General features: G+C 62.3%; 53 protein-coding genes and 1 pseudogene (2 of these 54 only partly in view). 18 read left to right on the forward strand and 36 right to left on the reverse strand.

The features are described from left to right. Positions 1–468: the 5' portion of a hydroxymethylglutaryl-CoA lyase gene (locus KG722_RS02640; protein WP_213269209.1), read on the reverse strand. 429 nt of this gene lie to the left of the window's left edge; only the first 468 of its 897 coding nucleotides appear in the window; the start codon lies at positions 466–468; the stop codon falls past the left edge of the window. A gap of 2 nt (positions 469–470) precedes the next feature. Beyond that, positions 471–1,304: an enoyl-CoA hydratase gene (locus tag KG722_RS02645; RefSeq protein ID WP_213269217.1), complete on the reverse strand. Its 834-nt coding sequence runs from the start codon at positions 1,302–1,304 to the stop codon at positions 471–473. 134 nt (positions 1,305–1,438) lie between these two features. Here KG722_RS02645 and hisI point away from each other — a divergent pair, with 134 nt between their 5' ends. Together hisI and KG722_RS02655 are read left to right on the forward strand one after the other, a co-directional pair. Further along, a complete protein-coding gene (gene hisI / locus KG722_RS02650) occupies positions 1,439–1,834 on the forward strand; it encodes a phosphoribosyl-AMP cyclohydrolase (protein WP_213269219.1) in 396 nt (131 codons plus the stop codon). A 27-nt stretch (positions 1,835–1,861) separates the two neighbouring features. Continuing rightward, the gene (locus tag KG722_RS02655; protein WP_213269221.1) at positions 1,862–2,758 is read left to right on the forward strand and encodes an N-acyl homoserine lactonase family protein; all 897 of its coding nucleotides are present in this window, start codon (positions 1,862–1,864) and stop codon (positions 2,756–2,758) included. Here the strand turns inward: KG722_RS02655 and KG722_RS02660 are convergent. The 3 genes from KG722_RS02660 to KG722_RS02670 all read right to left on the reverse strand — a co-directional run bounded on the left by KG722_RS02660 (position 2,748) and on the right by KG722_RS02670 (position 7,113). Beyond that, a complete protein-coding gene (locus tag KG722_RS02660) occupies positions 2,748–4,238 on the reverse strand; it encodes a DUF389 domain-containing protein (RefSeq protein ID WP_213269223.1) in 1,491 nt (496 codons plus the stop codon). The two genes, KG722_RS02655 and KG722_RS02660, sit on opposite strands and share 11 nt — an antisense overlap. A gap of 237 nt (positions 4,239–4,475) precedes the next feature. Then, positions 4,476–6,176 carry an acyl-CoA dehydrogenase family protein gene (locus tag KG722_RS02665; RefSeq protein WP_213269225.1) on the reverse strand — a complete coding sequence of 567 codons (1,701 nt, stop codon included), beginning with the start codon at positions 6,174–6,176 and terminating at the stop codon, positions 4,476–4,478. 118 nt (positions 6,177–6,294) lie between these two features. Then, entirely contained in the window at positions 6,295–7,113 is an 819-nt protein-coding gene (locus tag KG722_RS02670; RefSeq protein ID WP_213269227.1) for an SDR family NAD(P)-dependent oxidoreductase, read from the reverse strand. Positions 7,114–7,287: 174 nt separating this feature from the next. Between KG722_RS02670 and KG722_RS02675 the strand changes: the two genes are divergently transcribed. Then, on the forward strand, positions 7,288–9,771 hold the full coding sequence (locus tag KG722_RS02675) for a TonB-dependent receptor (RefSeq protein WP_213269229.1): 2,484 nt from the start codon (positions 7,288–7,290) through the stop codon (positions 9,769–9,771). A 137-nt stretch (positions 9,772–9,908) separates the two neighbouring features. Then, a complete protein-coding gene (locus tag KG722_RS02680; protein ID WP_213269231.1) occupies positions 9,909–10,736 on the forward strand; it encodes an alpha/beta hydrolase in 828 nt (275 codons plus the stop codon). Positions 10,737–10,740: 4 nt separating this feature from the next. Here KG722_RS02680 and KG722_RS02685 read toward each other — a convergent pair whose 3' ends face one another. Together KG722_RS02685 and KG722_RS02690 are read right to left on the reverse strand one after the other, a co-directional pair. Beyond that, entirely contained in the window at positions 10,741–11,712 is a 972-nt protein-coding gene (locus tag KG722_RS02685) for a cyclase family protein (RefSeq protein ID WP_213269233.1), read from the reverse strand. A gap of 62 nt (positions 11,713–11,774) precedes the next feature. Then, complete coding sequence (locus tag KG722_RS02690) at positions 11,775–12,722, reverse strand: glutathione S-transferase (RefSeq protein ID WP_213269235.1); 948 nt, start codon at positions 12,720–12,722, stop codon at positions 11,775–11,777. A 141-nt stretch (positions 12,723–12,863) separates the two neighbouring features. Between KG722_RS02690 and KG722_RS02695 the strand changes: the two genes are divergently transcribed. The 3 genes from KG722_RS02695 (at position 12,864) to KG722_RS02705 (ending at position 14,759) form a co-directional block, all read left to right on the forward strand. Beyond that, a complete protein-coding gene (locus KG722_RS02695; RefSeq protein ID WP_213269236.1) occupies positions 12,864–13,748 on the forward strand; it encodes a methylated-DNA--[protein]-cysteine S-methyltransferase in 885 nt (294 codons plus the stop codon). An 82-nt stretch (positions 13,749–13,830) separates the two neighbouring features. Continuing rightward, a complete protein-coding gene (locus KG722_RS02700) occupies positions 13,831–14,289 on the forward strand; it encodes a hypothetical protein (RefSeq protein WP_213269237.1) in 459 nt (152 codons plus the stop codon). Beyond that, positions 14,286–14,759, forward strand: coding sequence for a VOC family protein (locus tag KG722_RS02705; RefSeq protein ID WP_213269238.1), 474 nt, complete (start codon positions 14,286–14,288; stop codon positions 14,757–14,759). The genes KG722_RS02700 and KG722_RS02705 overlap by 4 nt, the downstream gene beginning before the upstream one ends. Positions 14,760–14,792: 33 nt before the next feature. On the opposite strand, the gene KG722_RS02710 is transcribed toward KG722_RS02705, so the two are convergent. From KG722_RS02710 to miaB, 16 genes are all read right to left on the reverse strand, one after another. Then, a complete protein-coding gene (locus tag KG722_RS02710; protein WP_213269239.1) occupies positions 14,793–15,698 on the reverse strand; it encodes a metallophosphoesterase in 906 nt (301 codons plus the stop codon). A gap of 727 nt (positions 15,699–16,425) precedes the next feature. Next, positions 16,426–17,367 (reverse strand): tRNA pseudouridine(55) synthase TruB, encoded by a 942-nt coding sequence (truB, locus tag KG722_RS02715; RefSeq protein WP_213269240.1) that lies wholly within the window; start codon positions 17,365–17,367, stop codon positions 16,426–16,428. Positions 17,368–17,499: 132 nt separating this feature from the next. Continuing rightward, positions 17,500–18,123, reverse strand: coding sequence for a hypothetical protein (locus KG722_RS02720; RefSeq protein ID WP_213269241.1), 624 nt, complete (start codon positions 18,121–18,123; stop codon positions 17,500–17,502). 96 nt (positions 18,124–18,219) lie between these two features. Beyond that, positions 18,220–18,627: a 30S ribosome-binding factor RbfA gene (rbfA, locus tag KG722_RS02725; protein ID WP_213269242.1), complete on the reverse strand. Its 408-nt coding sequence runs from the start codon at positions 18,625–18,627 to the stop codon at positions 18,220–18,222. 9 nt (positions 18,628–18,636) lie between these two features. Next, the gene (infB, locus tag KG722_RS02730; RefSeq protein ID WP_213269244.1) at positions 18,637–21,201 is read right to left on the reverse strand and encodes a translation initiation factor IF-2; all 2,565 of its coding nucleotides are present in this window, start codon (positions 21,199–21,201) and stop codon (positions 18,637–18,639) included. A gap of 55 nt (positions 21,202–21,256) precedes the next feature. Beyond that, positions 21,257–21,943, reverse strand: coding sequence for an RNA-binding protein (locus KG722_RS02735; protein WP_213269245.1), 687 nt, complete (start codon positions 21,941–21,943; stop codon positions 21,257–21,259). After that, positions 21,918–23,687, reverse strand: coding sequence for a transcription termination factor NusA (gene nusA / locus KG722_RS02740; RefSeq protein WP_213269247.1), 1,770 nt, complete (start codon positions 23,685–23,687; stop codon positions 21,918–21,920). The genes KG722_RS02735 and nusA overlap by 26 nt, the downstream gene beginning before the upstream one ends. Then, the gene (gene rimP / locus KG722_RS02745) at positions 23,684–24,283 is read right to left on the reverse strand and encodes a ribosome maturation factor RimP (protein ID WP_213269249.1); all 600 of its coding nucleotides are present in this window, start codon (positions 24,281–24,283) and stop codon (positions 23,684–23,686) included. Before rimP ends, nusA begins: the two co-directional genes overlap by 4 nt. A gap of 207 nt (positions 24,284–24,490) precedes the next feature. Beyond that, positions 24,491–24,700, reverse strand: coding sequence for a cold-shock protein (locus KG722_RS02750; protein WP_011645144.1), 210 nt, complete (start codon positions 24,698–24,700; stop codon positions 24,491–24,493). Between the two features lie 185 nt (positions 24,701–24,885). Beyond that, complete coding sequence (trmB, locus tag KG722_RS02755; RefSeq protein ID WP_213269251.1) at positions 24,886–25,581, reverse strand: tRNA (guanosine(46)-N7)-methyltransferase TrmB; 696 nt, start codon at positions 25,579–25,581, stop codon at positions 24,886–24,888. Continuing rightward, positions 25,574–26,011, reverse strand: coding sequence for a helix-turn-helix transcriptional regulator (locus KG722_RS02760; protein WP_213269253.1), 438 nt, complete (start codon positions 26,009–26,011; stop codon positions 25,574–25,576). Before KG722_RS02760 ends, trmB begins: the two co-directional genes overlap by 8 nt. A gap of 42 nt (positions 26,012–26,053) precedes the next feature. Further along, positions 26,054–27,697 carry an apolipoprotein N-acyltransferase gene (gene lnt / locus KG722_RS02765; protein WP_213269255.1) on the reverse strand — a complete coding sequence of 548 codons (1,644 nt, stop codon included), beginning with the start codon at positions 27,695–27,697 and terminating at the stop codon, positions 26,054–26,056. A 6-nt stretch (positions 27,698–27,703) separates the two neighbouring features. After that, a complete protein-coding gene (locus KG722_RS02770; protein ID WP_213269257.1) occupies positions 27,704–28,564 on the reverse strand; it encodes a CBS domain-containing protein in 861 nt (286 codons plus the stop codon). A 5-nt stretch (positions 28,565–28,569) separates the two neighbouring features. Next, a complete protein-coding gene (gene ybeY, locus KG722_RS02775; RefSeq protein ID WP_213269259.1) occupies positions 28,570–29,022 on the reverse strand; it encodes an rRNA maturation RNase YbeY in 453 nt (150 codons plus the stop codon). Positions 29,023–29,031: 9 nt separating this feature from the next. After that, on the reverse strand, positions 29,032–30,021 hold the full coding sequence (locus KG722_RS02780) for a PhoH family protein (RefSeq protein WP_213269260.1): 990 nt from the start codon (positions 30,019–30,021) through the stop codon (positions 29,032–29,034). Continuing rightward, a complete protein-coding gene (gene miaB, locus KG722_RS02785) occupies positions 30,018–31,367 on the reverse strand; it encodes a tRNA (N6-isopentenyl adenosine(37)-C2)-methylthiotransferase MiaB (protein WP_213271545.1) in 1,350 nt (449 codons plus the stop codon). Before miaB ends, KG722_RS02780 begins: the two co-directional genes overlap by 4 nt. Positions 31,368–31,542: 175 nt before the next feature. Between miaB and KG722_RS02790 the strand changes: the two genes are divergently transcribed. Continuing rightward, the gene (locus KG722_RS02790; RefSeq protein WP_213269261.1) at positions 31,543–33,315 is read left to right on the forward strand and encodes a sodium:alanine symporter family protein; all 1,773 of its coding nucleotides are present in this window, start codon (positions 31,543–31,545) and stop codon (positions 33,313–33,315) included. Positions 33,316–33,353: 38 nt separating this feature from the next. On the opposite strand, the gene KG722_RS02795 is transcribed toward KG722_RS02790, so the two are convergent. The 4 genes from KG722_RS02795 to KG722_RS02810 all read right to left on the reverse strand — a co-directional run bounded on the left by KG722_RS02795 (position 33,354) and on the right by KG722_RS02810 (position 37,252). Next, entirely contained in the window at positions 33,354–34,358 is a 1,005-nt protein-coding gene (locus KG722_RS02795; RefSeq protein ID WP_213269262.1) for an NAD(P)-dependent alcohol dehydrogenase, read from the reverse strand. 55 nt (positions 34,359–34,413) lie between these two features. Then, positions 34,414–35,874 (reverse strand): AMP-binding protein, encoded by a 1,461-nt coding sequence (locus KG722_RS02800; protein ID WP_213269263.1) that lies wholly within the window; start codon positions 35,872–35,874, stop codon positions 34,414–34,416. Between the two features lie 30 nt (positions 35,875–35,904). Further along, on the reverse strand, positions 35,905–36,858 hold the full coding sequence (locus KG722_RS02805) for an alpha/beta hydrolase (protein WP_213269264.1): 954 nt from the start codon (positions 36,856–36,858) through the stop codon (positions 35,905–35,907). Between the two features lie 88 nt (positions 36,859–36,946). After that, positions 36,947–37,252, reverse strand: a complete 306-nt coding sequence (locus KG722_RS02810) for an SCP2 sterol-binding domain-containing protein (RefSeq protein WP_213269265.1) — start codon at positions 37,250–37,252, stop codon at positions 36,947–36,949. 108 nt (positions 37,253–37,360) lie between these two features. Between KG722_RS02810 and KG722_RS02815 the strand changes: the two genes are divergently transcribed. Together KG722_RS02815 and KG722_RS02820 are read left to right on the forward strand one after the other, a co-directional pair. Next, positions 37,361–38,908 (forward strand): carboxyl transferase domain-containing protein, encoded by a 1,548-nt coding sequence (locus KG722_RS02815; protein WP_213269266.1) that lies wholly within the window; start codon positions 37,361–37,363, stop codon positions 38,906–38,908. 98 nt (positions 38,909–39,006) lie between these two features. Next, entirely contained in the window at positions 39,007–39,900 is an 894-nt protein-coding gene (locus KG722_RS02820) for a DUF4349 domain-containing protein (RefSeq protein ID WP_213269268.1), read from the forward strand. A gap of 24 nt (positions 39,901–39,924) precedes the next feature. Here KG722_RS02820 and gltB read toward each other — a convergent pair whose 3' ends face one another. Then, a complete protein-coding gene (gene gltB, locus KG722_RS02825) occupies positions 39,925–44,466 on the reverse strand; it encodes a glutamate synthase large subunit (RefSeq protein ID WP_213269270.1) in 4,542 nt (1,513 codons plus the stop codon). Positions 44,467–44,471: 5 nt separating this feature from the next. After that, the gene (locus KG722_RS02830; RefSeq protein WP_213269272.1) at positions 44,472–45,917 is read right to left on the reverse strand and encodes an FAD-dependent oxidoreductase; all 1,446 of its coding nucleotides are present in this window, start codon (positions 45,915–45,917) and stop codon (positions 44,472–44,474) included. 240 nt (positions 45,918–46,157) lie between these two features. Here KG722_RS02830 and KG722_RS02835 point away from each other — a divergent pair, with 240 nt between their 5' ends. Next, positions 46,158–47,015: an undecaprenyl-diphosphate phosphatase gene (locus tag KG722_RS02835; protein WP_213269274.1), complete on the forward strand. Its 858-nt coding sequence runs from the start codon at positions 46,158–46,160 to the stop codon at positions 47,013–47,015. Between the two features lie 2 nt (positions 47,016–47,017). Here KG722_RS02835 and KG722_RS02840 read toward each other — a convergent pair whose 3' ends face one another. From KG722_RS02840 to KG722_RS02850, 3 genes and pseudogenes are all read right to left on the reverse strand, one after another. Continuing rightward, on the reverse strand, positions 47,018–48,007 hold the full coding sequence (locus tag KG722_RS02840) for a complex I NDUFA9 subunit family protein (protein WP_213269276.1): 990 nt from the start codon (positions 48,005–48,007) through the stop codon (positions 47,018–47,020). A gap of 100 nt (positions 48,008–48,107) precedes the next feature. Continuing rightward, a pseudogene (locus KG722_RS02845) lies at positions 48,108–48,350 on the reverse strand (spore coat protein U domain-containing protein); the annotation flags it as partial. Positions 48,351–48,594: 244 nt separating this feature from the next. Beyond that, on the reverse strand, positions 48,595–49,218 hold the full coding sequence (locus tag KG722_RS02850; RefSeq protein WP_213269280.1) for a J domain-containing protein: 624 nt from the start codon (positions 49,216–49,218) through the stop codon (positions 48,595–48,597). Positions 49,219–49,249: 31 nt separating this feature from the next. Between KG722_RS02850 and KG722_RS02855 the strand changes: the two genes are divergently transcribed. Further along, entirely contained in the window at positions 49,250–49,531 is a 282-nt protein-coding gene (locus tag KG722_RS02855) for a BolA/IbaG family iron-sulfur metabolism protein (protein WP_213269282.1), read from the forward strand. Between the two features lie 3 nt (positions 49,532–49,534). Here KG722_RS02855 and KG722_RS02860 read toward each other — a convergent pair whose 3' ends face one another. Genes KG722_RS02860 through KG722_RS02870 form a run of 3 tightly spaced genes read right to left on the reverse strand, consistent with a single transcriptional unit; the run spans position 49,535 to position 52,516 of the window. Continuing rightward, the gene (locus KG722_RS02860; protein WP_213269284.1) at positions 49,535–50,809 is read right to left on the reverse strand and encodes an HlyC/CorC family transporter; all 1,275 of its coding nucleotides are present in this window, start codon (positions 50,807–50,809) and stop codon (positions 49,535–49,537) included. A 19-nt stretch (positions 50,810–50,828) separates the two neighbouring features. Beyond that, on the reverse strand, positions 50,829–51,959 hold the full coding sequence (gene aroB, locus KG722_RS02865; protein ID WP_213269286.1) for a 3-dehydroquinate synthase: 1,131 nt from the start codon (positions 51,957–51,959) through the stop codon (positions 50,829–50,831). After that, positions 51,956–52,516 (reverse strand): shikimate kinase, encoded by a 561-nt coding sequence (locus KG722_RS02870; RefSeq protein ID WP_213269288.1) that lies wholly within the window; start codon positions 52,514–52,516, stop codon positions 51,956–51,958. The genes aroB and KG722_RS02870 overlap by 4 nt, the downstream gene beginning before the upstream one ends. Before the next feature lie 106 nt (positions 52,517–52,622). On the opposite strand from KG722_RS02870, the gene KG722_RS02875 reads away from it, so the two are divergent. Then, positions 52,623–52,760: a hypothetical protein gene (locus tag KG722_RS02875; protein ID WP_213269290.1), complete on the forward strand. Its 138-nt coding sequence runs from the start codon at positions 52,623–52,625 to the stop codon at positions 52,758–52,760. Between the two features lie 41 nt (positions 52,761–52,801). Continuing rightward, positions 52,802–53,731: a tyrosine recombinase gene (locus KG722_RS02880; RefSeq protein WP_213269292.1), complete on the forward strand. Its 930-nt coding sequence runs from the start codon at positions 52,802–52,804 to the stop codon at positions 53,729–53,731. A gap of 4 nt (positions 53,732–53,735) precedes the next feature. On the opposite strand, the gene KG722_RS02885 is transcribed toward KG722_RS02880, so the two are convergent. Continuing rightward, positions 53,736–53,906: a YqaE/Pmp3 family membrane protein gene (locus KG722_RS02885; RefSeq protein ID WP_213269294.1), complete on the reverse strand. Its 171-nt coding sequence runs from the start codon at positions 53,904–53,906 to the stop codon at positions 53,736–53,738. Positions 53,907–54,031: 125 nt separating this feature from the next. Here KG722_RS02885 and KG722_RS02890 point away from each other — a divergent pair, with 125 nt between their 5' ends. From KG722_RS02890 to KG722_RS02905, 4 genes are all read left to right on the forward strand, one after another. Further along, complete coding sequence (locus tag KG722_RS02890; RefSeq protein WP_213269296.1) at positions 54,032–55,087, forward strand: CoA ester lyase; 1,056 nt, start codon at positions 54,032–54,034, stop codon at positions 55,085–55,087. Positions 55,088–55,176: 89 nt separating this feature from the next. Next, entirely contained in the window at positions 55,177–55,605 is a 429-nt protein-coding gene (locus KG722_RS02895) for a hypothetical protein (protein ID WP_213269298.1), read from the forward strand. An 11-nt stretch (positions 55,606–55,616) separates the two neighbouring features. Further along, entirely contained in the window at positions 55,617–56,045 is a 429-nt protein-coding gene (locus KG722_RS02900) for a nuclear transport factor 2 family protein (protein ID WP_213269300.1), read from the forward strand. After that, on the forward strand, positions 56,042–56,431 hold the 5' portion of the coding sequence (locus KG722_RS02905) for a GNAT family N-acetyltransferase (RefSeq protein ID WP_213269302.1). 129 nt of this gene lie beyond the right edge of the window; the window shows 390 of its 519 coding nt (coding positions 1–390); it begins with the start codon at positions 56,042–56,044; the stop codon falls past the right edge of the window. Before KG722_RS02900 ends, KG722_RS02905 begins: the two co-directional genes overlap by 4 nt.

Raw genomic sequence — 56,431 nt, forward strand, 5'->3', positions numbered from 1 at the left:
CACGCCAATGTCCACGTCCCCGTCATAGGGATCGCCAAACGCCACCGAGATCGTCGCCGATAGCGGAATGCCCTCTTCCAGGACCAACGGCGCGCAACGGGCGAGCATGTCGGCGCTCTCCTGCGGGCTCATACCCTGATTGCGCCGGCCAAATCCTTCGCCTGCCACCAGCACGAAATTGATCTCGTCCGCCCGCGCCTCAATCGCCCGGCGCACACCGGTCTCGTTTAGCGCCAGGGCGATGTGGCGCGTCGGCTTCGCGCGGTCGAGGCCCGCAAAGACGGCCGGAGAGTCGGCCATCTTCGGCACGGCTTTCGGGCTGACAAAGCTGCCCGATTCCATACGGCGCACACCGGCCGCTTCCAGCCGCGCGATGAATTCCAGCTTCTGATCGACGCTCAGATTGGCCGGGTCATTCTGCAGCCCGTCGCGGGGGCCAACTTCGACGATGTCGATACGCCGCCCCATGCTCAACTCCCGGTAAAGGCCGGGGCGCGCCGCTCGACAAAGCTCGCCACCCCTTCCTTGAAGTCATGCGTGGCAAAGCTCGCCTCCATCTCGGCGTCGGCCACAGCGAGAGACGCCGCATAGGACTGGAAATAGCTCTCACGGATCTGCCGCTTCATAATCGCCACCGAGCGCGGCGATACCTGCGTCGCAAGGTGCTGCGCCACCTCGCCCACAAAGGCCATCAGTGCCTCGCCCGGCAGCGCCTTGTTGACGAGGCCCAGCTTCTCGGCCTCTTCCCCGTCAAACTTGCGCGCGGTGAAAAGAAGGTCGAGCGCGTTGGCTTCCCCCACAAGTCGCGGCAACTGCCAGGCAATGCCATGCTCGGCGATCAGCCCGCGCTGGGCAAAGGCGGTGGTGAACTTCGCTTCGGACGCCGCATAGCGCATGTCGGCAAAGAGGGTTAGGATCAGGCCGATGCCGGCGCAGGGGCCGTTGATCGCCGCAATGATCGGCTTGGGGCAGGCAAACATGTGGCCAAACCGGCCCGGAAAAGTCTGCTCCAGCTCCGAGGGCGAAACCGGCTTGGGGGCAGCAGGCCGCGTCTCGTTATAGTCCGCCCCGGCGCTTGCCTGGATCGACTGCAGCCCGTTCATGTCCGCCCCCGCGCAGAAGCCGCGTCCGGCGCCAGTAATCACAATGCAGCGTACGCCATCATCGGCCCCGCCCGCGCGGATTGCTGTCTCCACCTCGGTCTGCATGATGCCGGTCCAGGCATTCAGCCGCTCCGGCCGGTTCAGCGAGATCGTCAACACCCCGCCCGACACATCCGTCAGGATTTCCCGAAAATCGCTCATCTTGTGTCTCTCCCTGTCTCGTTGCCGGCAGTCTAGCCAGCTTTCGCGCGCAAGGGCAGACGCAATTCTGACCCGGCCTGCTTGCCCGGTCTGCTTGCTTGACTTGGCCCCCGTCCTGCGCGACCGCTGCAGGCATGACGTCCTTCCCTCCTCCCCTCTCCGGCAGCGCCCAGGATGAAACCGCGCAGCTGCGCCCGCGCTTCGATGCGAACGGTCTCATCGCCGCCATCGCGCAGGACTCGGTGACGGGCGAGGTCCTCATGCTCGCCTGGATGAATGCCGAGGCGCTTGAGAAGACGATAGAGACCGGCCGGGCGACCTACTGGTCGCGCTCGCGGACTGCGCTCTGGGTAAAGGGCGAGACCTCCGGCCACACGCAGGAAGTCATCGAACTCCGCGTCGATTGCGATCAGGATGCCGTGCTGCTGAAGGTGCGCCAGACGGGCGGGGCCTGCCACACTGACCGGGAAAGCTGCTTCTACCGCCGGATCGAGAACGGGGCGCTATCCTTCACGCGGAACGCAGATTAGGGTCCCCCAAAAACCGGAGGAACCGCCATGCACTCGCGTCACACCCTGAAATCCCTGCTTCTCGCCGGCACGGCCGCGCTGATCCTGTCTGCCTGCGCGCCTGACGCCGAAACCCCAGCGGCCCCAGAAGCGCCTGGCGGCGAAGTGGCTGAAGCCACAGCCCCGGCGCTCTATGTCGACGTGCTCGATTGCGGCACCATCAGCATCTCCGATCTCGACGCCTTCTCCTCGGCCGGTGATTACGCTGGCCAGGCCGACCAGTTCACCAACACCTGTTATCTCGTCAATCATCCCAGCGGCCGGCTGCTCTGGGATCTGGGACTGCCCTCCCAGCTCGTCGGCCAGCCGCCCTTCACCCAGCAGATCTTCACTGTCTCTGTTGAGAGCTCCATTACGGACCAACTTGCCGGCCTCGGCGTGGTTCCCTCCGAACTCACCTATGTTTCGATCTCGCACGCTCATTTCGACCACATCGGACAGATCGATCAGGTCCAGGGCGCAACCTGGCTCGTGAACCAGACCGAGTATGACTACATGTTCCCGGCCGATGGCTCTCCCCCGGCTGACCCGACGCTGGCGGCCAACTTCGCTCTCTTCCAGCCGATGGAAACCCAGATCATCAGCGACGGGCATGATGTCTTCGGCGATGGCAGCGTGGTGATCTTCCAGACCCCCGGCCACACCCCGGGCCACTCATCCCTGCAGCTCACCCTGCCGGAAACCGGCCCGGTCCTTCTGACCGGCGACCTCTATCACCGAACCGAGAGCCGCGAGCTTGGACGCGTCCCCCGCTTCAACACGAGCGAAGAGACGACGCTTGCATCGATGGCGGCCTTCGAGGCCCGCGCAACAGATCAAGGCGCCAAGGTGATCATCCAGCATGAACCGGCAGATGTTGACCCGCTCGGCGGGGTCATTCGCTAGGCTCAACGTCCGGCTTGGCGGAGGCAATGACCGGCCGGAGGAAAATCAGGTCTTCCCGCTCGGCAAACTCCCCGCGCCGGAACTCGCCGATCACGGCCGCGGTGATGCCTGCCTCGTCCAGAGCAGACGCAATCTGTGTCCCCCGGCGATGGCCAAGGGCGCGTTCATCGAATGTCTGGGCCGCCAGGGCGTTGGGCAGGTAGGCGACAATCTCGACCTCTGCCGCGCCCCAGCGTTGCAGCGCCCAGACCTGATCATTCAGCCGGTCAGCCGCGCGAGGCGTGAGCGCATCTTCTTCGGGCGCAAACGGGATGGGCGAAAGCGCCAGTGGCGGGGGCACAATCGTGATTGTCCAGTCCGCGAAGTTGCGGGTGAGGCCTTCTTCGAGGCTGCGCCAAGCCGGCAACGTCACCCCTTCGGTCGGCGCTGCGGCAAACACCGCCGTGCGCGCCTGCGCGTCGATATCGGCCGCCGTCAGATTGAAGGGAAAGGCTGCGCGCACTTCCCGCTCGGTCCGGCGGGCCTGGGCGAGGGTCTCGTATTGCGACATCTGCGCCCGCAGCGGCGCGCCCAGCGAGGATTCGGCGGCCTGAAGGAAGCGGGCCGTCTCGGCATTGCTGTCCTCAACCTGGATCTGGTCGATCGTCACTTTGACGGGACGGCGGAACCGCGCCTCCAAACGCTCGGCCAGCGCGGCTTCGGCGCCCGGAACCCGATATGAAGTCAGCACCGTTGCCTGCAGCACGATGCGGTGCTCGCCCCGGCGCGGAAAGGCGATGTCCATGTCAGAGAGGCGCGCTTCCCGTCCCTCGAACGGCTCCAGAACGATGTCACGCGACACATCCCGCACCCGCGTTTCATAAGCGATGTCGCGCAAGGCGAGGCCCAGCGGGATGGACAGGGCCACGAACACGCTGACAATCATGCCGGTTTGCCAGAAATTGTGCTTGGGGCTGTGGCGCTCGCCGAAACCATAGAAGCGGGAGAGCACGGTAACCGACAGCGCAATCGCCAGGAGGTTGGTCATGTAGAGGAAGAACGCCCCGCCCGCGATCTGGAACTGCGCCGTAGCGAGGCCATAGCCCACCACAGCCAGCGGCGGCATCAAGGCCGTCGCAATCGCCACGCCCACGATCGTCTCGCCCTTGCGGTGGATAACGGCATACCCGCCCGCCAGACCGGAAAAGACAGCTACCAGAAGATCAAAGAAATTCGGCCGCGTCCGCGAAAGAATCTCCGGCGTCACGTCCGTAAGCGGAGAAAGGAAAACAATCAGGAACGAAGTTCCCAGCGCAAGGCCTGTTCCGACGGCCAACGATACGATCGATTCCCGCAAAGCCTTGAGCTCGAGAATCGAAAGGGAAAAGCCCATCAGCATGATCGGGCCCATCAGGGGCGAGATAAGCATCGCCCCGATAATGACGGCCGGAGACGACAGTAGGAGGCCCAGAATGGCAATGCCGCAGGACATCGCGGTCATGAAGAGGTAACGGCCCGAAAGCCCCCTCCTCATGGACGTGATCGACCACTTCCATATGATCGATGCTGCGGATGCCGCGCCAGCGGGCGACCCGCAGACGGCGATACCATTCCGGGCGGCGCTGCGCCTTCTGTTCAGCCGTATCGGTCATCTTGCGTCCTCGTTGGCGAGAGTCCGTTCAGTCGAGCCACAGTGTAGCCCTCTCTCGCAACTGAAGTGTTACGGCAAGAACGAGCGTCAGTTCGCGCCTTCGACAAGGCGGCGGGCAATGACCATCGCCTGCACTTCGCCGGCGCCCTCGAAGATGTTCAGGATACGCGCGTCCTGCAGGATGCGGCTGACCGGATACTCCAGCGCAAAGCCATTGCCGCCATGGATCTGCACGGCATTGTCCGCCGCCGCCCAGGCAACCCGCGCCGCCAGCAGTTTGGCCATGCCGGCCTCCAGATCACAGCGCTTGCCGTTGTCCTTCTGGCGCGCCGAGAAATACGTCAGCTGGCGCACACCGACGAGTTCAGCCGCCATCATCACCAGCTTGTTGGAAACGCGCGGGAACTTGAAGATTGCCTGGCCAAACTGTTGCCGGTCGAGCGCGTAACGAAGCCCGGTCTCGAACGCGTTCTGCGTAACGCCGACCGCGCGCGCCGCCGTCTGGATGCGGGCACTCTCAAACGTTGCCATCAAATGCTTGAAGCCCTGGCCTTCCACGCCGCCTAACAGGTTCCCGGCCTTCACCTTGAACCCGTCAAAGCCGATCTCGTATTCCTTCATGCCGCGATAGCCGAGTACTTCGATTTCGCCGCCGGTCATGCCTTCAGCCGGAAACGGCTCGGCGTCGGTGCCGCGCGGCTTCTCCGCCAGCAGCATGGAGAGACCCGAAAAGTTGTTCGTGGCCGGATCGGTTCGCGCCAGCAGCGTCATCAGGTCAGCCCGCACCGGATGCGTGATCCAGGTCTTGTTTCCCGTCACGATATAGTCGGCGCCATCGGCGGATTTGACCGCCCGGGTGCGCAGCGAGCCAAGGTCGGAGCCGGTATTGGGCTCGGTGAACACCGCCGTTGGCAGGATCTCGCCACTGGCAATCTTCGGCAGCCACTTTTCCTTCTGCTCGGGCGTTCCCCCGATCAGGATCAGCTCGGCAGCAATCTCCGACCGCGTGCCCAGGGAGCCCGTCCCGATATAGCCGCGCGAGAGCTCCTCGGAGACAACGCACATCGCGGTTTTGCCCATGCCGAGCCCGCCGAACTCTTCCGGGATCGTAAGCCCGAACACGCCCAGCTCCGACATCTCGTCGACCACATCCATGGGGATATAGTCATTGCGAAGATGCCAGCCATGGGCATGCGGCTTGATCCGGTCCGCGGCAAACTTGGCAAACTGTTCGCGTACCATCTCCATGGTCTCGTCGAGACCCGTTGTCTCCACCGTGTGGCGCGACAGGGCGTCGGGCAGCAGGTTTGCTGCCGCCGTCATGACGGCCTGCGTCTTTCCCTCGATGATCAGCTTGCGGATGACCGGCACGGCAAACAGCGCGTCGGCCGCCTCGAGACTGCCAAGCTCGTGCGGGCGGATCGTCTCGCCCTGGTTCATCGGGATGCCACCGATGATCTGGGCGCAATACTCGCTGAAAAGGATCTGCGAGAGCAGCGCTTCGGCCTCGCCGAACTTGCCTTCATCGTCAAGACGCGCGGCCCATTCGGAAACCTGGCGCAACGTCTCGACATAGGTAATCAGCCAGGAGAGCCCATGGGCGAGGTGCTGGCTGCGCTCGAAGGCGGCGCGGTCTGGGCGTCCATCTGGACCGGCGAGCAGCGCCCTGGCCCCCGAGAGCGCCGCAGCGGCATAGGTATCGAGCGCAGCGACGGCTTCCGCCAGCGCCGGCACCAGCCCCTTGAAGATTGTGCCCTGCCCGTTTTCCAGCGTGCTCACTGCGCCCATGCTCTGCTCCCTAGATCTATCTGCCGCGTCATGTCGCCTTATAGGATAGGGCGGCAAGCGCTTTCTGGCACATCCACATTGTGCGGCGCAACAACGCGCCGGAGTCCATCCCGTGGGCTCAGCCCTCAAGTTTGCGGTAACGTGCAGTCTGTGAATGGGCCAGAGCCCTGCCCACCGGCTCAGGCAGGATGCGCGTCAGCGTCGCCACCGCCTTGTTGAACATCCCCGGCACAACCACCGGCTGGCCGCGATTGACCGCGTCGATCCCCGCTTTCACAACAGGCGCCGCCTCCATCCACATCCATCCGGGCATCTTGTCGGTCGTCTCGCGCATGCCATTCACATCGTGGAACTCGCTCCAGGTGAAGCCCGGGCAGAGCGCGGTGCAATGGACATCCTTGTGACCCAGCGTCTCGCATTCAGCCGCCACGCTCTCTGAGAACTTGATCATCGCGGCCTTGACGCTGCCGTAGAGCGTGTGTCCTGCACTACCGGCGGTATAGCCCGCCAGCGAAGCCACATTGATGATCCGCCCGAACCCGCGGGCGGCCATGCCCGGCAGGACGCGGTGGGTCAGCTCCACCGGGGCCGTATAGAGTACCTGAAGGAAATCGGCCTGATCATTCCAGCTGGTAGAGAGAAATGTGCCCGGCAGGCCATAGCCGGCATTGTTGACCAGCGCGTCGATCTCCCGGCCCTTGCCTTCCAGCGCCGCAATGAGGCGAGGCGGCGCGCCGGGATTGGCCAGATCTTCAGGGATCACCTCGACCAGCACCCCGTGGCGGGCGTGCAATTCCGCCGCCAGAACCTGCAATCGGTCCGCCCTGCGCGCCGTCAGGGCGAGGTCCCAGCCCAGGGCTGCGTATTGTTTTGCAAACTCAGCACCTATGCCGGAAGATGCACCAGTAATGAGGCAAAGCCGTCTATTCATGCCCATTTTTCATGCCTGCTTCATAAATTGTGTCAGAAATACAACAAAAGTAGAACTAAAGCATGGTGTTAGCACGGTCTTCTTGTTGATTGCTGCGCCGCCCACACCTTACGATCATTCTAGGTTTCCACAACCGTCCGCCGGCGCACCGGCAACACATGCACACGGAGTAACACTTCCATGCGATTCAAATCAGCCTTGTTCGCGGCCGCAGCCGCCGTCGCGTTTTCAGCAGTCTCTGCACCAGCCCTCGCGCAGGAGCAGGAAGACGAGTCCTCCCGCACGCTCGATACCGTTGTCACCGTCGGTACGCGCGTTGCCAACCGCTCGGCCCTCGACACGGCCGCACCGGTCGACGTCGTTTCCGCCGAGACCATCCAGAACATGGGCGTCGGCGAGCTCAATCAGGCGCTCGCGGTCAACCTGCCTTCCTACAACTTCCCTCGCCCGGCCCTCGCCGACGGTACCGACTCGGTGCGCCCGGCCGCCCTGCGCGGACTCGCGCCTGACCAGACCCTCGTTCTCGTCAACGGCAAGCGGCGCCACTCGGCCGCCCTCGTCAACGTCAACGGTACGATCGGCCGCGGCGCTTCGGCGGTTGACCTGAACACCATCCCTTCCCTCGCCGTCGGCGGCGTGGAAGTCCTGCGCGACGGCGCCTCGGCGCTTTACGGCTCTGACGCCATCGCCGGCGTGGTCAACGTCCGCCTGCGCGAAGCCAATTCAGGCGGCGCCGTCCAGGCCAGCTATGGCTGGCGCGAAACCGAATACACGGTCCCGGTGAACGCCCCGACAGCGGCCGGCGTGCCCAACCCCGGCCCCGAAGTCACCCGCGAGCGCTCTGACGGTCACATCCTGACGGTCGCCGGCTGGAAAGGTTATGGCCTCGGTGAAGACGGCTTCATCACCGTCACCGGTGAGTACAAGGACCAGAACAACACCGAACGCTCCGGCTATGACAGCCGCCAGCAATACCCTGGCGTCTTCCCGGAAGGCGAAGCGATCATCAACCGCTTCAACGCCTGGACCGGTGAGCCGGAACTGGAACAGCTTAGCTTCTTCGCCAATGCCGGTTACACTCTGGAGAACGGTGTCGAACTTTATGGCTGGGGCAGCTTCCAGGACCGCGAAACCGTCTCTGCCGGCTTCTACCGCCGCGCCAATGACGCTCGCAACGTCATCGAAATCTATCCCAACGGCTTCCTGCCCAAGATCAATCCGACGACAACCGACATGTCCGCCCTCGGCGGTGCCCGCTTCAACTGGGCCGGCTGGGATGTGGACGCCTCGCTTGGCTATGGCTCCAACAAGATGGAGTTCCAGATCATCGATACGCTGAACCGGTCGATCGGCCCCTCCTCCAAGACCTCGTTCGATGCCGGCGGCTTTGAGACGTCCCAGCTCGTGGCCAATATTGGTTTCGTCAAGGGCTACGCCATGGACGGCCTCGCCTCTGATCTCAACGTGGCCTGGGGCGTGGAAGCCCGCCAGGAAACTTATGAGATCTTCGCAGGTGAACCCGACTCTTACCGCAATGGCGGCGTGCTTCTGAACGGCAACCCGACTGCATCAGGGTCCCAGGTGTTCCCCGGCTTCCGTCCGGAGAATGAGCAGGACGAAGACCGCACCGCGATCGGCGCCTATCTCGACGTTGAAGCCAACGTCACAGACGCCCTGCTCCTGTCCGGCGCCCTGCGCGGCGAATCCTATTCGGACTTCGGCGAAACCCTCACCGGAAAGCTCGCCGCCCGGTATGACTTCACCGAAAGCTTCGCAATCCGCGGCTCGATCCAGAACGGATTCCGCGCCCCGTCGCTGCAGCAGCAGTTCTTCACCACCACGTCGACCAACTTCATCAATGGCGTGCCGTTCGACATCACCACCTTCACGGTGGACAATCCGGTCGCGGTCGCGCTCGGTGCCGAGCCGCTGGATGCAGAAAAGTCGATCAACTACGCTCTCGGATTCGTCTTCCGGGCCGGCGCCTTCAACCTCACGGTCGATGGCTACCGGATTGATGTGGAAGACCGCATCGTCCTTTCGGAAAACCTCACCGCAGCTAACGTTCAGGCCTTCCTTCAGGGCCAGGGCTTCATCGGGTCTGGCGGCGGCCGCTTCTTCCTGAACGGCGTCGACACCGAAACCCAGGGCGTTGACATCATTGCCAACTATGCCTTCCCGGACACCGAAATCGGCACCTTCCGCGGCACGGTCGGCGCCAACTTCAACAAGACCGAAGTGACTGACGTCCCGGCTGTTCCGCAGCTGGCAGCGCTCAGCCCGGCGCCAGTTCTCTTCGGCCGCGTCAACGTCCTGACGCTGGAAGAAGGCGCGCCCAAGGACAAGTTCACCGGTCAGCTCGACTGGTCGAACGGCCCCTTTGCCGCCACGCTGCGTGCCATCCGCTATGGCGAAGTGCTGGTGCCAAGCGCCAACCCTGCCAATGACTACACGCTTGACCCCAAAACGGTCATCGACCTTGAAGCACGATACACCTGGAACGACCTGCTGACCCTTGCCGTGGGCGCTGATAACATCCTGGACGAATATCCGGATGCAGCCCCAGCCAACTTCAACGGAACAGGCAACACGCCCTTCTCCAGCTATGGCCCGTTCGGCTATTCGGGTCGCTTCGTCTATACCAAGGCGACCCTTAACTTCTAAGGCCTGGCCTTCAGCCTACAAACAAACGCCGCCCTTTCCGGGGCGGCGTTTTTCTTTGCCTCCACGGCACGCTTGATCTTGGCCTGCGTACCCCTACTGTCCGCCCGCAACGGTAACATAGTCGGGGGAACGCCAGCATGGCCCGCACACGCGCCAACGGGATCGAAATTGAACATGACACACTGGGAAATCCCAGTGATCCGGCGATCCTCCTGATCATGGGCTTTGCCTTCCAGATGACCCGCTGGCCGCTAGCTTTCCGCCAGCGGCTTGCCGATGCCGGTTTCCATGTCATCTGGTTTGACAATCGCGACATCGGCCTTTCCCAGGAAATGGGCGGCTTATCCAGCTATACCCTGAACGATCTTGCGGCCGATGCCGCCGGCCTGCTCGACGCGCTCGGGATTGAGCGCGCGCATATCGTGGGCATGTCGATGGGGGGCATGATTGCCCAGCTGATGGCGCTTGATCACGCCCACAAGGTCAACAAGCTCGTCGCCATGATGACGACTTCGGGCGCGCCAAACCTTCCTCCGCCCTCACAGGAAGCCCTTGCCGCGCTCACCGCGGTGCCGCTCCAGCGCACGGCAGAGGCAATTGGCGAGATTGCCGTCATGGCCCAGCACGCCATCGGCTCGGCGCCCCACCTGCGCAACAGCGCGGATGTGATCCGCCAGAACGCGATCGAGGACTTCCGCCGCTCCGACCGGCCCTTCGGCGTCATCCGTCAGTTCACGGCCATTCAGACCCAGCCCCGCTGGCATGAACGCCTCGGTGCCATCACCGCACCCACGCTGGTCCTGCACGGCGCAGATGATCCGCTGGTCCGCCCGGCCGCGGGCGAAGACATCGCCCGGCGTATCTCCGGCGCCTGCTTCAAGACGCTTCCCGGTTGGGGCCATGACCTGGCTGACGCACTGTCGGAAACACTTGCAGCCGAGATCACCGCCTTCCTCAAGGAATGATCCGTCAGCGGATCGCTACCGGATTGATGATGGCCTGAACCGCGCCTTCGAGGCGCGGCGCCCCCAGAGTGAAGAAGAACTCGCTCACCCCGTCTTGAGCGAGGTCATGCGTTACCATGTTCTCGAGGATGTAAACGCCATTCTTCGCCAGCAGCGTCAGGTGAACGTCAAATGGCCGCGACTCGACCTCAAACGGGATTACTTCCAGCGCCCATGTGTCAGCGCCAATCGCCACCGCGCCAAGGTCGGCCAGATACTGCGCGCCCTCAACCCCAAGGCCTGGCTCTACCGGGGAAAGCTCAGCTGAGCCCTCCTGCGCCTTCATGGTGCCGGTATGGAACAGGACCACATCCCCTTCCCCGATGGTCACGCCCGCCGCGCGCATTGCCGCATCGATCTCGGCCTTGTTGAACGCCGTGCCCGCCGGCACCGGGCTGCCGAACTGTTTGGTCATGTCCAGCAGCACGCCGCGCGTCGCAATCGGCGGAATGTCATGCGTCCCGAACTGCGTCAGCCCGCCCGTCGTTACAAAGTCGGCGACCGGCACGCCGTTATAATAGCGGTGATCGATGCCCATATGCCCGAGCCCGTCGATCTGGCTGCCGATGCCGACATAGGTGTTGACGAGGTCATCATTCCCCACCGCCTTGTTCTCGCCGAGCGGGGTACCCGAACCATCCGACAGCTGAAGGATTGTCATCGAAAAGCTGCGCGGGCCATAGGCCGGCGTCTTGCGCCCGGTCACCTGCCCCAGCGAATATGTCTTGCCGGTGGTGATCAGCCTGGCGGCCTCGGCCGTCTTCTCCGGCGAGAGCAGGTTCAGCGCCCCGATCCGGTCATCAGCGCCATAGCGGGAAGGATACCAGACCTCCTTCACCTCAGGCTTTGCGCCCGGCGCGGCCGGTGCCGCCTCATCTGCCGCCATATGCCCGCACGCCGCAAGCCCCAGCACCGCTGCCATCAGGATCGTCTTCATCGCTTCCTCCCGTTATGTCTTTGGAAGAAGCCTACCCCACCCGTCTCAGCGTGCAAGCGCTCTCACGCGCGGCGCAGCAGGAACCCCGCCCGCGGGAAATGCACGTGCAGCGTTTCGGCCTCCGGGCTGATCCGCTGCAGGATCACGCGCTGGCTGTCAGCGTGCACCAGCTCGCCCTCCACCCAGTCCTGCCCGTAGTCATCGGGCGCGACCGCCACATGCTCGCCCGGCGCAAAGCCCTGGGGCTCATTCCGCGTCGTCGCTGCCACGAGGCGCGGCGCGGCATCCTTGGCAATCGCCACCGCCTGCGCAGGGGTAATCGTCTCGGGCGTCTGCCCTTCCACCTCGGTCAGCCGGTCATACCAGGCCCGCGTCAGTGGCGCGCTCTCGAAACAGGCGTCCGCAAAGGCGGGCACCGCCTGCTTCATCCACCACACATTCATGTAGGCATGCACATCGACAAAGCCAGGCTTGGCGCCGATCAGGTAGAGCCCGCCGCCCGCGCCCTTGGCGCCCGCGAGGCGCTCCTCCAGCAGCATCAGCCGCGCGCGCCACTGGTCGCGCATCATCGGCGCCACCGCCTTCATGCCCGCCACATTGAACGGCCGGCCCGAAAGCTGCTCGCGGTCCTTGATGAACGCCTCGGGCACATTGTCCCCGATCTCGCCGAAGATCACAGCCACCGACGACTGGAACCACCGCCCATCGGTCCATCCGGCCACCATCTGCGCCAGTCCCTCATGGCCCGCCAGCTTCAGCGCCGCCATGGGATAGCGCACCTCCAGCTCCCGCAGGATGATCGCCGTGTCGCAGTAGATGTCGGCCCCGATCTGCAGCACCGGAATGCGCCGGTAGCCGCCCGTCAGCGGGACGAGGCCGGGCTTTGGCATGATCGAGGGCTGCTCGACGCGCGCATAGGCAAGGTTCTTAAGGCGAAGAGTAAGACGCACCTTCTCGGCATAGGGCGAGGCAGGATACTCATGCAGGATGATCGTGCGGGCGTCCGCCATGGTAACCGTCTAGCCTCCCGGGGTCTGCTTTTGGGTGCGCACTTTGCGCGCGTTCCTGTTTGCAGGAAAGTGTAAACACCGCCCTCACCTTGCGGCAAGAATCGGGTGGCGCCGGTTTGGCCCCTCCGGCACACTCTCCCCATGGCAGACACATCCTTCCCCCTCGACGACCGCGCCCGCGCCTATGAACGCATGGCCCGGGCCCTCGAATGGCTCGGCGATACCTGGCAGGACTGGCCCGACCTTGACGCCGCTGCCCGTGCCATGGGCCTCTCCCCCCACCATTTCCAGCGCGAATTCACCCGCTGGGCCGGCATCAGCCCCAAACAGTTCCAGGGCGCGCTCGCCCATGGCGTGGCCGGCGATCTCCTGCGCCAGGGCGCCAGCGTGCTCGACGCCAGCCTCGAGACCGGCCTCTCCGGCCCGGGCCGCCTGCATGACCTGTTCATCGCCCATGAAGGCCTCACCCCCGGCGAAGCCAAATCCGGCGGCCGTGGCGCCAATCTCAACCTTGGCAAGGCCCCCACCCCCTTTGGTATGGGCGCCTGGCTGATCGGCCCACGCGGCCTCATCGCGCTCGGCTTCATCGACGAGGACGCCGCCCCGCGCACCGGCTTCGAGCATCAGGGCCGCAGCGAGGAAGACGCCTTCGCAAACCTCGCCGCCCGCTATCCGGCCGCTTCAATTAGGCGTGATGACGGTCTCGCCGGGCGCATGGCACGCGACGTGTTCGAGGAAGGCCAGCCCCTGCCCGTGTGCCTCTATGGCACCCCTTTTCGGCGCCAGGTCTGGCGTGCCCTCCTGGAGATTCCGGTCGGTAAAACCTGCACCTATGGCCATCTGGCCGCCGCCGTCGAGGCGCCCAAAGCTGCCCGCGCCGTCGGCGCAGCCGTGGGCGCCAACCCGGTCAGCTGGTTCATCCCCTGCCACCGGGCCCTTGCAGCCGATGGCCGGCTGCATAACTATCATTGGGGTGTGGCGCGCAAGCGCGCCATGCTGGTATACGAACGCGCCCGTCTGGCCTGATGCGTCCTTCCGGCGCGCCGGCCGGCCAGCTGCGGGCGCCAACGAAAAGGGCCCCGGTGTGGCCTGGAAGCGGACCTGACCCATGTGGCTCTACTATCTCCTCCTGGCGGCCATTCTCCTGTGGGGCGCCCATATCGCCTGGCGCTGGAAACAGGCGAAGGATTTCGCGCCTCAGCTCCTCGCCCTGCGCAAGGAAAGCGGCGAGCTTCCCGCCCATGTCGACGAGAAAGAGTTCACCGATCTCTATGTCCGCGCCGAGGGACCGCGCGCAGCGACCTATATCTATACCTGCGGCGCCTTTCTCGCGGTCGGCCTGCCGCCGCTCTCCAGCGTGTATAATTCCGTCTGGCAGACCTTCTGGCGCCTCTCGGGTGGCTCGCCCGTCTTCGAGCAGGGCACGCTGATCCATACGTTCAGCTTCTTCCTCGCCTTCATGGCTCTCTCGATCCTGATCCTCGCCATCGCCATGCGCCGCTACTACACCCTGATGCCGCCAAACCTGCGGCAGGTCATCCGTAATCTGAAGGACGCCCATTCATGAGCCCTGAATTCCTCCACACCATGATCCGCGTCGGAGACATCGATGCGGCCAAGCGTTTCTTCTGCGAGGGCCTCGGCCTTGCCGAAGTCACCCGCTATGACAATGAAGCAGGGCGGTTCACCCTCGTCTTCCTCGCCGCCCCGGCCGACATTGAACGGGGTGGCGGGGTCCCCGAAGGCGCCTCCCCCACATCGCTCAACATCCCGATGATCGAGCTGACTTATAATTGGGACGAGAAGGACTATTCGGGCGGGCGCAATTTCGGCCACCTCGCCTATCAGGTCGAAGACATCTACGCCGCCACCCAGCGCTTCGCCGATCTCGGCGTGCCGATCAACCGCCCGCCCCGCGACGGCCGCATGACCTTTATCCGCTCTCCCGACGGCATCTCCATAGAACTCCTCCAGAAGGGCAAACCCCAAGCCCCGCAAGAGCCCTGGGCTAGCGCGCCGAATATCGGGGCCTGGTAGCAAGCCTGCTCCTGTCCGGGTTCTGATATCGGCTTATTCCGTGGCGGGAAGATCAAACCTGTAGGAATGACGGTCCAGCGCCGCGGGATTGCCCACCTCATACGTGTCGACGACCACTTCGCCTCCCTCGGTAACAGTGAACACGCGGAACATCGGCGTGTGGTTTGTCTCGTCAGGGATCTTGGTGCGCTCTAGCGCGGGGATGTGCAGATAATGCACCTGGCCGATCTGCTTTGAATGGTCCACGCGGTCCATGTCCATGTGGAGGTCGCCGGAAATCACGGCAGCGAGATTACGCTGGGCGACGACTTCGGCAAAGCGGGGGTTGGCGATGCCCTTCTCGGCATTCTCCGGATAGACCCCTACCTGCGCGCCGTGCACCACCAGCATCACGGGCTTCGGCGCAGCCGCCTGAAGCTGCGCCAGCATCCAGTCGATTCCTTCATCATGGAAGTCGCGGCTGAAATCCGGCGAGGCATAGACCATTACCACCGGTCCGGCATCCTGAACATAGCGGCGGCTGGTGAAGGTCGCTTTACCGTCATTCCAGCGATTGGCGTATTCAAGAAAGCGCTCTTCGGTGGTGTTGAATTCCTCGTTCCCCATGATCGGATAGAAAGGCTGCTTCAGCGCCTGAAGCACGGGCGTGGCTGCCTCATACTGGATGAGCGTACCCTTATGGGCGATGTCACCAACGCCGACGACAAAGTCGATTTCCTGCCGCTCTGCCAGCGCATTCACGTCCGCCACAGCCGCCGCCATGTTCGGAAACTCAGCCAGCGGCTTGGGTTCACCGTCACCGAGCACGGCAAAGCGTACCGCCGCATCGTCCTGCTGCGCCACCGGGCCCGTTATGGCGCAGGCCGATACGAGGGAAAGCGCCACCAACTGCGCCGCGACAACAAGGCTCTTCAGGGGCTGCGAACGGAAATGGATCATCAAAACTATCTCTCGGGTGATCAATCGCACGATGTCTAGTCGCAGGCACCCCCATGGGAAACCCCTGAGATGACACATCCCGACGAAGATTTTGTGACGCCCAAACTCTGCCATAAAATGGGAGAGGGTTGGAAGTGAAGGCTGCGGCAGCGCGAATAAGCGCAGCGCCATCCAACGCGCCCCCCTCCCCTTCATCTTCCCACAATTACCCCAACCCCTGTCTGTTGAAGATCTGCTATCTTGGGGTTGCAGAGGGGAGCCCGCCCCCCAGGGTCAAGAGCCGCGCAGTGGCCGCAGAGCCGGGACCTTCTCTCCGCTGGCAAAGAAAACTTATCCGCCCGGGTCCCTTGCTCCCACACATCAGGCGCATCCTCTTCACAGAAGCCGCGCCGGTACTGTTTGGTTTGTGAGGAAGGTCGCACCGGAGGATGTGAGCGGCTCCGAGGATCAGCAGTTGCACTGCGATTAGCCGAAGGGCGGTCAAGGCCTGGCAGCGCCGAAGTCATCCCGAAAACCGCCCGAAACTACGCTGGCAGTGCGCGGCGGGCGAAAGCGCTCACTCCTCAACCTAAACCTAATCCCCGAGCGCCGCGGCTCCGCATCGCAGGCTCCACTTCAGGAGCCGCCCCAACTGCTCGGAACCCGGATGGCTCCGCCAGTCCGGATACAGATGTATGGATTTTCGGCGCACCCGACGCGGACGGCGCCCAGGCCTTCCAATGCTCGATTATCCGGCGAAGACGCGCACCGGTTCGAACTGGCCGGCCCGCACTTCACCCAACGCGACGGCTTCCTCACCTGCCAGCGCCAGCGCCACGCGGTCGCCTTCATCCTTGCGGCCTGCGCGCCAGCCCTCCACCACATGCGGCAGAAGGACAACCGAGCGGCCCTGGCGAATATTGGCCGCGTCATGCGGGCTCACCTGCACCTGCGGCATGCCCGAGAGCACCGCATGCAGGGGCTGCAGACGCGCCATCAGGGCGGACTTGTCCTCCTTCAGCGCCTCAAGATCGGCAATGGAGATCGCCGCCTGCGCCCCGAAGGCGCCTACCCGGTTGCGGCGCAGCTGGGTGATGTGGCCTTCCGCCCCCAGGTCAACGGCAAGGTCCCGCGCCAGTGCGCGCACATAAAAGCCCTTGCCCGAAACGACATGGATCACTGTATGGTCTGCGTCCGGCATGCCGATGACGCTGGCGGCGTGAACGTCCACCTCGCGCGCTTCGAGTTCGAATGCCTCCCCTTCCCGGGCGAGGTCATAGGCGCGTTCCCCCGCCACCTTGATGGCGGAGTATTTCGGCGGCACCTGCGAAATTGTGCCGACAAAGGACTTGAGTGCCTCCTCGATGGCGGCGCGCTCCGGGCGTACATCGGAGGTGGCGGTGATGTCGGCTTCGGCGTCCTGGCTGGCGGTCGAGATCCCCCAGCGGATGGTGAAAACATATTCCTTGTGCGCGTCCATCGCCCACTGGACCGTCTTGGTCGCCTGTCCGAGCGCTATCGGGAGGATGCCGTCCGCCAACGGATCAAGCGTTCCGCCATGGCCCACCTTCTCGGCATTGTAGAGCCGCTTGATGATCGCCACCGCCTGGGTGGAGGTCATATCGACCGGCTTGAAAAGATTGATCCAGCCCGTAACGGGCTCGCCTTTGCGCTTACGTTGGCGGGCCAAGATGCTCTCCGGAATGGCCTGGCTAGGCGGTTCGAACGCTCAGGCCGGCGAGGGAATGGGATTTGCTGGCGCGCTTATGCGCGAGACGGCGGCATAGTCAATCGCCCGCACTGCTGCCGGGCACTCGAAGTTTCAATATGTCAGGCGGGGCCCGTCAAAAACATCGTCTTCCAGCGAAGCAGGCTGCGGCTCCGGAGCAGGCGTAGCCGCGCCCATCGCGGCACCCTTTGGCAGGCGAAGGTTCACTCTGTCGAGGTTGAGGTCAAAATCGCCGGTGATCGAGGTGTCGGAAGTATCGAGCTTGTAGCGCACCACATCCCGAACCTTCACAAGCACGTCGCGGTTATTGTCCACCAGCGGAATCTGGCGGCCATCCGATGTCCCGATCAGCAACCTGTAATAAGGCTCACGCTTCTTCAGCATCACCGCAATCATGGCCGCCCTGATGCCCAGCAGCACGCCCAGGAACAGCATGCCGATCCCGGCAAAGAGGCCAATGACGCCGTCGCCCTGACCGGGGCGAAGCGCCCACCAGCCAAGCCCGAGCAGGCCAAAAAACAGCAGCGAAACACACAAGGTGGCGTACACGCCTTGGGTCTTGCGGTTGCGCGGGGTGTCCCAGGGGGCAAACTCATGGCGCTCGACCGACATGGTCGCGATGCGGCGGATGGCAATCGTATCGTCGCCCAACTGCAGCGATGCGGCCGATACCTCGCCCTGACGGGCGCCTTCCATGTCGAGTGTCTGTCGGTCCATTCTGAGCCCCGATTACCCTGTGTGCAGGGCTGGCTGGGCCCCTCCATCCTGTCAAATGACAAAGCAAAAAGGCAGAAAAACGGCGCCCGCCTGCCTTCAGCCTTCGCTCTCGACATCCCGGCGAACCCGCGGATCGTTCAGCAGCCGATCAATCGCCGTGGCTTCATCATAGGAAGCATCGGCAATGAAGTGAAGCTCAGGCGTGAATTTGAGTTCGATCTCGCGGCCGAGCCGCGCGCGCAGGAAACCCTTCGCCCGGGTCAGAGCATCGGTGAGCCGCTTGCGGCCTTCCTCGGACTCATCCCCCAGCGGGGTGACGAAGATGTTGGCATGCTTGAGATCGGGCGAGCAGCGTACCTCCCCCACCGTAACGATTACATTGGTGAGGTCAGGATCGCGGAAGTCCTCGCGCGAGATGATCTCGGCCAGGGCGTGGCGGATGATCTCCCCAGCACGCAACTGGCGCTGGGAAGGAAGTCCGGGAGGTGTCGGGCGGCGGGCCATGGTGAGAGGTTACGCAAGCGTCCTTGCGATTTCCTCGACCTGGAAGCACTCGATCTTGTCTCCGACACGGATGTCGTCATACCGCTCGAATGCCATGCCGCATTCCATACCGGCATTGACCTCGGACACTTCGTCCTTGAAGCGCTTGAGCGTCTTGAGCTTGCCTTCGTGGATGACGATGTTGTCGCGCAGCAAGCGCACACCGCAGCCCCGCAGGACCTTGCCTTCGGAAATCCGGCAACCGGCAACCTTGCCGACCTTCGTGATATTGAAGACTTCCAGGATATCGGCATAACCAAGGAAGGTCTCGCGCTTCTCCGGCGCCAGCATTCCCGAAAGGGTCGATTTCACATCGTCGAGCAGATCATAGATGATCGAGTAGTAACGGATCTCGACACCTTCACGCTCTGCCAGTTCCCGCGCCTGTTTGTTGGCACGCACGTTGAAGGCAAAGATGGGTGCATTCGATGAGCGGGCGAGCAGCACATCGGATTCGGAAATACCGCCGACCGCGCCATGGATAACCTTTGCGCGGACTTCCTCGGTCGAAATCTTGTCCAGCGACATGCTGATTGCTTCGACGGAGCCCTGCACATCGCCCTTGAGAACGATGGGAAGTTCACTGGTGACGATAGCGCCATCCTTGAGACGGTTCATCAGCTGGTCGAGTGAGGCACGCGCCGCAACCGACGCATTTCCGGCCACCTGGCGCTTGGTCCGCACACGGTATTCCGTGATCTCGCGGGCCCGCGCTTCGCTGTCCACCACGACGAATGCGTCACCCGGATCAGGCGCGCCATCAAGGCCGAGCACCTCGACGGGAAGCGACGGACCGGCTTCGGCGAGTTGTTGGCCGCGCTCGTCCACGAGCGCGCGCACCTTGCCCCACTGGGCGCCGGCCACGACAATGTCGCCGCGCTTGAGGGTGCCGCGCTTGATCAGAACGGTCGCGACCGGGCCACGGCCCTTGTCTAGCTTGGATTCGATCACCACACCGTCGGCTTCACGGTTCGGGTTGGCTTTCAGTTCGAGCACTTCAGCCTGCAGCGAGATGGCATCTGTCAGTTCGTCAAGACCTTCACCGGTCTTGGCCGAAACCTTGATGGCCATCGTGACGCCGCCCATCGATTCAACCTGGATGTCGTGCTGGAGGAGGTCGGTCAGGACCTTGTCGGGATTTGCGTCATAGAGGTCGGTCTTGGTAACAGCCACGATGATCGGAACGCCGGCGGCCTTCGCGTGATTGATGGACTCGATCGTCTGCGGCATCACCGAATCGTTGGAAGCCACTACGAGGATCGCAATATCGGTTGCATTGGCACCACGCGCACGCATCGCCGTGAAGGCGGCATGACCCGGAGTATCCAGGAAGGTGATCCGCTCGCCCGATTTCAACTGCACCTGGTAAGCGCCGATATGCTGCGTAATGCCGCCGGCTTCGCCCGAGACCACGTCGGTCTTGCGCAGCGCGTCGAGCAGTGACGTCTTGCCGTGATCGACATGACCCATGATGGTCACAATGGGTGCGCGAGGCTTGAGGTCTTCCACGCGGTCATCGGCGCCTTCAAGGCCGATCTCGACGTCCGCTTCGGACACGCGTTTTACCGAATGGCCGAATTCGCCGGCGATAAGTTCCGCCATGTCGGCGTCGACGATATCGTTGCCGCGAAGCATTTCGCCCTGTTTGAACATGAACTTCACGACGTCGGCGACGCGCTCGTTCATCCGCTGGGCGAGATCCTGCAGCGAAATGGTTTCCGGCAGCGTGACCTCGATCGAGGCCTTGTCGCGCTGGTCAGCGCCGCCAACCCGGCGTTCGCGCTCGCGTTCGCGGGCACGGCGCACAGAAGCCAGAGACCGCTGGCGGTCGGCATCATCGCCCAGCGCCGAAGCGATGGTCAGCTTGCCACGCCGGCGTTCGGCATCACCCCGCGAGGGCTTGGTCGCCACTTCACGGGCACGGTCTGCGCGGTCATCGCGGGCAGGCTTGCTGGCCCCGCCGCCACTGCTGCGCTTGTTGCGGCCAGCTTCGGCGTCAGCGTCATCGGCAGGCGGTGCCTGGACAGCCGGCGCGGCGCGCGGCGCCTTGGACGGACGGTCGACGAGTTCACGGGCGCTGGCTTCGGCGAGCTTGGCAGCTTCTTCCTCGGCACGGCGGCGCACCTCGGCCTCTTCGCGCTCACGCGCTTCCTGCTGCTTGCGTTCCTGCTCGGTACGCAGACGATCCTGCGCCGCCCGTTCGGCCTCTGTGTCCTTGGCGCGGGAGGCTTCTTCAGCCTTGCGCTGCTCGAGCACTTTCTGGCGCGCCTTGAGCTCGGCAACGGTAATGCCGAGCTTTGCGGCGAGCGCCACAAGCTTGGCTTCCATCACATCCGATGCGGACGGTGTGGATGGATCGGAATCGCCGGATCCTCCCTGTCCGCCGGCGGAAACCGGGCGACGCTTCTTGGTCTCCACAACAACCTGCTTGGAGCGCCCATGGCTGAAGCTTTGCTTGACCGTACCGGAAGTCTTCCGCACCACGGTCAGCGGCTTGCGTCCGCCGGAATTGCCTTGATCGTTCGTATCGCTCATTCGTCCTACATATCACATATTACACCGGAACGCCTCTGCGTTCCGGCTGTTTCCGCTACCCGTCCGTTTCCTGGAACCAGGTCAATTCTGGAGCCTCGCGAAACCCGGTCAGTCGCCCATAGGCAACTCCCCAAGTCTCCGCGATGGCCCCCCTGCGGACGAGCCCGTGTATCACACGGTCGCGTCCAAATGCCATGCCCAATTCAGGCGCGCTGAGCGCTCCGGCGACTTTCACGTCCCTATATAGAGCTTTTGCGAGAAAATATACCTTTGAGCGGCCATCTTCCGCGCCGTCTGCCGCTTCCAGAAGGAAGGCGGGGCAGCCGCCGCGTAATGCGTCGCGCACCTGATCAAACCCACATATGGCCTGTCCGGCCTTGCGCGCAAGGCTGAGCGTGTCCACGCACCGCTTCAGCAGCAGGCGCTCAATCAGACCGGAGAGACCTTCCGGAATGGTGACCTGCGATTTGAAGCCCCGGGCGAACGCGCCCTTCTTCGCAGCGAGGTCAACCGCGCCGCGCTCGGCCTTGACCCATACGCCCCTGCCCGGCAGCCGCTCCAGAATGTCCGGCGTCACGACACCGTCCGGAGACAGCACAAAGCGAAGCATGGCTGCCTTGGGCAGCCGCTCCCGCGTAACCGCGCACTGGCGCTCAGGCGAGGAAGCATCTTCCTCGCCCAGGCCATCTTCAGCATTGTCTGCGATCAGTCGGGGATCACTCTCGGGATGCGGCTCCGTCATCACCGCCCTCCGATTCAAGTTCGGAGAGATCTATGCCGAGCTCTTCGGCGAGGGTCTCTTCGTCTTCATCATCATGGCCCGAATTACCCAGTTCGCCGAGCGCGAGGAGCGCACGCTCCTCCTCGGTCAGCTCCGGAGCAGGCTCGGTCGACTGTTGCTGTGCCAGCATCTCTTCAATCGCTTCGGGCTCGATCCAACCAGCGGCAACACGCGCCTTCATGACGAACAGGTTGGCGTCGTCCTTGCGCATCTCGCCCTTCTTGAGGATGCCCTCGACCCAGACCGGCTTTCCATCCGGGCCCGGTTCACGGTAGCCGGTGATGTCGTCAGGCACGAGGCCGGCAACATCTTCCACGGTCTTTACGCCCTGCTCGCCAAGTTTCACGGCAAAGGATGGTGTGACGCCCTCCAGCTCCATGACTTCATCGGTCACACCGAGTTCCTTGCGCTTGGCGTCGTTCTCGGCCGCAACGCGATCGAGGTACTCGCGGGCACGCTCCTGGAGCTCTTCGGCCACGTCCTTGTCGAAGCCTTCAATGGTGATGAAGTCGTCGGACGCAACAAATGCGATCTCTTCAACCGATTCAAAGCCTTCAGAAGCCAGCAGCTGGGCAAGCGTTTCGTCCGCATCCAGAGCCTTCATGAACAGCTCGGTCCGCTCCTGGAATTCCTTCTGGAAGCGTTCGGAGTCGGCCGATTCGGTGATCAGGTCGATCTGCCAGCCGGTCAGCTGGGAGGCGAGACGGACGTTCTGACCGCGGCGGCCAATGGCCAGCGGGAACTGATCATCTGCCACGACCACTTCGACGCGGCGCTCGTCCTCGTCCAGGACGACCTTGGATACTTCGGCGGGCTGCAGACCGTTCACGATGAACGTTGCTGCATCGAAGCTCCACGGAATTATGTCAATCTTCTCGCCCGAAAGCTCGCCGACAACCGCCTGGACGCGTGCGCCCCGCATACCGACGCAGGCGCCGACGGGATCGATCGAGGAGTCGTTGGAAATCACGCCGATCTTGGCGCGCGAACCCGGGTCACGGGCACAGGCCTTGATCTGGATGACGCCCTCATAAACTTCCGGCACCTCCTGCGCGAAGAGCTTCTTCATGAAGTCCGGCGCGGCGCGGGAGAGGAAAATCTGCGGGCCCTTCACTTCGCGGCTCACCTTGTAAAGGTAAGCGCGGACGCGGTCGTTAGGCTGGAAGTTCTCGCGCGGGATACCATCATTGCGGCGGATGATGCCTTCGGCGCGGCCGAGGTCCACGATCACGTGGCCATACTCAACGCGCTTAACGATGCCGGAGACGATCTCGCCGACGCGGTCCTTGTATTCGTTATACTGGCGCTCGCGCTCGGCATCGCGCACTTTCTGCGTGATGACCTGCTTGGCCGTCTGGGCAGCGACGCGGCCAAAGTCGAAAGGCGGGAGCTCTTCCTTGAGCTCGCTGCCGGCAACGAGGGTCGCATCGATCTTCTTGGCTTCGGAAAGACGCAGCTGCTTGGCTTCGTCTTCGAAGGTTTCGTCGTCCGCAACCGTCTGAACGCGCCAAAGCGTCTGCTCGCCCGTTACCGGGTCGATCTTGGCGCGGATATCGTGCTCCTGGCCGTACTTGGCCTTGGCAGCCTTCTCGATGGCTTCCTGCATCGCCTCAATGACGATACGCTGGTCAATCGACTTCTCCTCCGCCACTGCTTTGGCGATCTGGAGGATTTCGAGCCTGTTGGCTGATACGCCGGCGCTCATTGGACATCTCCTGTCTCTGGGTCTTCTTCGTCTTCGGACTCGTCGATCTCAAAATCGGCGAGGGATGCTTCGTCTTCTTCAGGCTGCGGCGGCAGGTTTCCTGCGGCACGCGCGGCTTCGATAAGTTCGTCGGTCAGCACGAGGCTCGCCCGGCTCATCTCATGGACGGCCGCCACAAGCTTTGTCTCATCGTCGAGCTCAATATGAGCGCCGTCATCATCTTCGCCCGTGATCGAGCCCGTAAAACGGCGGCGGCCATCAATGGGGCGCGCCAGCTCAATACGTACCGCGTGACCGATCCACCGAGCGAAATCTCCCGGCCGGGTCAGAGGGCGGTCAATTCCAGGCGTCGACACTTCGAGTGTGTAAGCCTCAGGAATGGGGTCTGCCGCCTCAAGTACCGGGGACATGCCACGCGAGAGGCGCGCGCAATCTTCGATACCGGTTGGCGCGCCCCCTGCCCGTTCTGCCATGATCTGCAGGTGCGGACGGCGTCCGCCCTGGACGCGCAGGCGCACGATTTCCATGCCGAGGCCCTCAGCCACCGGCTGGACCAGGGAGAGAAGGCGGCGTTCCTGTTCAGTCAGAACGATCATGTGTAGAGGGCAGGCTCCAGACTAAAGAAAAACGGCGGACCCGTTTCCGGACCCGCCGCCGATATATTTCGACTTGGCGGCTAGATAGTCGCAATTGTAAGGAATGTCGAGGGGGTGTCTGTCAGGCTTTTGATGCAGCGGAACGCAAACGGCGGCCCCCTTCCGGAAGCCGCCGCGATCAGGTCCCTGAGGAGCAGGATAAGAGACTTAGAGGACCTTGAGATCCACTGCCGAGGTCTTGCCGCGGCGCTCGTCCTTGTAGAGTTCGTAAGAGATCGACTGGTTCTCAGCGAGGGTTTTGAGGCCCGAACGCTCGACAGCAGAAATGTGGACGAAAATGTCCGCGCCACCATCATCAGGCTTGATGAAGCCGAAGCCCTTCTGATCGTTGAACCACTTTACTTTGCCGGTTGCCATAATGGCTTTCCTTTGCCTTCCGTAGGCCGCGCAGACGCGGAATTACGCCGTGCGGTGCCGTTCGAAACTCGGAGGAGGGAAAGTCATTGCCGTCGGTCTGACGGGGTCTTGATATTCAGACCGACCGGTTTCGATAGCCTAGATTAGCGCATGTACGGGGGTTTTCGTCAAGAAGGCCCATCAGATCAACGCGTCAGGAAGTCGAACCAGACCGGATCACAATCACCCAGCTTCTTGGTTTCATAGCGCGTCCTGACATGATCGGCCGGAGCCTGCCGCCAGTCGTCAGCCGCAGCCGCCTGCCACTGAAACCGCCCGTCAGACAGGATCGTCAGCAGGGCTTCATCGGCATAGCTTTTGACATCGGTGGCGAACCGGAGCGCTGATCCAGGTTTCATTTTTGGATGCAGGCTATCCAGAAAGGCGGGTTGAATGAGCCGGCGCTTTTGTTGGCGCCGCTTGGGCCATGGGTCCGGAAAAAGGATGAAGACGCGGTCAAGGCATTGGCCCGGCAGGCGATCAATCAGCATTCGTGCATCATCGGGCCAGATGCGGATATTCTGAAGACGTTCGTCCTCGATCCCGGCGAGCGCCTTGGCAACGCCTTCAAGGAAGGGCTCGCAGCCAATGATGGCGGTGTCCGGCTGGCGCCCAGCCTGGGTGATCATATGTTCGGCGCCGCCAAAACCGATTTCAAGCCAGACAGCCTTCTTGCCCGGGAACATGGACGGGAGGTCCAGGCCGGCATTGCCTTCGGGGACCCGGGAGGCCTCCATCTTGTCCGCCATGAGCTCTTTCTGACGCACAGACAGCGGACGCCCGCCGATCCGCCCAAAGCTTCGAAGGGGGCGGTGTCTGAAGTTGCTCTTCGTGTCAGACATCTTTGCCACGATCGGGGTACAATCGGGTTTCAAAGGCTGCCGCGGCGGCCTGGACCGCAGCAAGCAAGGACCTTCGAAGGGCGACGTCTTCTATCTTTTGAAAGGCCTCGATCAGCTGAAGGGTCTCATCGCTCAGGATGGCCAGCGGGGCATCTTCGGCGGCTGCAGCGAATTCTGCCGCTGCGCGGGCGGCAGCCTTCTCAGCCCCTTCAAAGAAAAATGCGACCGGAACGTCAAGCACGTCTGCAATCTCGAACAATCGGCCCGCAGAGACGCGGTTCACGCCCTTTTCGTACTTCTGAACCTGCTGAAAGGTCAGCCCGAGTAACTCACCCAGCTTTTCCTGGGTGAGTTTCAGCTTTCTGCGCTGGCGGTGGATGTTTTCGCCAACGACCCGGTCAATATCGTTCGGTAGCTTGCTTTCTGACATGACTATCCCGAACGCGCCGCTGTTTTGCCCAAAGAAATGGGCTTATCGCCTCCAAGTCATAAAGGCCAGTACCGCAAACAAGCAGAGAGTCAGCCAGAAAAGCGCTGCGCCGACCCGGCCCTGAAACATCGTGATCTCGGTGGCGACCGGCAACCTTGCGCGCCCATAGGAGGTCGACCAGCCTTCAGGCGCGGTTTCGGCAGGGATCGTCCGCATGATCTCGCGGCCATACCCGTCAATGATGCCGGACGTACCGCGATTTGCTGCCCGCACCAGCGGCAGGCCTGTCTCGATCGCACGATACCGGTTCTGGGCGTAATGCTGGGCGGGGCCCATGCCCTGGCCAAACCAGGCATCGTTCGAGATCAGGACCATCCATTGGGCCCGGTCTGTCAGGTTCACGCTGCGCGAGATTTCGGGGAACAGGCCTTCATAGCAGATCAGCGCCACAAAGGCCGGAACACCGCCCGGATCAACCGCCGTGGCACCGGCGCCGGGCCGGAAGCCGTCGGCCGCAAGGCGCTGGACGGCAGGGGGCAGCATGCCGCTCATCTGGGACCCATAGGGAATGAAGTTGATTGCCGCGAGCTCGCCGAATGGCACGAGCCGGTGCTTGTCATAAAGGGCGATCGGACCAGTCTGATTGACCGTCTCATCCATCACCGCGAGGCTGTTATAGTACGTCCGACTGTCGGTCGTGGTCAGCTCGTAGCGGGTCGTGCCCGCAATCAGTTTGCGCTGGCCGATATAGGCCGCGATGGCGTCCAGGGCATTGGCATCCTGAAGCAGATAGGCTGGCACGGCCGCCTCCGGCCAGACCACGATGTCTCCCGGGCGGCTATCGGGATATGTCAGCATCCGCAGGTATTCATAGAGGACGGGGTCCGGCCCCAGCGTATCCCACTGATCCTGCGGGACGCCAGCATCCATGACGACAATTGATTGATCGGTGAGCGGCGAAGTTTCGGCCGTTCGGTCAGCGCCCCAGGCCCAGCCGAGCGCAAGCGCCAGAACAGAGACGAAAGCCGGGGCAAGCCGGACCGGAATGCCGCGCCCTTCGCGCGTATCCACCAGCGCCGCGGGAGACGCCATGACGAAAACAGTCACCAGCGTCAGCCAGTAGACACCGCCTAGAGAAGCCGCCTGCGACAGCGCGCCGCCAGGAATCCACGTGGTGCCCGGCAGGTTCCACGGAAATCCGCCGAAGACGTGCCCGCGCGTGAACTCCGCCAGCGCGAAGAACAACGCGAATATGAACACGCGCGAAGGGGAAGCCGACCAGAAGGCGCCCGCCATCGCTGTAAATGCGCCCCAGATCAGGGCCATGCCGGCTGGCAACAGGATAAGCGGCATCCAGATGAACCAGATCGTGCGTGCCGGATCGACGAGGAACGGCATCGCCGTCCAGTGAAGACTGACGAGGAAAAAGCCGGTCCCGAAGGCCCAGCCGCGCAGGAAGACAGCCCTCCCCCAGCGCGCCTGAGACCGCGCACCGTCGATCATCCAGACGATGCCGGTAAACGAGATCACCAGCACGGCGCTGAAATGGAACGGCGCAAAGGCGACCGCCGATAACGCGCCCAGCGCAAATGCGGCGGCCAGGGCACCCCAGCCCGACAGGCGCGCAAAAGCCTCGTGCAGAGGCCCAAGCGCAGTGAACCCGTGGCTGCGCACAGCTTTACTCATGTAACTCTACTCCTCAGCAGCAGGCTGCGGCGGGGGTTCAGGCAGGCGCAGGCGAAGGCGGCGGACGCGCCGCGAGTCTGCGTCGACAATCTCGATCTCGGAACCGTTGGGATGGCGCAGGACCTCGCCGCGCACCGGGACTTTGCCGGCCAGCGCAAACGCAACGCCGCCGAGCGTGTCAATATCAGCGTCCAGATCATCGAGACTGAGGTCTACACCGCTTTCCTCCTGGAAATCCTCGATCTCCGTGCGCGCGTCAGCCTCCCAGATACGGGCGCTGCGGCGAACGAACATGGCTTCTTCCTCATCATGCTCGTCTTCAATGTCACCCACGATGACCTCAACAAGGTCCTCTAGTGTGAGCAGCCCGTCTGTGCCGCCATACTCATCCACAACCAACGCCAGATGAATGCGGGTCGCCTGCATCTTCACGAGCAGGTCGGTGAGCTTCATCGAAGGCGGAACGTAAAGCACCTCGCGGTGCATCCGCTCAAGCGGCCGGCGCGGCAGCTCACCGCCTTTGGCCAGTTCTGTCACAAGATCCTTGATGTGAACAAAGCCGATCGGATCATCCAGTGTCTCCCGGAAAACGGGCAGGCGCGAGTGGGTGACCTCGGCAAAAAACTCCAGCAGCTCCTGCACGCCGGTTCCAGCTTCCACCGCCTTGATGTCGGCGCGCGGAACCATCACGTCATCCACCCGCAGTTCTTCAAACTCGGCAAGGCGCAGGCGCATCACCTGGGGCGCGCCGGCCGGATCAAGATCCTTGTTCGCATTTGCTGCGGGCTCGGCGGACTTTCTGCGAAATCCGAAGAAGCTTCGCATTCGGCCGGTGGGCGCCGCGTCGGAGGGGTCAGAGTCACTCATGTCAATCAGTCGTTCTGGTATGGATTAGCTATGTCGAGGGATGCAAGGGCCTTTATTTCCAGCGCTTCCATCTCGGCGGCCTCATCGTCCGTCTCGTGATCGAATCCGAGAAGGTGCAGGTAGCCATGAATCAGCAGGTGAACAAGGTGATCCTTGGGCGCCCTGCCCTGAAGTCCGGCATCTGCGGAGGATACGCCCCAGGCTACGGCAATGTCGCCAAGAAATGGCCGGTCCATCGGAAGCGAGGGAAAGGAAAGCACGTCCGTCGGCTTATCCTTTCCGCGGAAATCAAGGTTCAGCTGATGAAGGGCTGCGTCATCGGCGAGAAGCAGAGCAACATTGCCCTCGCCTGCGGGCGCGACCTGCGCGGCTGCGGCAAACGCTCTCCGGCAAAGTGCCTCAAGATCGCCGAGCGCCGCCCAACTGTCATCCTCAATGATGAGATCAAAACCGATCATCGCAGGATCTCAGCTCTCTCCCGACGCGGCGTAGGCATCGATGATCCGGCTGACGAGCCCGTGCCGGACGACATCGGCGGCCGTAAGGCGCTGAACGGAAATGCCTTCGACATCCTTTAGGATCCGCAGCGCCTGCTTGAGGCCCGATTCCTGGCTGCCGGGCAGATCGACCTGATCAGGATCGCCGGTCACGACCATCCGGCTGTCACGGCCAAGGCGTGTGAGCACCATCTTCATTTGCGCAGCGGTCGTGTTCTGCGCCTCGTCAACAATGACAAAGGCGTTCTTTAGAGTGCGCCCCCGCATGAAGGCGATCGGCGCCACTTCTATTTCGCCGCGCGCCATCCGGCGCTCCATCTGTTCCTGCCCCATCAGGTCCCTCAAGGAATCCCAGATGGGCAGCATGTAAGGATCGACCTTTTCTTCCAGCGTGCCAGGCAGGAAGCCGAGCTTCTCGCCAGCCTCAACTGCAGGACGGGTAACCACCAGACGCTGGCGGATCCCGGCATTCAGTTCGGCCACGCCGGTGGCGACCGCTAGAAATGTCTTGCCCGTGCCCGCGGGGCCAACGCCGAAAACCAGAGCGTTGTCAGGATTTGACAGCACATCGAGATATTTCGCCTGGCCGCGCGTCATGGCGGTGACTGCCTTTTTCAGGCCTTTTAGACCCGAAAACGTCTGGGATGGCGATTGGGCCGCCTGCAAGGCGCCGTCCAGTTCCATTTCGCTGGGCTCACCACCACTGCGCAGGCGCCGCTCAAAATCGGCGAGCGCTGCCTCGGCAATGGAAACGCCCTCCTCGGTGCCGGTCAGGCGGATTCCGCCGCCCTGGCTCTCTGCTTGGAGCCCAAACGCCTTCAGCCGGGTTTCGAGTAAGGTCAGATGGCGATGATGGGGCCCGCAAAGGTCGCGCAGCCGTTCTACGTCGCGCACCTCATAGAGGCGGCTGACCGATGCGGGAGAGGGTTCGGAAGCCGAGTGCCGTTTGCTGCCGGTCACAGAGCGCCCTCACGCACCTGCAGGAGTTCAGCAGTCAACGAGTTGAGGCTTGCCCCGACAATCCTCACGTCCACGATCTGACCATTGAGGCTTTCCGGTCCGTCGAAATGGACCGCCTGAAGATAAGGTGAGCGGCCATGCATCTGGCCCGCATTGCGCCCCTTGCCGGTTACCAGCACGGGCAGCGTCTTGCCAATCTGGGCGGCATTGAACTCGGTCTGTTGCAGGCGCAACAGCGCCTGAAGCGTCTGCAGACGCTCGTCCTTCACAGCCTCGGAAACATGGCCGTGCATCTCCGCCGCCGGCGTGCCCGGACGGGAGGAATATTTGAACGAATAGGCGATGGCGTAGCCGATATCCCGCACGAGCTGCATCGTGGCTTCGAAGTCGGCATCGCTCTCCCCCGGAAAGCCCACGATGAAATCAGACGCTATCGCAATGCCCGGCCGGGCATGGCGTACGCGGGCGATGATGTCCCGGTACTGGCCTGCCGTGTGACCGCGGTTCATCGCCTTGAGGATACGGTCCGATCCCGATTGAACCGGCAGGTGCAGGAAAGGCATCAGGGCAGGCGTGTCGCCATGGGCGGCAATCAGGTCGTCATTCATGTCCCGCGGATGGCTGGTCGTGTAGCGGATGCGCTCGATCCCGCCAATCTTGGCGAGGTGCCGGCAAAGCTGGCCCAGCGTCCAATCTTCCCCGCCTTCAATGGCAGGGGCAGGACCATGGAAAGCATTCACATTCTGGCCGAGCAGAGTGATCTCGCGCACTCCCTGTGAGGCAAGGCTGCGGGTTTCCAGAACGATGTCATCGACCCGGCGCGACATTTCGGCGCCGCGTGTATAGGGCACGACACAGAAGGTGCAGAACTTGTCGCAGCCCTCCTGTACTGAAACAAAGGCCGCTGGCCCGTCCGCATCGCGGGTCTTGGGCAGGGCGTCAAACTTCTCAACCGTATCGAATTCTGTTTCCAGCCGGTCGCCAATGGCACGGCTGGCGCGGGCGATCATCTCAGGCAGCTTGTGATAGGCTTGAGGGCCAAGCACCAGATCAACAGCCGGCTGGCGCCGGATCAGCTCCTCGCCCTCGGCCTGGGCGACGCAACCTGCAACCGCGATGGTCATGCGCCCGCCGGAGGCTTCCTTCATCCGCTTGAGCTGGCCGAGTTCGGAGTATACCTTCTCTGTGGCCTTCTCGCGAATGTGGCAGGTATTAACAACTACAAGATCTGCAGATTCCGGCGCGTCCACTGGCGCATAACCAAGGGGCCGCAGCACATCGCGGATGCGCTCGGAATCATATACGTTCATCTGGCAGCCATAGGTCCTGATAAACAGGCCCTTCATGGGCTTTTCGTCGGAGGTGCCGGTCATCCGGCGGCTTATGCCTCAAAAGCGGGCAAGCTGAAAGAACCTTCCTCAACACAGACGGTCGTACAGCAGCTTAAGGCTTCACAGAGGTGAGAAGCGGGCTAGTGTGCCCTCAAATTGACATCTTTGGCGCCGGGGAGGCCCAGTCACCATGCTAGCAGATATCTACGAATCTTTCGCCGGTTCTGTGGAGAACATCTCCAACTTCATCTGGGGCGGCGTTTGGAATGGTCAGGAAGTCCTGGCTTTCGGACCTATGGCCGTCATCCTGCTCGGAACCGGCCTGTTCTTCATGATCCGGCTCGGCGGCAGGCCTCTGAGGCGGTTCGTGCCTGCAGTTGTCGAGGTCTGGAAAGGCCGGAAGGGCAATGGCGATCCGGCTGCCATCACACCCTTGCAAGCGCTCTCGACCGCCCTGTCGGGCCAGGTTGGCACAGGCAACATCGTAGGCGTGGCAACGGCGCTGACCCTCGGCGGACCCGGTGCGATCTTCTGGATGTGGGTGACGGCCATTTTCGGCATGGCGCTCGCCTTCGCCGAAAGCTCACTCGCCATCAAATACCGGGAAACCGATGAGAACGGCCGCATAAATGGCGGTCCGATGTATTACATCAAGAAGGGTCTCGGAAAGAACTGGACTTGGCTGGCGGCGATTTTCTGTGTCGGCACGATTTTCTCGGCAACCGCGACCGGCGGCATGATCCAAGCCAACAGTATGACGGCGAACATCCAGACCGAGTTGCGCCCGGTCAGCCAGAGCTTGCCGTGCGTCCTGCTGCAACCGGCCCAGAAGAACCTTCGGCAGGTCACAGGCGTCGCTGGAAACCTCGAACAGATCACCGCGGCCAATCTTGAACCGGTCAGCGCCTGCGAGCTAACTACTGTTCCGGCCGATCAGCTGGTGCTGGTTGCCGGCGAAGCGGATGCTGAAACCGGCTTTATCCCCTTGTCCAGCATCGAAGCCTCGCCAGGCATTGCCCTGCAGACCGAACTTGCGTCCTGGATTTTCGGGTTGGTGATTGCACTGCTTGTCTTTGCGGTGATCATTGGCGGCATCAAGTCGATAGGCCGGGTCGCCGGAGGCCTCGTTCCGGCGATGGCCGCGCTCTACATTGTCGGATGTATCATCATCCTGCTGCTGAACCTGCAACACATCCCGGGCGCGTTTGCGATGATCATCGCCTCCGCATTCGGATTTGAACAGGCGGCAGGCGGTCTGGCGGGCTACGCCATACTGTCGGCAATCCGCTTCGGGGTTGCCCGGGGTCTGTTCTCCAACGAAGCAGGTCAAGGGTCTGCTCCGATCGCTCACGCCGCCTCGCAGATGAAGAACCCGGCCAAGCAGGGCGAGATCGCCATGATCGGTGTGTTCATTGATACGATGGTCCTGTGCACAATGACCGCGCTGGTCATCCTCACGGCCGAAGGCACTTTCGCTACTTCGTCAGAGCTGCTCGCCAAGCCGGAAATGATCGCGGCAGGACTGGGGGAGACGACTACGCACCTCTGGATGGCTGAGGGAGTGAATGCGGCGACGTTGACCAATCGCGCCTTTACCGACGCGGTTCCCGGACCGGTCGGGGGCTGGATGGTGACGATCTGTCTGGCCCTGTTCGCGTTTACGACCATCATTGGCTGGTCCTACTATGCCGAACAGGCAACGACCTTCCTCGTCGGCGAATGGGCGACCAAACCCTTCCGTTACGTTTGGGTGCTGATTATTTTTGTCGGCAGTTTGCAGGAGGTCGACTTCATCTGGCGCTTCGGCGACATCGCCAACGCCTCGATGGCCTTCCCCAACCTGATTGCGATCATTCTTCTTTCGGGTGTCGTTTATGGCATCCACAAGGCAAACGGTGATCCCGATACGGATGATGGTGACAGCATCATGGAAGACCTGCGTAAAAAAGCGCCCGCCGAATAGGCGGGCGCTACTTCATTGCTATACTCCCACCAGGCAAGTCAGATCGTCAGGACGATCTTGCCGAAATGTTTCTGGCTGGCCTGGTGGGCAAAGGCCGCAGCAATCTGGTCGAGCGGGAATTTGCTGTCGATCACAGGGCGCATGGTGGAGGCTTCGATGGCTTCCACCATGTCTTCCTGATGGCGGCGCGAACCGACCGTGATGCCTGATACAGTGATGTTGCGCGAGAAAAGTGCAGCCGTCGGCACCTCGCCGGAAACACCCGTCAGCACACCGATCAGCGAGATGTGACCGCCCGGGCGGCAGGCATTGATCGACTGGGCCATTGTGCCGGGGCCGCCGATCTCGACGACCTCATCGACGCCGCGACCACCGGTCAGCTCGAACGCCTTGCGGCCCCATTCGGGCGTATCCTTGTAATTGATGACGTGATCGGCGCCGAGGCTTTTGAGCTTCTCCATCTTCTCGTTTGACGAGGACGTCGCGATCACGCGCGCTCCGGCCAGCTTGGCAAACTGCAGCGCGAAAATCGAAACCCCGCCTGTGCCCTGCACCAGCACCCAGTCACCCGGCTTGGTCCTTGTTTCGACGAACATGCCGCGCCAGGCCGTCAGCGCGGCGCAGGGAAGGGTTGCGGCCTCCTCAAAGCTCCAGCCGGCCGGCATGCGGGTGAAAGAAGTTTCAGGCGCCGCCACAAACTCGGCGCCAAAGCCGTCGGCGCCATCGCCCGGCACGCTGGCAAAGCCTGCCGCTTCAATCTGGCCTGACTGCCAGCTGGGGAAGAACAGGGAGATGACCTTGTCGCCCACTTTCCATTTGGTGACGCCTTCTCCTATCGCGACGACCTCTCCTGCCCCATCGGACATCGGGATACGGCCATCGGGCGTCGGGATGCCGCCGAGCACCACAACGAAGTCGTGATAGTTGAGCGAACTCGCGCGCACGCGCACCAGAACTTCGCCCGCTTTGGGCTTGGGGTCGTCCCGCGTCTCTATGACGAGGTTCTGAAGCCCGCCGGGCTTTTTGACGGCTGCTACTTTCATGGTCTTGTCCTCCCTTGGATGTGGCAGGACGGGACCTACACCGCCCTTAGGGAAGTCAAGAGGAAGGCGTGAGCCTTGCCTCGCGTAAGGCTTTCCGGCGAACCTTGCCCGCATCGTCCCGCACCGCCTCGGCGGTATACTCAAAGCTCTTGGGTATCTTGTAGCGCACAAGGCGCTCGGAAAGATGCGCGGCCATCGCCGCATCATCGACCGGCCCGTCGGGACGGTCGATCACCGCATGCAGGCGCGCGCCCATATCCTCGTCCGGAAAACCAATGACGGCAGACGAGCGCACGCCCGGATAGGCCTCGATCGCCGCTTCGACCTCAGCTGGATAGATATTGGCCCCGCCGACGATGATCATGTCGGACAGGCGGTCAGAGAGGTAGAGATAGCCGTCCTCATCCATCCAGCCGAGATCGCCGAGGCTCTCCCAGCCCCCGTCGATCGCCTTGGCGTCTGCGCCGATATAGCGATAGGTCGTGCCTGCGCCTGCAAGCGGTCGGATGAACACCTCACCCACTTTGCGCGTCGGAAGTGTCTCGCCATTCTCCCCGACAATCTTCATTTCGCAGGTCTCGACCGGCTTTCCGACCGAGCCCCTGTGTTTCAGCCATTCCGTACCCTGAATGGTTGTCGAGCCCTGACCCTCTGTGCCGCCATAGAGTTCCCAGACAACTTCGGGGCCGAGCCATTCGATAAAGCATTCCTTCAGCCACGCAGGACAAGGCGCCGCCAGATGCCAGAGCGCCTTGAGGCTGGAGAGATCATACCGGCAGCGTACTTCCTCTGGCAGCGACCAGATGCGGCGCATCATGGTGGGGACGGCGTAGACCACATCCACCTTGTGTTTCTCTATCAGCGAGAGGGTCTCTTCTGCATCAAACCGGGTCGTTACCACAACCGTGCACCCTTTAAAGAGCGCCGTCATCGCCCAAAGGAAGGGACCATTGTGATAGAGCGGTCCTGGAATGAGCATGCAGCCTTGCTGGGGAATTTCCAGAAGCGGCACGTCCGGATCTGAAGCTGCCGGCTGTTTGGATACGATGAGCTTTGGGCGACCAGTTGACCCGCCTGATGTCATGGCCTTGAAGCTCGCAGCCGTAACTTCCGGGAGCGGAGTATCAGGCAGGTCCTGGCCGGGCGCAAACCCCTGGCGGACACAGGCGGCCTGCGGATACTCCCCTTCAGCCACACCGATCACGAGGCTGGGCGCGCCGATCTCGACGATCTGGTCCCGTTCCAGCTTTGGTAGCCGCGCTGAAATCGGCTGAGGTGTTGCCCCAGCTTTCCAGATCGCAAAGCAGGCCTCGAAAAACTCGATGCCATTGGGGAGCGAAACCGTGACAAAGTCATCCGGCTTGACCCCGAGCTGCTGGTAGGCACGCGCAAGCTGGTTCGTGCGGGCTTCAAGCTCGGCCCAGCTTACGTTCCGCCCCTCATGGCTGAGAACCGTGCGCTCAGGCTGCAGGGCCGCCCAATGCGCAATAATGCGAGACAGTGAAATCATGGCCATGGTCGCGGTTCCCCTCATATTTCTACCGGTTCAGATGCCGGCTCTTTTCAATAGTCTTTGAAATCCTGCCCAGAATTCGGCGCGCCGGTCGTCGGTCTCCATCAGGATTTCGTGCATCGCCCCATCGACGGTTACATGCTCACAATCCTTGAGGCGCGCTGCAATCTTGTCGTGGGCAGAATTATCGATGAGTTTTTCCTCGCCTGCCGAAGCAACGAAGACCGGGATATCGACTTTCGCCAGCGTTCTCGGCTTGGAGAATGTGGAAAAAATATCCAGCGATGCGCCGAGCCAACCCCAGGTGACCGGCCCCAGTTCAAGGTCAGGCTGCGCATCTGTCAATGCGCGCTGGAGGTCCCAGCGGCGCTTGTCATGGGTCACGATGTTGGTTTCGAAACGCTCCGGCGGGCCTGGCTGCATGGCGTAGTCACCCGACCGCCCGGTGGCGCGCATGGCCCAGACAAGATAGCGCATCCCGAGGAAGGGAGACTTCAGCCCCCACATGGGCGCGCAGAACGCAGCCGCCTCGACCTTAACAAGCCCTTTGGCAATCGCTGCCAGCGCGATGGCGCCGCCCATCGAATGAGCCAGCGACACGTAAGGGCGCGGCAGCCGGCTTTCGAGCGCATCAAGCCCTTTGGCGAGCGCGGTCATAAAGGTTTCAAACCGGTCGATATGGCCCTTCTTGCTGTCGGGCAGCAGCCGGTCAGAGAGTCCCTGACCCGGCCAGTCGAGGATGACAAGCGCAAAGCCCATCTGCTGGAGTTCGCGGCCAACCTCGAAATACTTCTCTATGAATTCGGTCCGGCCCGGACAGACAATCACGGTGCCGCGCGCCCTTGACGGAGACAGCGCCGGGGCGATGCAGGCTCTGAGCCGGCGGCCCTCAGACCCCTCAAACCAGACGATCTCTGCGCCTTGTGGCGGAATATTGCCGGAAACTTCGACAAAACTGTCCAGCCTGTCAGCGGAGGAATTCGCCATGCACGGGTCTCCAGGGGGCCAGATGAATGAACCGCCCGCAGGTCTCCCCGGGGCGGCCCAATTCGTCAAGCGATCTGATTCAGGCGGTTTAGCCGGCCAGCTTCTTCATCAGTGACTGGAGCTGCATGGCAACAGACATGTCGCCTGCAACTTTGAGCTTGCCCTGCATGAATGCCATGGTGGGGTCGAGCGCGCCGGCTGCGAGCTTGGTAAAGTCGTCCCAGTTGACCGAAATGGTCGCATCGGCTGCGCTGTCAGAGTTGTCAGCGACGCCGGCGGCACCGTCGATGAACAGCTTGCCGGCGCTACCGAAGTCAAACTTTACTTTTTTCTTGAAGTCGCTGCCGCCAGCAACGGCTGTTGCTGCGCGCTCAGTGAGTTGGGCGAGATCCATCAGGCTTCCTCCTTGGATTGATACCTGCTGCGGATAAAGCAAACCGGGCGATGCCCGGCAAGAAGAATCCCTTGACGCGCCTTGCGGCACATCGATCAGTTGCAATCCATGAGTTGGGAAAAAGCCATCGAAGAGCTCCGACGCCGGGAACGCCTGGCCGAGGAAATGGGGGGAGATGAGCCGGTTTCGCGCCAGCGCGGACGCGGCAAGCTGACTGTGCGCGAAAGGGTCGCCTTTCTGGCTGATCCGGGAAGTTTTCACGAGATCGGCAAGATCGCCGGCAAGGCGAGTTATGGCGCGGATGACGAACTGGACGGTTTCATGCCGTCGAACTCGGTCATGGGCCGGGCCCGGCTTGATGGCCGCTCAACCGTAATTCTGGCGGACGACTTCACGGTTCGGGGCGGCGCGGCAGATGCTTCGATCTGGCAGAAAATGGTTCAGGCCATCAAGATGGCGGCTGAATACCGCATGCCTCTGGTTCAGATGATCGATGGCACCGGCGGGGGCGGTTCGGTCAAGATGCTGGAGAAGGACCCGCGGACCTACATCCCCGAAACGCCCGGCTGGAACGAGATCGTCCATGGTCTGACACAGGTGCCTTTTGTATCCCTTGCCCTCGGTCCCTGCGCCGGTATGGGCGCGGGCCGTGTCGCTGCCAGCCATTTCAGCATCATGGTCAAAGAGCTCAGTCAGGTCTTCGTTGCCGGACCGCCCGTCGCGATTGCCCTTGGAGAGAATGTCACGAAGGAAGAACTCGGCGGCTGGAAGATCCAGGGGCAGAACGGAACCGTGGACAATGTGGTCGACAGCGAAGCGGACGCGTTCATCGCCGCGCGGCGTTTCCTCTCCTACCTTCCCCCATCCGTCCATGAACTTCCAGCACGCGTTCAGCCTTCAGACGATCCAAAACGCCGGGAGGAGAACCTTCTCTCCATCGTGCCAAAGGATGGCCGCACGCCTTACAAACCCCGCCGGATCGTCGAGGCCGTGGTGGACACAGGCAGCTTCTTCGAGATCGGCCACGACTGGGGCCGGGGCATTGTGACCGGCCTTGCCCGGATCGACGGCCACGCCGTCGGCATCATGGCGGGCGATCCCTTCTTCCTCGATGGCGCCTGGACAGCCGATGTCTGTGACAAGGTCACCCGGCATATGGACCTTTGTTCCACATTCCATCTTCCGGTCATCCATTTTGTCGACTGCCCGGGCTTTGCGGTGGGCGTCAAAGCCGAGACCGCAGGCGTTACGCGCGCGGGTGTGCGCGCCATGACGGCGGTGTATCAGGCCAGTGTTCCGGTCTGCTCTGTTGTCATCCGCAAGGCCTATGGCCTTGCCGGATCGGCCATGATGAACCAGTCGCGAACCAAATGGCGCTATTGCTGGCCAAGCGGGGACTGGGGCTCACTACCGATGGCAGGTGGCATTGAGGCAGCGTTCCGAAAGGAACTTTCAGAAGCCGAAGACCCCGACGCGCTCAAGGCGCAGCTTTACAAGAAGTTTGAAGCCATCCGCTCACCTTTCCGGACAGCAGAGAGTTTCTTTGCGGAAGAAATCATCGATCCACGCGACACCCGCCCCCTGCTTGCCGACTTTGCCGGACATGCCCAACGCGTGCTGGAAACTGGTGAAAGACGCACAGGCTTCCGTCCCTGAACGTTCAGCTTGCCAGTTTCCAACCTGCTTCGGGCATTCTCTTGCCATTTTTCAGGAGATGATGCCTGTTACGCCCATCCTTGGGGAGGACATCGATCATGCTCTGGAAATATGCTGCTTCGGCGCTGCCGCTTGTACTTATCGCCGCCTGCGGCGGTGCGCAGGACAGGGATTACGCATCGCCAGGCGCGCCGCCGCCTCCTGTGGAGATGGCCATGAAAACGGCCGAGCCCGCTTATGATGCGTTGGAGGGATCTGGTGGCGGCGAAACGGCTCCGGCCACCGAACAGTATATTGCCTATGCCCACAGTGTCGGCATGCGCCTTCCGGTAAAAAGCATAGAGCCGACCATGCAGGGACATATCTCGGCTTGCAATGCGGCCGGACCTTCGGTCTGTATCGTCACAAATTCCTGGCTCAATGCGTATTCGGAAGACTCTGTCTCCGCGTCCCTGAACATTCGCGCAACGCCCGCCTGGATCGATACATTCCTGTCAGCCGTTGAGGCAGAAGCCGAAGCTGCCAAAGGTGAAATCACAAACCGTCAGACGACGGCTGAAGACCTGACTGTTTCGATAATCGATACAGGCGCGCGCCTTAAGGCTCAGCAGACCCTTCAGGAACGCCTTGAAAAACTCCTCGCAGATCGCCCAGGCGAACTTGGCGAGCTACTCGAGACCGAACGCGAGCTTGCCCGGGTTAATGGCGAGATCGACTCGCTGACATCTTCGCTCGCGGCGCTCCGCCAGCGCGTGGACATGAGCCAGCTTTCGGTGAGCTACGAAACGAAGCTCAACCCGGTTTCCCAAGGTGCACTTCAGCCCCTGGGTGACGCATTCGGGAGCTTCTTCTATAATCTCGCGAGCGCGGTGGCGGCAGTTGTCACGGCCTTTGCAGTCGGCCTCCCCTGGCTGATGCTGATCGGCGTCCTGCTCTGGATCTGGCTACGGATGATCTGGCCACGCATCCGCAGGAAGAAGCCGGGGACCTGATCCCTTTCAGGACCAGGCCTCCCCTCAGGCCCGCTCGGCCTGTTTGCGCTTGGCCGTATCGCCCTTGCGGGCAAGCAGCAGGCCTGCAATCTCCTTGGGAACGATCATCAGCATCTGGCTGAGGGTCGTCTCCCAGGCGTCAGCGAGTTCCTTGCCGCGCACAGAACCGGTACGCCGGACATGCTCTTCCAGCAGGGATCTGGCTTCACCCACATGCTCTTCAGGCATATCAGCCAGCAGATACCAGTCGATCGAATCGGGGTTGGCGACCCGTTCGAAACGCTGCTGGGGATCCCATACGAAGGCAGCACCGCCTGTCATCCCCGCCCCGAAGTTGTCGCCGACTGGCCCAAGGATAAGTGCGCGGCCGCCTGTCATGTATTCGCAGCCATTGGCCCCGCAGCCTTCCACAACGGCCTTTGCGCCGGAATTTCGAACTGCAAAGCGAACGCCGGCAGTTCCGGCTGCGAACAGCTTGCCGGAAGTTGCTCCATAGAGGCAGGTGTTGCCGATGATTGCATCGCCCACAGCGGCGCGGCGGTCCCGCGGGCGCGGCGTCACGACGATGCTCGCACCGGAGAGTCCCTTGCCGACATAATCATTGGCGTCCCCCAGCACTTCCAGGAGTAGCCCCTGCACGCTGAACGCGCCCAGCGACTGACCGGCAGAGCCTTCGAGGCGAATATGCAGCCGCCCTTCCGGCAAGGCATGCATGCCAAATTTTCGGGTGATGCGCGAACTTGCCCGCGCGCCAATGGCACGCATCGTGTTCTGCACTCCATATTCCAACTGCATCTTCTCGCCGCGTTCGAAGAACGGTTCGGCATCCCGCAGGATCTGGGCGTCCAGCGTATCAGGAACCGGTTCGCGGCGGTTGGGTTTGTAGACCACTGGGGCGTCGGTATCGACCTGAACCAACAGCGGGTTGAGATCGAGATCGTCCAGATGCGTCGCGCCGCGGCTCACCTGCTTGAGGAGGTCCGTGCGTCCGATAGCCTCGTCTAGCGAGGTAAGCCCAAGAGAGGCCAGGATCTCACGCACGTCCTCGGCGATGAAACTCATCAGGTTGACCACTTTGTCCGGGTTGCCGGTAAAGTGCGCCCTCAGTGCCTCGTCCTGCGTGCAGACGCCGACCGGGCAGGTGTTGGAATGACATTGGCGGACCATGATGCAGCCCATCGCAACCAACGACGCGGTGCCGATGCCATACTCTTCCGCTCCCAGCATCGCAGCGATGACAATGTCGCGTCCGGTGCGCAAACCCCCATCTGTCCTCAGGGTAATCTTTTCACGGAGATTATTGAGCGAGAGCACCTGATGGGCCTCGGCAAGGCCAATTTCCCAGGGGAGACCGGCATACTTGATCGAGGTCTGCGGGCTCGCGCCCGTTCCGCCGACTCCCCCGGCGATCAGGATGATGTCGGCTTTCGCCTTCGCCACGCCTGCTGCAACCGTACCAACGCCAGACTGGGCCACCAGTTTCACACAGACGCGCGCATCCGGATTGATCTGTTTGAGATCATAGATCAGCTGCGCGAGGTCTTCGATCGAATAGATGTCGTGGTGCGGCGGCGGCGAAATCAGCATGACACCGGGCGTTGCATGCCGAAGCCTCGCGATGAGTTCGGTTACCTTGAACCCCGGCAGCTGTCCGCCTTCGCCAGGCTTGGCGCCCTGGGCCACCTTGATCTCGATCTCGCGACATTCATTGAGATATTCTGCCGTGACGCCAAAACGGCCAGATGCGATCTGTTTGACGGCCGAGTTCATGTTGTCGCCATTTGGCAGCGGCCGGTAGCGGGCCCGGTCTTCCCCGCCCTCTCCGGATACGGACTTTGCGCCGATCCTGTTCATGGCCACGTTGAGTGTGCCATGAGCTTCAGGCGACAATGCCCCCAGCGACATGCCCGGCGTGACGAACCGCTTCCGGATTTCATTTATCGACTGAACCTGGCTGAGCGCCACTTTCGGTCCCGCCGCTTTGAAGTCCAGAAGGTCACGAAGCTGCAGCGGATCGCGCGCGTGCACGGCGTCGACGTACTTGCGGTAGATCGCATAATCACCTCGGTCGCACGCAGCCTGCAGCGTGTGGATCAGGTTGCCGTCCAGAGCATGCGGCTCGTCAGAGGCGCGCAACCGATAGAACCCGCCAACCGGCAGAGAGATGACATCTTCATCAAACGCCTTCTGATGGCGCACGAGCGCGTTCTCTTCCAGACCGGCAAGACCGAGGCCGGATATCCGGCTGGACATGCCCGGGAAATAATCCGCCACGAGTGCGCGCGAAAGGCCAAGCGCCTCGAAATTATAGCCGCCGCGATAGGAGGAAATGACAGAGATGCCCATCTTCGAGATGATCTTCAGAAGGCCCGCCTCAACAGCCTCCTTGAAGTTCTGCACGGCCTTTCCAAGCGAGATGTCTCCCAGCAGTCCACGCGCATGCCGGTCAGCAATGGCATCCTGGGCGAGATAGGCGTTCACGCACGTAGCGCCAACACCCACCAAAACGGCAAAATAGTGCGTGTCGAGACATTCGGCGGATCTTACCGTGATCGAGCAGAAGGTGCGAAGCCCCTGCTCGACGAGGTGGGAATGAACCGCGCCGGTCGCAAGAACCATCGGAACGGCAATCCGGCTGGCGGACTGATGTTCATCCGTCAGGATGATGTGTTCCCGCCCTGCCCGAACTGCCTCTTCCGCCTCGCGCCGGATTCGCGCAAGCGCTTCCTTCAGCGCTGCGCCTTCAGATGTAACGTCGGACGCATCAAACGTGCAGTCGATGATTTCGGTGCCAACGCCCAACCGTTCGATCAGGCGTTCATACATGCCCGTCGTCAGGACCGGGCTTTCGAGGACGAAAACTTCCTGTTGCGACTTGTCCGTATCAAGAACGTTTCCAAGGTTCTTGAAGCGCGTACGCAGGCTCATGACCCGCCCCTCGCGCAGCGGATCAATCGGCGGGTTGGTGACCTGGCTGAAGTTCTGCCGGAAGAAATGGCTCATCGGCCGGTACGCCATCGTCAGAACGGCAGGCGCGGTATCGTCACCCATCGACCCGATGGCTTCCTTACCGCCCTCGGCCATCGGCGCGAGGATCAACTCGAGCGTTTCGAGGGTGTAACCGGCGGCAGTTTCCCGGCGCAGCAATTCTTCCTTGTTGAAGAGCACCGGCTCGGGTCCCGGCCCAATCTCCGGCTCAAGCTCGGTGACGGCCTGCAGCCACTCTTCATAAGGCGCCTGCGCCGCTAGAAAGTCCACAATCTCTCGGTGATCATAGAACTTGCCTGTGGCGAGATCGGCCGCGATCATGCCACCCGCAGGGATAGACCCCCGGCGGGTAACCTCATGATTGCCGAGCGGACACATTCCTGTTTCGGATCCAACAGCGAGAATACCGTCCGTTGTCAGAGAGTAGCGAAGCGGGCGCAGGCCGTTCCTGTCAAGCCCGGCAACCGCCCAGCGGCCGTCATAAGCTGCAATTGCGGCCGGTCCGTCCCACGGCTCCATCACGGAGTTGCAATAGTCATAAAGCGCCCTGTGCGCGGTCGGCATGACCGAGTCGCGTTTCGACCACGCCTCAGGGATGAGCATGGCCTTTGCCATAGGTGCTGGCCGGCCAGACTTGCAGAGCAGTTCCCATACTGCATCCAGCGCGCCGGAATCCGACGTCCCGTCCGGGATGACCGGTTTCACATCCTGCGTGTGGTCGCCGAAGGCTTCCGACACCATTCGGATCTCATGGCTCTTCATCCAGTTGCGATTGCCCCGCAGCGTGTTGATCTCTCCATTGTGAGCAATCGTGCGAAAGGGCTGCGCCAAAGCCCATTGCGGAAAGGTGTTGGTTGAATAGCGCTGGTGATAGATGGCGAATGCCGAGACAAAGCGTTCGTCGCGCAGGTCGAGATAGAAGTTGTCGATGTCCTGCGCCAGGAACATACCCTTGTAGATCAGGGATTTGTGGCTGAGCGAACAGATATAGAAGGACTGGATCGCCGCTTCGCGTGCCCGGCGTTCAATCCGCCGGCGGCAAATATAGAGCGCCCGCTCAAGCTCTTCAGGAGACCGCGCGCGCGCATCACGGAACATGATCTGTTCGATGGCCGGGCGGGTATCCTTGGCCTTCTGGCCGATGACTGATACATCAACCGGCGGCTGGCGCCAGCCATAGATGTAGAACCCGAAATTGAGCACTTCGCGTTCAACCAGCGTACGCGCCGCTTCCTGCGCGCCAAAATCTGTACGCGGCATGAAAATCTGGCCGACGCAGATCCGGTCGTCTGTGGGGCTGTGGCCTGTGCGGCTCACATGCTCGCGGAAAAAATCCTGCGGCACATCAAGCCGGATGCCAGCCCCGTCCCCCGTCTTGCCGTCGGCGTCGACAGCGCCCCGGTGCCAGACATTCTTGAGGGCCTTGATGCCCATCTCGACGATTTCGCGGCGCGGCTTGCCGTCCAACGCCACGACGAGACCCACGCCGCAGGCATCGCGTTCGTCTTCGGGATTGTAGGCGCCGGCATCAATCAGGCGCTGACGGTTCTGCTGGTACTTTGTCACATAATCCGACATCTGAACTACTCCGCCGCCACTTTTGCGGCCGCCTCGGCGGCCTTCATTGACTTGTGCATTGCTTCGGCCGCGTCGCGGCCATCCTTGATCGCCCAGACCACGAGCGACGCGCCCCGGACGATGTCGCCCGCCGCATAGACGCCCGGCAGGCTCGTCTCCATCGTCGCATAGTCCACGCGCACCGCTCCCCAGCGGTTCACAGTCAGCGAAGGCTCATTGAAGAGAGCAGGAAGATCTTCTGGATCAAAGCCAAGCGCCTTGATGACCATGTCGGCCTTCACGTCGAACGTTTCCCCGGTCTTGACCGGCGACTGACGGCCGGAGGAATCGGGCTCGCCGAGCTTCATGCGGCTGGCGCGGACAGCTTTCACCTTGCCACCCTTGGTGTCGAGGATAGCTTCAGGATTGGCGAGCCATTCGAACACGACCCCCTCCTCTTCTGCATTCTGAACTTCGCGCTGCGAGCCCGGCATGTTGGCTCGGTCACGGCGGTAGAGGCAGGTAACCGACTTGGCCCCTTGGCGAATTGCCGTGCGGACACAATCCATCGCTGTGTCGCCGCCGCCGATCACGACGACGCGCTTGCCTTCGGCGTTGAGCGTGCCCGATGTGTAAGCTTCAACCGCGTCCCCAAGGCTGACCTTGTTGGAAGCGGTGAGATAGTCGAGGGCAGGCAGCACGCCGTCCGATCCACTGCCGGGGCATTTGAGGTCCTTGGCCGCATAGACGCCGGTCGCAATCAGAACCGTATCGTGCCGCTCCCGGAGGTCTGAGAGGGACACGTCCTGCCCAACGCGCGTATTGAAGCGGAACGCAATGCCGGAAGCCTCAAGATGCCGGATGCGGCGCTCCACGACATCCTTCTCCAGCTTGAAGCCCGGAATGCCATAGACCAGTAAGCCGCCGCCGCGGTCATAGGCATCATAAACAGTCACCTGATAGCCCTTGCGGCGCAGCTGCTCGGCGGCGGCGAGGCCGCCTGGCCCGGCGCCGATGATACCGGCAGACTGCGCGCGTTCCCGCGGCGGCTTGATCGGCTGAATCCAGCCCTGCTCCCACGCCGTGTCGGTGATGTATTTCTCGACTGAGCCAATGGTCACGGTTCCGTGGCCAGACTGTTCGATCGTGCAGATGCCCTCGCACAGCCGATCCTGCGGACAAATGCGGCCGCAGATTTCCGGCATGTTGTTGGTGGCCGACGAGACACGCCAGGCTTCTTCAAGCCGGTCTTCCGCAGCCAGCTTCAGCCAGTCGGGAATGTTGTTCTGGAGCGGGCAGCCCTGCTGGCAGAATGGCACGCCGCACTGAGAACAGCGGCTCGCCTGCGCCTTGGCGGCATCAGCGGAAAACTCCCCATAGATTTCCCGGAAGTCCTCTGCGCGTTCCTTCGCGCCGCGCTTCGCCGGCATGGCCCGCGAAACTTTAGTGAACTGCAGCATACGCTCCGCCATTGACCTGCCTCAACTTTGCTGGAGCCCTTCCTATAATCGCGTGATTGCGCCTCACAAGAGGCACAATCATATTTACATATCTTTACGATATTGAATTGCCATATTTTCTCACCAACTTCAGGCCAGACGTCAAAGCGTCCCAATAATTAATATCAAAATGATATTATCAGTTTTGGCCTGCACTTCTTCCCGAAGCTGAAGTAGCTATGCGTCAATAAATACAGAGGTAAAGCTCGCGCCATGTCGATCCTTCAGCTCGTTCTCATCGCCCTCATTCAAGGCATTACAGAATGGCTGCCGATCTCGTCGTCGGCGCACGTCATGCTGATATCAGACTTTGTTGGCCTTACGGGGCGAGATGAGCTGCTGATCAATGCGGCTTCAAACGCGGGCACACTCATCGCGATGCTCCTTTACTTCCGGAAAGACGTGGCGGCGGCAACCATGGGCGGATTTGAGTTGGTCGCTACGCCTTTCAGCAAACGGCCATTGTCACCTGGCGCGCGCCTCGCCCTCTGCATTCTTGTGGCGACACCTTTTGCCCTGCTTGGGGCGGTTATCTATGAGCAGTTCATTCCCGAAGACATCGCGACTTCCTTTCGCAGCGTCTACGCAGTGGCTGCTTCAACCATCATTTTCGGGGCTCTTTTGTGGCTGGCAGATACGCGTGGGGCGCAGACGCGCTCCGAAGGCGACATGACGCTTCGGGACGCGTTTCTGATTGGCGCCAGCCAGCTCGTTGCGGTCATAATACCTGGGACCAGCCGATCGGGCATCACGATGACGGCTGCCCGCGCGCTGGGCTATGAGCGGCTGGAAGCTGCGCGCTTCTCCATGTTGATCGGAGCGCCTATCCTGGCTGCGGTAAGCCTCTACGGGATAATGGGGCTTGCTTCCGGGCCGGCGGGCGGCGGCGGGGCCACTCTGTCGGATGGCCTCATCGTTGCGGCGCTGGCGTTCGTGTCAGGCTATGCGTCCATCGGACTTTTGATGGCGCTTCTGAGGAAGATGAGCTTTCTTCCTTTTGTGCTCTACCGCTTCGCTCTGGGGATCGCCTTGCTGGCAACCTCCCCTCTCGTGGCAGGATCAGTTACCTGACCTCAGGCTTCGCTGGGCCTGTGGAACTCGCCATACGGGCGGAAGCGCCAGAGATAGGACGGAACAATCGCCTCGACCGATTCAAGCTGGGTAATGCCAAGATCGGCAATCGTGTGGGCACCGGCGGCCACGACATTGTCGTTGGCGAGCATTTCGACCTGCGAACCGGTCAGCGGCGGATCCCCGAACAAGCCCCAGGAAAAGGGCGGCACGAAACGCCAGATTGCGCCGGTGATATATGCCATCGGCCGCGCCACAAAGAACGGCAAGGGGATCTTGAAACGGGGACGGTCAATCGTCTTGAGGATGATGTCGTAGAGCGCGTTGAAGCTGTAGATGCTCGGCCCGCCGATCTCAAAGGTTCTGCCAGCAGCATCTTCCCGCTCGACGGCCGCCGCGATGGCTGCGGCGACGTCCCCGGCATAGATGGGCTGGAACTTCGTCTTGCCCCCGCCGATGGCCGGCATGAAGGGGACAAACCGGGCCATGTTGGCGAACCGGTTGAAGAACTGGTCTTCCGGCCCGAACACGATGGACGGGCGCAGCACGACTGCGGAAGGGATAGTTTCCCGCACGGACGCTTCAGCCGCTGCTTTCGTGCGGCCATAGGGCGAGCGCGATCCAGGATCAGCCCCGATCGCCGAAACCTGCACAAACCGATTGATGCCCTTTTCCTTTGCGACCTCTGCAAGCAGAGCGGCGCCGCCGGACTGCTCACTGTCAAAGGTCTGCCGGGCATGTTCGAAGAGGATGCCAACGAGATTGACGACGGCGTCTGCTCCGTCCAGCGCACGCTCAAGGGAAGCGCGGTCGCGGATGTTGGCCTGAACGACGTCGACCCAGCCGGGAGGCCCCGCCAGGCGCACATCAAGAGCGGTATGAACACGCCGGCACGCGACCCGGACCCGCCAGCCTTTGGCGACCAGCGCCCGCGCTGCGTAGCGACCGATAAATCCCGAGCCGCCTACCAGTGTTACCAAGCCTTTGCTCATCGTCATCTCATCCCTGGGGCGCAAAAACGGCCCTGAATCAATCTTGGTGTGCTTTCCCATTTTGTGCTGCGTATGTCCATGCGGCCATGACGCCGGCGCGTTACCAGATGACGGTCATGGTCACGGCGTCGGCATAGCTGCCCGAGTTTACCTGTCGATCGGCCGGGATCGTGCCGGTGATGAGATGATCGCGGCTGCGCGTGAACAGTCCGAGGAGGAAGGAATTGTTGATCGTGGAGCCCTGAACACCGTTTCCCCGCACCTGTCGGGATTGTGTATAGACTTGATAATTATGCTCATTTGCGCTGCTCGCCTGCAGCATGGCCCGGCCGTTGAGTTCCCCGGACTGCCCGCCGCCCCCAGCCGGACCTCATACCTGGCCCCGACGAACAGAAAACCACTGCAGCTGACGGCCACGGTCGCGCTGCCTGTAGAGGCATTGCCGGAAAACGCGTGACAGGGCGTGAAGCTCATAGGCGTCGCCGATCCCCTGCCAATGCTCTGCACGTGCGCGAAGACGAAAGCTCCCGGCAGCGGCCCCGGTGTCAGGCGCACCGTCATTGATGCTGGATTTGCGTAGAGGGCGATCAGCCCTTCATCAGGCCGGACGCCTTGAGCAGCTTTCCGGCGCGCAGCACCCGGTCGAGCTTGTGCTCGCTGGAGCGGTCACCCTTGTTGGAATCAGGGTGGAAGCGGCGGACATATTCGGCATACCGCGCGCGGATTTCCGCCGGCTTGGCATCGGTCTCCAGATCCAGTTCCTTGAGGGCCCGGATCTGCAGGCTTGACCTATGGGAATGTACCCGCTCTTCGGCGGCGGGCGTATCGTCCATGTCGAAGAAGCTGCGCCCGGCCCAGCGGCGCGGATCGTGCGGATCGGTCGCCTTGCGCCCGCCAAGCGGCCCGTTGCCCATGCGCCAGGTGCGCTTGTGACCATACCGCTCCGCGCGCAGGAAGGCAGCCGCCTCTGCTTCGCTCATGCCTTGAAAGAAATTGAAGGTTCGGTTGTAGGAGGCTGCATGGCTCTCGCAGAACCAGTGCCGCCCTTGCCCGCCCGGACGCGGCGCGGGATGGGACCCTTCAAGGTCACATCCCTGCTCGTCGCAAACGCGCGTACGCTTCGCCCGTGCACGCGACGTCTCGTCGGCGGGGGGCTTCACGCGTATATCCGTGAACTTCACTCGGTATCTGAACGGTTCGCCGTCTGACATGGGGCCACATAATAGGGAGCGCCGGTTAAACATGCCACAACCAAACGACAGACAAACGCGCATTGAGGCCGCATTGACCTCTGCTTTTCTGCCGGTTTCCCTTTCCGTGACGGATGACAGTCACAAACATGAGGGTCATGCGGGCGCTGCGCCGGGCGGCGAGACGCATTATTCGGTCGAGATTGTCGCCGAAGCGTTCGAGGGGCTCTCGCGCGTGCAGGTGCAGCGCGCCGTGATGCTGGTGCTGCAGAAAGAGTTCGATACCGGCCTGCACGCCCTGGCGCTGAAGGCCCGCGCGCCAGCAGCTGGCTGAGGCTCAGTCTACCTCGGCCACGAGGGCGGCTTTGGAAACGTTCACACCGGTTACCTGATTGCGCTGGCGGCGCAGGATGTTGAACCGGTAGCCGTGGAAGACGAAGCTCTGACCGGGCTCGGGGATCGTCTGCGCCTCATGGATGACGAGGCCTGCGACTGTGACGGCTTCTTCATCCGAAAGGTCCCAGCCGGTGGCGCGGTTGAGATCGCGGATCGGCACCCAGCCATCGACATTGACCGAGCCATCTGGCTGCGGGCGCACGCCCTGGACCTGCACGTCATGCTCGTCATGGATCGCGCCGACGATCTCCTCGAGAATGTCTTCCAGCGTGATCAGGCCCTGTAGTTCCCCATACTCGTCAATCACCAGGGCAAAGTGCTGGCCGCGCGAGAGGAACTGGTTGAGCTGTTCCTGCACGGGGGTCGTCTCCGGCACGAACCAGGGTTTGCGCAGGATCGAATCAAGGTCGAGCTTCGAGAGATCACCGCCCATCGGCAAGGCAGCGCGCAGTAGGTCCTTCGCGTGCAGGATGCCGATGATCTCCTCCTTCTCGCCGCGATAGAGCGGCAGGCGGGTGTGGGGGCTGGAGAGCGCCTTCATGATCAGCTGGCGCGGCTCGAGATCGGCGTCGAGCATGTAGATGTTCTTGCGATGGATCATCACATCCTCGACGGTGAGATCCTTCAGGTCGAGCGCGCCCACGAGGCGGAGATGGTTTTCCTTGTCCACCCCGCCCTCGGCTGCGTGCATGTCGATCGCGCCGCGGATTTCCTCTTCCGCCGAAAGCGGGCTCGTCGGCGCGCCCACGCCCAAAAAGCGCAGAACACCATTCACGATAAGCTGGATCAGCTTGATGATCCAGGAGGCTGCTTTCACCACCACCGAAATGGGTCCCGCCACCACGAGCGCAACCGAATCCGGTCGCGTGATGGAATAGGTCTTCGGCATCACCTCGGAGAAGATCAGCACAAGCACGGTCATCACGGCAGTAGCCAGCACAAGGGCCAGCCCCCCCTGCCCGAACAATGCGGTAAACAGCGATGTTGCCAGCACAGAGGCCAGGATGTTGACGACGTTGTTGCCAAGCAGAATTGCGCCGATGAAGTTCTCACGGTTGGCAAGCAGCTTGTTCACCGTGCGGGCGCGCTTGTCCCCATCGCGTTCCAGGGCGTGCATCCGCGCCCGGGACGCTGCCGTCAGGGCTGTTTCAGAGCCCGAGAAGAAACCAGAAATCATCAGAAGGATGACGATGGCGATGGCATATCCGGCAATCATTGTGTGAGCTCAGGTCCTGTCAGCTGGTTTCTGCAAGTTCGGCGGCGAGAAAACGTTCAACCGAGGCAAGGTCTGCGTCGGGGTGGACATAGGCCGCGCCAATGCCCCGGGCGAGGATCAGTGGCACGCGGCCCGCGCGCGCTTTCTTGTCCTGTTGCATCAGGGCGGCGAGGCGGCCGGCCGCAAAGCGTGTGGGATCCATCCCGCTCAGCGAGACGGGCAGACCCGAAGCGCCGAGAACATCCTTGACCCGCGCCGCATCGGCTACCGGCGTAATGCCGCTGGCCGCGCCATAGCGAAAGGCCAGCGCCATGCCGAGCGCCACGGCTTCGCCGTGGAGCAGGTCTTCGCGATATTCATTGGCAGCTTCGAAGGCGTGCCCGAACGTATGGCCGAGATTGAGGAGCTGGCGCACGCCCGTCTCGGTTTCGTCTTCGGCAACAATAGCTGCCTTGGCCGCGCAGGAGCGGGCGACCGCATAGCGCGCCGCGTCAGGCTCAAGTTCAAGGACTTTCTGTCCGTTTACGGCCAGCCAGTCGAAGAAAGCGGCGTCATTGATCAGGCCATACTTCACGATCTCGGCATAGCCAGCTTTCAGCTCGCGCTCCGGCAGCGTCGCCAGGAGGGCCGTGTCTGCGATCACGAGGCGGGGCTGGTAGAAAGCGCCGATAAGGTTCTTGCCGCGCGGTGTATTGACAGCCGTCTTTCCGCCTACGGAGGAATCCACCTGCGCCAGCAATGTGGTGGGCACCTGCACAAATCCCATGCCGCGCTTCATCAGACTGGCTGCAAGCCCGCCCATATCCCCGATCACGCCGCCGCCGAACGCAATCAGCATATCGCCCCGGTCTGCCCCGCTGGCAAGAAGCCAGTCGAGGACACCTTCCAGCTGGGCGAAGGATTTGGTCTTTTCTCCAGGCGGGAGAGCATACCAGTCCAGCGTGATTCCGGCTGTCTTCACCGCTGCTTCCAGCGCGCCCTTGTGATGGCGCGCAACGGTTTCGTCGGTCAGCACGAACGCACGCGGGCGTTTCAGCATCAGCGAGAGGCGGGGCCCGAGCTCGGCAAGAGCGCCGTGCCCGACAAGGATGTTGTAGGCCCGCGCGCCAAGCTCGACGCGCACGGTTTCCAGTGAAGAATAAGGGCTCATTCCGATTTCCAGGTCTGAAGGGCTTTGAGGATCGCATTGACCGTGTGCGTATGCGGGCCGTCCTTTGAATGGACGACCAGATCGGCCTGCGAATAGAAGGGTTCACGCTCCAGGACGAGATGGGCGAGATGGTCCTTTGCGTCGGCGCGCTGCAGCAGCGGGCGCGTGTCGCGTTTCTGGACCCGCCGCCAGAGTGTTTCGAGATCGGCGTTCAGCCAGACGGTAATCGCCCGTTCGCGCAGCACCTGGCGCGTCTCCGGATCAAGATACGCCCCACCCCCCGTCGCCAGCACATGCGGGGGCAATTCCAGAAGGCGGCGGATGACCTGCTTTTCGCCCCGGCGGAAATCCGCTTCGCCGTGCAGGGAAAAGATGTCGGAGATCGACAGGCCCGCTGCCTTCTCTATCTCATGGTCACTGTCATAGAAATTCCGGCCGAGCTTGTCGGCAAGGCGCCGCCCGACAGTGGACTTGCCTGCTCCCATGAGACCTACAAGCGCAATCGTGCGGCCCTGGAAGGGCGGCGCGCTACTTGAAGGGTCAGAGTCAGAAGGCATGTGTTCCTATTACCCGGCGTTGCACAGAAGTCCTAGGGGTGCCACATAGGCGGCGCAATCGGCAGGCAGAAGGTGCCTAGCCCATTTTGTTTGCGGGACCGGTTCTATGCGCAAATTCCTTATCCTCTTCGCCATCCTGGCCGTTATTGTTGTCGGTACCATGTGGTGGCTTGGCCAGCGCGCCGTCAAGAACGCGCCTCCGGAAGGCGAAATCCGCATACCGGTCGAAGGCGCCCTCGAATAGGCTGAAACGCGACCTTAACCGCGTTTCCCTAGCGTTGGTGGATGGATGATCGCTCGCGCATTGGCGCTTTTCTGGAAATGATGTCGGCCGAGCGGGGCGCCAGCCCCAATACGCTCGATGCCTATGGCCGCGACCTTCTGGACGCCTCGGAATATTGCGGTTTGTGCCTTGTAACGGCATCCTCCAGCGACCTTTCGGGCTGGCTGGCCGGTCTGGCGGCCCGCGGCATGGCACCCTCGACCCAGGCCCGCAAGCTGTCGGCTGTGCGCCGCTTCTTCCGGTTCCTGTTCCAGGAAGGTGACCGCAAGGACGACCCGACGGCCCGCCTCGACGGCCCCTCCCCGGAGCGGGAAGTGCCCGATGTCCTCTCGCGCGATGAAGTTTACCGGCTGATTGCCGCCTGCGAGGAGGATAAACGCCTCAAATGCCTCGTTGAGCTGCTCTACGGCGCCGGCCTGCGCGCGTCCGAACTTGTGACCCTGCGGGTGGGCAACCTCCCCCGCCGCAAGGCCGGGCAGTGGATGAGCGCTGACATCATCATCCGCGGCAAGGGCGGCAAGGACCGGCTCTGCCCTTTGGGCCGGGCGGCCTTGATTGCCCTGTCGGAATGGCTGGATGTGCGCGAGGCAAGCCTTCCGGACAACCCCCTCATGCGCAGCAAGGCCGAAGGCTTTGTGTTCCCGTCTCGCGCTAAGGAGGGCCACCTCACCCGCCGCCGCCTTGGCCAGATGCTGGAAGAGCTCGCGGCAAAGGCAGGCCTGCGCTCCGAGCGGGTCTACCCGCACGCGCTGCGCCACGCCTATGCTACGCACCTTTTGCAGGGCGGGGCAGACCTCAGAGTTGTGCAAACCCTTCTCGGCCATGCCGACATCGCCACGACTCAGATCTACACCCATGTCCTGACAGATGAACTCGCCGAGCTGCTGGAGACGGCACACCCGATGGCCGCTGCCCCCAAGGGCCGGCGTTGAGCCATCAGGCTACGGCCGAACCGCGCGAATTGATCCAGAAGGCGTGAACAACGCCTGGCAGCCAGCCGATCAGCGTCAGCAGCAGATTGATGAGGAACTGCACCCCAAGGCCCTCTTTCAGCAGCACGGCAACGGGCGGAAGAAAAATCGTAAGCAGGATCATCAGCAGTGACATGGGAGTTCCTTTCAAGTGTCGTTTGCGGACAAACGCATGAGCGACGGGGGCGTTCCGTCACAGGGGCGACGTTTGACGCGCTGCAGCACGGGGCTTAATCCTCTCCCGGCAAAAGGGAGGCCGACATGAGCCAGAAAACGCCGCGCAGTTTCTTCAAGCCGCTGTCGATCGGCGCGCCCGAGCCCTATCGCGAACTCCCGGTGAAGCTTGAGCGCATGATCCATTTCGTGCCGCCACACCTGGAGAAAGTGCGCGCCAAGGTGCCGGACATGGCGCCAACCGTGGACGTGATCCTCGCCAATCTGGAAGACGCCATCCCCGCCGACGCCAAGGACGCGGCCCGGGCTGGGGCCATCGAGATGGCTAATATGTATGACTGGCAGGCAAAGGGCACCGGCTTCTGGAGCCGCGTGAACTGCCTCAACTCCCCCTGGTTCCAGGAGGACGTGTCCGAGCTTGTCCTTAAGGCCGGCCACCAGCTCGACGTGATCATGCTGCCCAAGGTCGAGGGCGCTTGGGACATCCACTTTGCCGACCAGTATGTCGCCCAGCTCGAAGCCAAAGCTGGCCTCAAACGCCAGATACTCTTTCACGCCATCCTCGAAACAGCGGAAGGCGTTGCCCGGGTCGAGGAGATCGCCCTCGCTTCCCCCCGCATGCAGGGCATATCGCTTGGCCCGGCAGACCTTGCCGCCAGCCGCAAGATGAAAACGACCCGTGTGGGCGGGGGCCACCCCTTCTACCGGGTGATCGAAGATCCCAAGGATGACGGCAGCACGCGACTGAGCGCCCAGCAGGATCCCTGGCATTACACCATCGCCCGCCTGGTGGACGCCTGCCGCATGGCCGGGATCAATGCCTTCTATGGCCCGTTCGGCGACATTGCCGACCTAGACGCCTGCGAGCAGCAGTTCCGAAATGCCTTCCTGCTCGGCTGCGCCGGCACCTGGAGCCTCCATCCCAGCCAGATCGCGGTCGCCAAGCGCGTTTTCAGCCCTGATCCCGACGAGGTGAAGTTTGCCCGCAAGATCCTCGCCGCGATGCCCGATGGCACCGGTGTTGCGATGATCGACGGCAAGATGCAGGACGACGCCACCTGGAAACAGGCAAAGGTAATTTCCGATCTGGCAGACCTTGTGGCCTCGAAGGACCCCGATCTTGCGGCCGCCTATGCAGGGTGAAATGGCTCTCGCCAAATGCGCCTGACCTGCTTAGCGTAAGCTTCCAGAAACGCGCTCCTGAAGGGTCAGTGGCGCAAGGGGAGCTAGCCATGCTGAGGACAATCGCGGTCACTTTGGGGACAATCCTGGCCATTTCCGGCCAGGCACAAGCCGATGAGGTCTGGACCACGCCGGTCGGTGAAGTGGTCTATGAGGCTGATCTTGAGACCGGTGAGGCTGTGCTCTCATTCCCGGGTGAAAGCGGTCAGCGCCTGGTCGGCATCTTCCCGGGCCTTGCCGGGAAGAGCGAAGAGCGCGGCTTCTTTGCCGGCATCTGGCTTGATCCGGAATCGGCAACCGAAGGCCTCTGCCCCGGCGCGATGGCCGATCCGATCGGCGGCGGCCAAGCCTACACTTGGGGCCGGATGGACATCATCTTCACCAAGCCCGACTTTCCGGGCGGTTTCGTTGTCATGAAAGGCACCTGCTTTGATCAGGCAACCGACTATCTGATCGCTGAGCCGGTGGTGGGGGAATAAGGCGTCCGCGCATGGCAAAGCACCTGATCCCCGAGACCGGCCACAGCCCGAACCTGCAAGCCTGGTTTGACTGGATGACCCGCGATCATTCTGCCGGCGGCCTCTCGGGCCTCCTCGCCGAGGAGGTCGTGTTCAAGAGCCCGGTCGTCCACACGCCCCAACAGGGCAAGGCGATCACTATGGCCTATCTGCTCGCCGCCGGCGAGACGCTCGGCAATGACGATTTCCGCTACACGCGGGTGTTCGACTGCGGCGACAGGGCCGTGCTGGAATTCGAGACGATGATGGACGGCGTCCTCGTCAACGGCGTCGACATGATGCAATGGAACTCAGAGGGCCAGATCACCGATTTCAAGGTGATGGTCCGCCCGTTGAAGGCCGTCCAGACCGTCCACGCCGCCATGGGCGCGATGCTCGCCAAGATGAAGGCGGGTGCATGAAGGCGCCGGCCCTGGAAACACCGCGCCTCCTCCTGCGCGGGGCAGAACCCTGTGACATAGACGCAGCCTCCGCCATGTGGGGCAGCGACGAGGTAACCCGCTTCATCGGCGGCAAGCCGCGCTCACGCCAGGACGCCTGGTTTGCCCTGCTGCGCGGAGTGGGTCTCTGGGAAATGAAGGGCTTTGGCTACTGGGTCGTCACCGACAAGGCGAGCGGCGAATTCCTCGGCGAATGCGGCTTTGCCGATTTCGAGCGCGGCCTGCCCAAAGAACTGATCTACGGGCCGGAAGCGGGCTGGGCCTTCGGGCCGCAGACCTGGGGCAAGGGCATTGCCTCCGAAGCCGTCGGCGCCATCCATGACTGGCTCGACGAAACGCTCGGCAGC

The organism is Hyphomonas sp., from assembly GCF_018402285.1.
Classification (GTDB): domain Bacteria; phylum Pseudomonadota; class Alphaproteobacteria; order Caulobacterales; family Hyphomonadaceae; genus Hyphomonas.

Excerpts from the sequence above, each read along its gene's own strand:
- KG722_RS02645 (WP_213269217.1), bottom strand. The coding sequence starts at position 1,304 with ATGAGCGATTTTCGGGAAATCCTGACGGATGTGTCGGGCGGGGTGTTG.
- hisI (WP_213269219.1), top strand. The coding sequence starts at position 1,439 with ATGACGTCCTTCCCTCCTCCCCTCTCCGGCAGCGCCCAGGATGAAACC.
- KG722_RS02655 (WP_213269221.1), top strand. The coding sequence starts at position 1,862 with ATGCACTCGCGTCACACCCTGAAATCCCTGCTTCTCGCCGGCACGGCC.
- KG722_RS02660 (WP_213269223.1), bottom strand. The coding sequence starts at position 4,238 with ATGACCGCGATGTCCTGCGGCATTGCCATTCTGGGCCTCCTACTGTCG.
- KG722_RS02665 (WP_213269225.1), bottom strand. The coding sequence starts at position 6,176 with ATGGGCGCAGTGAGCACGCTGGAAAACGGGCAGGGCACAATCTTCAAG.
- KG722_RS02670 (WP_213269227.1), bottom strand. The coding sequence starts at position 7,113 with ATGGGCATGAATAGACGGCTTTGCCTCATTACTGGTGCATCTTCCGGC.
- KG722_RS02675 (WP_213269229.1), top strand. The coding sequence starts at position 7,288 with ATGCGATTCAAATCAGCCTTGTTCGCGGCCGCAGCCGCCGTCGCGTTT.
- KG722_RS02680 (WP_213269231.1), top strand. The coding sequence starts at position 9,909 with ATGGCCCGCACACGCGCCAACGGGATCGAAATTGAACATGACACACTG.
- KG722_RS02685 (WP_213269233.1), bottom strand. The coding sequence starts at position 11,712 with ATGAAGACGATCCTGATGGCAGCGGTGCTGGGGCTTGCGGCGTGCGGG.
- KG722_RS02690 (WP_213269235.1), bottom strand. The coding sequence starts at position 12,722 with ATGGCGGACGCCCGCACGATCATCCTGCATGAGTATCCTGCCTCGCCC.
- KG722_RS02695 (WP_213269236.1), top strand. The coding sequence starts at position 12,864 with ATGGCAGACACATCCTTCCCCCTCGACGACCGCGCCCGCGCCTATGAA.
- KG722_RS02700 (WP_213269237.1), top strand. The coding sequence starts at position 13,831 with ATGTGGCTCTACTATCTCCTCCTGGCGGCCATTCTCCTGTGGGGCGCC.
- KG722_RS02705 (WP_213269238.1), top strand. The coding sequence starts at position 14,286 with ATGAGCCCTGAATTCCTCCACACCATGATCCGCGTCGGAGACATCGAT.
- KG722_RS02710 (WP_213269239.1), bottom strand. The coding sequence starts at position 15,698 with ATGATCCATTTCCGTTCGCAGCCCCTGAAGAGCCTTGTTGTCGCGGCG.
- KG722_RS02720 (WP_213269241.1), bottom strand. The coding sequence starts at position 18,123 with ATGGACCGACAGACACTCGACATGGAAGGCGCCCGTCAGGGCGAGGTA.
- rbfA (WP_213269242.1), bottom strand. The coding sequence starts at position 18,627 with ATGGCCCGCCGCCCGACACCTCCCGGACTTCCTTCCCAGCGCCAGTTG.
- infB (WP_213269244.1), bottom strand. The coding sequence starts at position 21,201 with ATGAGCGATACGAACGATCAAGGCAATTCCGGCGGACGCAAGCCGCTG.
- KG722_RS02735 (WP_213269245.1), bottom strand. The coding sequence starts at position 21,943 with ATGACGGAGCCGCATCCCGAGAGTGATCCCCGACTGATCGCAGACAAT.
- nusA (WP_213269247.1), bottom strand. The coding sequence starts at position 23,687 with ATGAGCGCCGGCGTATCAGCCAACAGGCTCGAAATCCTCCAGATCGCC.
- rimP (WP_213269249.1), bottom strand. The coding sequence starts at position 24,283 with ATGATCGTTCTGACTGAACAGGAACGCCGCCTTCTCTCCCTGGTCCAG.
- KG722_RS02750 (WP_011645144.1), bottom strand. The coding sequence starts at position 24,700 with ATGGCAACCGGCAAAGTAAAGTGGTTCAACGATCAGAAGGGCTTCGGC.
- trmB (WP_213269251.1), bottom strand. The coding sequence starts at position 25,581 with ATGTCTGACACGAAGAGCAACTTCAGACACCGCCCCCTTCGAAGCTTT.
- KG722_RS02760 (WP_213269253.1), bottom strand. The coding sequence starts at position 26,011 with ATGTCAGAAAGCAAGCTACCGAACGATATTGACCGGGTCGTTGGCGAA.
- lnt (WP_213269255.1), bottom strand. The coding sequence starts at position 27,697 with ATGAGTAAAGCTGTGCGCAGCCACGGGTTCACTGCGCTTGGGCCTCTG.
- KG722_RS02770 (WP_213269257.1), bottom strand. The coding sequence starts at position 28,564 with ATGAGTGACTCTGACCCCTCCGACGCGGCGCCCACCGGCCGAATGCGA.
- ybeY (WP_213269259.1), bottom strand. The coding sequence starts at position 29,022 with ATGATCGGTTTTGATCTCATCATTGAGGATGACAGTTGGGCGGCGCTC.
- miaB (WP_213271545.1), bottom strand. The coding sequence starts at position 31,367 with ATGAAGGGCCTGTTTATCAGGACCTATGGCTGCCAGATGAACGTATAT.
- KG722_RS02790 (WP_213269261.1), top strand. The coding sequence starts at position 31,543 with ATGCTAGCAGATATCTACGAATCTTTCGCCGGTTCTGTGGAGAACATC.
- KG722_RS02795 (WP_213269262.1), bottom strand. The coding sequence starts at position 34,358 with ATGAAAGTAGCAGCCGTCAAAAAGCCCGGCGGGCTTCAGAACCTCGTC.
- KG722_RS02800 (WP_213269263.1), bottom strand. The coding sequence starts at position 35,874 with ATGGCCATGATTTCACTGTCTCGCATTATTGCGCATTGGGCGGCCCTG.
- KG722_RS02805 (WP_213269264.1), bottom strand. The coding sequence starts at position 36,858 with ATGGCGAATTCCTCCGCTGACAGGCTGGACAGTTTTGTCGAAGTTTCC.
- KG722_RS02810 (WP_213269265.1), bottom strand. The coding sequence starts at position 37,252 with ATGGATCTCGCCCAACTCACTGAGCGCGCAGCAACAGCCGTTGCTGGC.
- KG722_RS02815 (WP_213269266.1), top strand. The coding sequence starts at position 37,361 with ATGAGTTGGGAAAAAGCCATCGAAGAGCTCCGACGCCGGGAACGCCTG.
- KG722_RS02820 (WP_213269268.1), top strand. The coding sequence starts at position 39,007 with ATGCTCTGGAAATATGCTGCTTCGGCGCTGCCGCTTGTACTTATCGCC.
- gltB (WP_213269270.1), bottom strand. The coding sequence starts at position 44,466 with ATGTCGGATTATGTGACAAAGTACCAGCAGAACCGTCAGCGCCTGATT.
- KG722_RS02830 (WP_213269272.1), bottom strand. The coding sequence starts at position 45,917 with ATGGCGGAGCGTATGCTGCAGTTCACTAAAGTTTCGCGGGCCATGCCG.
- KG722_RS02835 (WP_213269274.1), top strand. The coding sequence starts at position 46,158 with ATGTCGATCCTTCAGCTCGTTCTCATCGCCCTCATTCAAGGCATTACA.
- KG722_RS02840 (WP_213269276.1), bottom strand. The coding sequence starts at position 48,007 with ATGAGCAAAGGCTTGGTAACACTGGTAGGCGGCTCGGGATTTATCGGT.
- KG722_RS02850 (WP_213269280.1), bottom strand. The coding sequence starts at position 49,218 with ATGTCAGACGGCGAACCGTTCAGATACCGAGTGAAGTTCACGGATATA.
- KG722_RS02855 (WP_213269282.1), top strand. The coding sequence starts at position 49,250 with ATGCCACAACCAAACGACAGACAAACGCGCATTGAGGCCGCATTGACC.
- KG722_RS02860 (WP_213269284.1), bottom strand. The coding sequence starts at position 50,809 with ATGATTGCCGGATATGCCATCGCCATCGTCATCCTTCTGATGATTTCT.
- aroB (WP_213269286.1), bottom strand. The coding sequence starts at position 51,959 with ATGAGCCCTTATTCTTCACTGGAAACCGTGCGCGTCGAGCTTGGCGCG.
- KG722_RS02870 (WP_213269288.1), bottom strand. The coding sequence starts at position 52,516 with ATGCCTTCTGACTCTGACCCTTCAAGTAGCGCGCCGCCCTTCCAGGGC.
- KG722_RS02875 (WP_213269290.1), top strand. The coding sequence starts at position 52,623 with ATGCGCAAATTCCTTATCCTCTTCGCCATCCTGGCCGTTATTGTTGTC.
- KG722_RS02880 (WP_213269292.1), top strand. The coding sequence starts at position 52,802 with ATGGATGATCGCTCGCGCATTGGCGCTTTTCTGGAAATGATGTCGGCC.
- KG722_RS02885 (WP_213269294.1), bottom strand. The coding sequence starts at position 53,906 with ATGTCACTGCTGATGATCCTGCTTACGATTTTTCTTCCGCCCGTTGCC.
- KG722_RS02890 (WP_213269296.1), top strand. The coding sequence starts at position 54,032 with ATGAGCCAGAAAACGCCGCGCAGTTTCTTCAAGCCGCTGTCGATCGGC.
- KG722_RS02895 (WP_213269298.1), top strand. The coding sequence starts at position 55,177 with ATGCTGAGGACAATCGCGGTCACTTTGGGGACAATCCTGGCCATTTCC.
- KG722_RS02900 (WP_213269300.1), top strand. The coding sequence starts at position 55,617 with ATGGCAAAGCACCTGATCCCCGAGACCGGCCACAGCCCGAACCTGCAA.